This is a genomic window from Eudoraea sp. (assembly GCF_049669105.1).
GTDB lineage: Bacteria > Bacteroidota > Bacteroidia > Flavobacteriales > Flavobacteriaceae > Eudoraea.
Genome location: NZ_JBATKE010000068.1, coordinates 1 through 57,671, shown reverse-complemented (window position 1 = coordinate 57,671; position 57,671 = coordinate 1). Strand labels below are relative to the sequence as shown.

General features: G+C 37.6%; 50 protein-coding genes and 1 tRNA gene (1 of these 51 running past the window's edge). 23 read left to right on the top strand and 28 right to left on the bottom strand.

Going from position 1 to position 57,671, the window contains the following annotated elements:
* From murC to WBM60_RS05725, 8 genes are all read left to right on the top strand, one after another.
* Positions 1–1,175 carry the 3' portion of a UDP-N-acetylmuramate--L-alanine ligase gene (murC, locus tag WBM60_RS05760; RefSeq protein WP_424282851.1) on the top strand. Its footprint begins 178 nt before the window's first position, so the window shows 1,175 of its 1,353 coding nt (coding positions 179–1,353); its start codon lies beyond the left edge, outside the window; the stop codon is at positions 1,173–1,175.
* Positions 1,165–1,884, top strand: coding sequence for a cell division protein FtsQ/DivIB (locus WBM60_RS05755; protein WP_424259301.1), 720 nt, complete (start codon positions 1,165–1,167; stop codon positions 1,882–1,884). The genes murC and WBM60_RS05755 overlap by 11 nt, the downstream gene beginning before the upstream one ends.
* A gap of 6 nt (positions 1,885–1,890) precedes the next feature.
* A complete protein-coding gene (gene ftsA, locus WBM60_RS05750; RefSeq protein WP_424276986.1) occupies positions 1,891–3,213 on the top strand; it encodes a cell division protein FtsA in 1,323 nt (440 codons plus the stop codon).
* Positions 3,214–3,253: 40 nt separating this feature from the next.
* Positions 3,254–5,155, top strand: coding sequence for a cell division protein FtsZ (gene ftsZ / locus WBM60_RS05745; RefSeq protein WP_424276987.1), 1,902 nt, complete (start codon positions 3,254–3,256; stop codon positions 5,153–5,155).
* A 103-nt stretch (positions 5,156–5,258) separates the two neighbouring features.
* Positions 5,259–5,708: a GatB/YqeY domain-containing protein gene (locus WBM60_RS05740; RefSeq protein WP_424261586.1), complete on the top strand. Its 450-nt coding sequence runs from the start codon at positions 5,259–5,261 to the stop codon at positions 5,706–5,708.
* Between the two features lie 7 nt (positions 5,709–5,715).
* Entirely contained in the window at positions 5,716–6,039 is a 324-nt protein-coding gene (locus WBM60_RS05735; protein WP_424261588.1) for a TraR/DksA family transcriptional regulator, read from the top strand.
* Between the two features lie 7 nt (positions 6,040–6,046).
* Positions 6,047–6,120, top strand: a tRNA-Arg gene (locus WBM60_RS05730).
* Positions 6,121–6,420: 300 nt separating this feature from the next.
* Positions 6,421–7,218, top strand: coding sequence for a transporter substrate-binding domain-containing protein (locus WBM60_RS05725; protein ID WP_424259992.1), 798 nt, complete (start codon positions 6,421–6,423; stop codon positions 7,216–7,218).
* 199 nt (positions 7,219–7,417) lie between these two features.
* On the opposite strand, the gene WBM60_RS05720 is transcribed toward WBM60_RS05725, so the two are convergent.
* The 6 genes from WBM60_RS05720 to cphA form a co-directional block, all read right to left on the bottom strand.
* On the bottom strand, positions 7,418–9,235 hold the full coding sequence (locus WBM60_RS05720) for a hypothetical protein (RefSeq protein ID WP_424278537.1): 1,818 nt from the start codon (positions 9,233–9,235) through the stop codon (positions 7,418–7,420).
* Between the two features lie 338 nt (positions 9,236–9,573).
* Complete coding sequence (locus WBM60_RS05715) at positions 9,574–10,413, bottom strand: hypothetical protein (RefSeq protein ID WP_424282850.1); 840 nt, start codon at positions 10,411–10,413, stop codon at positions 9,574–9,576.
* Positions 10,328–11,086: a flavodoxin family protein gene (locus WBM60_RS05710; protein WP_424276990.1), complete on the bottom strand. Its 759-nt coding sequence runs from the start codon at positions 11,084–11,086 to the stop codon at positions 10,328–10,330. The genes WBM60_RS05715 and WBM60_RS05710 overlap by 86 nt, the downstream gene beginning before the upstream one ends.
* A gap of 28 nt (positions 11,087–11,114) precedes the next feature.
* Positions 11,115–11,387 carry a hypothetical protein gene (locus WBM60_RS05705; RefSeq protein ID WP_424260000.1) on the bottom strand — a complete coding sequence of 91 codons (273 nt, stop codon included), beginning with the start codon at positions 11,385–11,387 and terminating at the stop codon, positions 11,115–11,117.
* Between the two features lie 379 nt (positions 11,388–11,766).
* Positions 11,767–13,110: a sugar porter family MFS transporter gene (locus WBM60_RS05700; protein ID WP_424260002.1), complete on the bottom strand. Its 1,344-nt coding sequence runs from the start codon at positions 13,108–13,110 to the stop codon at positions 11,767–11,769.
* A 97-nt stretch (positions 13,111–13,207) separates the two neighbouring features.
* Entirely contained in the window at positions 13,208–15,835 is a 2,628-nt protein-coding gene (gene cphA, locus WBM60_RS05695) for a cyanophycin synthetase (RefSeq protein ID WP_424260004.1), read from the bottom strand.
* A gap of 166 nt (positions 15,836–16,001) precedes the next feature.
* Between cphA and WBM60_RS05690 the strand changes: the two genes are divergently transcribed.
* Positions 16,002–16,865, top strand: coding sequence for a cyanophycinase (locus WBM60_RS05690; protein ID WP_424260006.1), 864 nt, complete (start codon positions 16,002–16,004; stop codon positions 16,863–16,865).
* On the opposite strand, the gene WBM60_RS05685 is transcribed toward WBM60_RS05690, so the two are convergent.
* Together WBM60_RS05685 and WBM60_RS05680 are read right to left on the bottom strand one after the other, a co-directional pair.
* Positions 16,862–17,794: an isoaspartyl peptidase/L-asparaginase family protein gene (locus WBM60_RS05685; protein ID WP_424282849.1), complete on the bottom strand. Its 933-nt coding sequence runs from the start codon at positions 17,792–17,794 to the stop codon at positions 16,862–16,864. The genes WBM60_RS05690 and WBM60_RS05685 overlap by 4 nt on opposite strands.
* A gap of 28 nt (positions 17,795–17,822) precedes the next feature.
* Positions 17,823–18,794 (bottom strand): YpdA family putative bacillithiol disulfide reductase, encoded by a 972-nt coding sequence (locus WBM60_RS05680; RefSeq protein ID WP_424282848.1) that lies wholly within the window; start codon positions 18,792–18,794, stop codon positions 17,823–17,825.
* A 254-nt stretch (positions 18,795–19,048) separates the two neighbouring features.
* Here WBM60_RS05680 and WBM60_RS05675 point away from each other — a divergent pair, with 254 nt between their 5' ends.
* Positions 19,049–19,474 carry an HPP family protein gene (locus WBM60_RS05675; RefSeq protein WP_424260012.1) on the top strand — a complete coding sequence of 142 codons (426 nt, stop codon included), beginning with the start codon at positions 19,049–19,051 and terminating at the stop codon, positions 19,472–19,474.
* Here the strand turns inward: WBM60_RS05675 and rpe are convergent.
* The 5 genes from rpe to rpsO all read right to left on the bottom strand — a co-directional run bounded on the left by rpe (position 19,471) and on the right by rpsO (position 26,929).
* Positions 19,471–20,133, bottom strand: coding sequence for a ribulose-phosphate 3-epimerase (rpe, locus tag WBM60_RS05670; protein ID WP_424260014.1), 663 nt, complete (start codon positions 20,131–20,133; stop codon positions 19,471–19,473). The two genes, WBM60_RS05675 and rpe, sit on opposite strands and share 4 nt — an antisense overlap.
* Before the next feature lie 82 nt (positions 20,134–20,215).
* Positions 20,216–22,873: a hypothetical protein gene (locus tag WBM60_RS05665; RefSeq protein ID WP_424260016.1), complete on the bottom strand. Its 2,658-nt coding sequence runs from the start codon at positions 22,871–22,873 to the stop codon at positions 20,216–20,218.
* A 359-nt stretch (positions 22,874–23,232) separates the two neighbouring features.
* Complete coding sequence (locus tag WBM60_RS05660; RefSeq protein WP_299164051.1) at positions 23,233–24,096, bottom strand: sigma-70 family RNA polymerase sigma factor; 864 nt, start codon at positions 24,094–24,096, stop codon at positions 23,233–23,235.
* 166 nt (positions 24,097–24,262) lie between these two features.
* Positions 24,263–26,476 carry a polyribonucleotide nucleotidyltransferase gene (locus tag WBM60_RS05655; RefSeq protein WP_424276995.1) on the bottom strand — a complete coding sequence of 738 codons (2,214 nt, stop codon included), beginning with the start codon at positions 26,474–26,476 and terminating at the stop codon, positions 24,263–24,265.
* Positions 26,477–26,659: 183 nt separating this feature from the next.
* Positions 26,660–26,929, bottom strand: coding sequence for a 30S ribosomal protein S15 (gene rpsO, locus WBM60_RS05650; protein ID WP_424260021.1), 270 nt, complete (start codon positions 26,927–26,929; stop codon positions 26,660–26,662).
* A 166-nt stretch (positions 26,930–27,095) separates the two neighbouring features.
* On the opposite strand from rpsO, the gene WBM60_RS05645 reads away from it, so the two are divergent.
* Positions 27,096–27,965, top strand: coding sequence for a hypothetical protein (locus WBM60_RS05645; protein ID WP_424260023.1), 870 nt, complete (start codon positions 27,096–27,098; stop codon positions 27,963–27,965).
* A gap of 54 nt (positions 27,966–28,019) precedes the next feature.
* Here WBM60_RS05645 and accD read toward each other — a convergent pair whose 3' ends face one another.
* From accD to WBM60_RS05630, 3 genes are read right to left on the bottom strand one after another with little or no spacing between them, the layout of a single operon-like run.
* Complete coding sequence (accD, locus tag WBM60_RS05640) at positions 28,020–28,880, bottom strand: acetyl-CoA carboxylase, carboxyltransferase subunit beta (RefSeq protein WP_424260025.1); 861 nt, start codon at positions 28,878–28,880, stop codon at positions 28,020–28,022.
* A 28-nt stretch (positions 28,881–28,908) separates the two neighbouring features.
* Complete coding sequence (gene fbaA, locus WBM60_RS05635; protein ID WP_424260027.1) at positions 28,909–29,976, bottom strand: class II fructose-bisphosphate aldolase; 1,068 nt, start codon at positions 29,974–29,976, stop codon at positions 28,909–28,911.
* Between the two features lie 60 nt (positions 29,977–30,036).
* Positions 30,037–32,622, bottom strand: a complete 2,586-nt coding sequence (locus WBM60_RS05630) for a BamA/TamA family outer membrane protein (RefSeq protein WP_424260029.1) — start codon at positions 32,620–32,622, stop codon at positions 30,037–30,039.
* Between the two features lie 24 nt (positions 32,623–32,646).
* Between WBM60_RS05630 and WBM60_RS05625 the strand changes: the two genes are divergently transcribed.
* Positions 32,647–33,390, top strand: coding sequence for a TrmH family RNA methyltransferase (locus WBM60_RS05625; protein WP_424282847.1), 744 nt, complete (start codon positions 32,647–32,649; stop codon positions 33,388–33,390).
* 51 nt (positions 33,391–33,441) lie between these two features.
* Here the strand turns inward: WBM60_RS05625 and WBM60_RS05620 are convergent, their stop codons facing one another.
* Both WBM60_RS05620 and ubiE read right to left on the bottom strand, forming a co-directional pair.
* Positions 33,442–34,140 carry a porin family protein gene (locus WBM60_RS05620; protein ID WP_424260033.1) on the bottom strand — a complete coding sequence of 233 codons (699 nt, stop codon included), beginning with the start codon at positions 34,138–34,140 and terminating at the stop codon, positions 33,442–33,444.
* Positions 34,141–34,144: 4 nt separating this feature from the next.
* Entirely contained in the window at positions 34,145–34,873 is a 729-nt protein-coding gene (gene ubiE / locus WBM60_RS05615; RefSeq protein WP_424276737.1) for a bifunctional demethylmenaquinone methyltransferase/2-methoxy-6-polyprenyl-1,4-benzoquinol methylase UbiE, read from the bottom strand.
* 245 nt (positions 34,874–35,118) lie between these two features.
* Here ubiE and trkA point away from each other — a divergent pair, with 245 nt between their 5' ends.
* Together trkA and WBM60_RS05605 are read left to right on the top strand one after the other, a co-directional pair.
* A complete protein-coding gene (gene trkA / locus WBM60_RS05610; RefSeq protein ID WP_424264094.1) occupies positions 35,119–36,468 on the top strand; it encodes a Trk system potassium transporter TrkA in 1,350 nt (449 codons plus the stop codon).
* Positions 36,469–36,503: 35 nt separating this feature from the next.
* A complete protein-coding gene (locus tag WBM60_RS05605) occupies positions 36,504–37,961 on the top strand; it encodes a TrkH family potassium uptake protein (RefSeq protein ID WP_424276736.1) in 1,458 nt (485 codons plus the stop codon).
* 34 nt (positions 37,962–37,995) lie between these two features.
* Here the strand turns inward: WBM60_RS05605 and WBM60_RS05600 are convergent, their stop codons facing one another.
* The gene (locus tag WBM60_RS05600) at positions 37,996–39,180 is read right to left on the bottom strand and encodes a pyridoxal phosphate-dependent aminotransferase (RefSeq protein ID WP_424264098.1); all 1,185 of its coding nucleotides are present in this window, start codon (positions 39,178–39,180) and stop codon (positions 37,996–37,998) included.
* A 13-nt stretch (positions 39,181–39,193) separates the two neighbouring features.
* Positions 39,194–40,297, bottom strand: a complete 1,104-nt coding sequence (locus tag WBM60_RS05595; RefSeq protein ID WP_424276735.1) for a fatty acid desaturase family protein — start codon at positions 40,295–40,297, stop codon at positions 39,194–39,196.
* Between the two features lie 121 nt (positions 40,298–40,418).
* On the opposite strand from WBM60_RS05595, the gene rsmG reads away from it, so the two are divergent.
* Positions 40,419–41,060 (top strand): 16S rRNA (guanine(527)-N(7))-methyltransferase RsmG, encoded by a 642-nt coding sequence (gene rsmG / locus WBM60_RS05590; RefSeq protein ID WP_424260788.1) that lies wholly within the window; start codon positions 40,419–40,421, stop codon positions 41,058–41,060.
* A 418-nt stretch (positions 41,061–41,478) separates the two neighbouring features.
* Here rsmG and WBM60_RS05585 read toward each other — a convergent pair whose 3' ends face one another.
* The 5 genes from WBM60_RS05585 to WBM60_RS05565 form a co-directional block, all read right to left on the bottom strand.
* Positions 41,479–42,453 carry a substrate-binding periplasmic protein gene (locus WBM60_RS05585; protein WP_424260790.1) on the bottom strand — a complete coding sequence of 325 codons (975 nt, stop codon included), beginning with the start codon at positions 42,451–42,453 and terminating at the stop codon, positions 41,479–41,481.
* Positions 42,454–42,636: 183 nt separating this feature from the next.
* Positions 42,637–44,265 (bottom strand): L-glutamate gamma-semialdehyde dehydrogenase, encoded by a 1,629-nt coding sequence (gene pruA, locus WBM60_RS05580; RefSeq protein WP_424260792.1) that lies wholly within the window; start codon positions 44,263–44,265, stop codon positions 42,637–42,639.
* 84 nt (positions 44,266–44,349) lie between these two features.
* Positions 44,350–44,736, bottom strand: a complete 387-nt coding sequence (gene apaG, locus WBM60_RS05575; RefSeq protein WP_299164030.1) for a Co2+/Mg2+ efflux protein ApaG — start codon at positions 44,734–44,736, stop codon at positions 44,350–44,352.
* A gap of 499 nt (positions 44,737–45,235) precedes the next feature.
* A complete protein-coding gene (locus tag WBM60_RS05570) occupies positions 45,236–45,844 on the bottom strand; it encodes a hypothetical protein (protein ID WP_424260794.1) in 609 nt (202 codons plus the stop codon).
* A 289-nt stretch (positions 45,845–46,133) separates the two neighbouring features.
* Positions 46,134–47,378: a DUF5103 domain-containing protein gene (locus WBM60_RS05565; RefSeq protein ID WP_424260796.1), complete on the bottom strand. Its 1,245-nt coding sequence runs from the start codon at positions 47,376–47,378 to the stop codon at positions 46,134–46,136.
* A gap of 152 nt (positions 47,379–47,530) precedes the next feature.
* Here WBM60_RS05565 and WBM60_RS05560 point away from each other — a divergent pair, with 152 nt between their 5' ends.
* The 8 genes from WBM60_RS05560 to WBM60_RS05525 are packed head-to-tail and all read left to right on the top strand — an operon-like array spanning position 47,531 to position 55,067.
* On the top strand, positions 47,531–48,880 hold the full coding sequence (locus tag WBM60_RS05560) for a Na(+)-translocating NADH-quinone reductase subunit A (RefSeq protein ID WP_424276734.1): 1,350 nt from the start codon (positions 47,531–47,533) through the stop codon (positions 48,878–48,880).
* A 2-nt stretch (positions 48,881–48,882) separates the two neighbouring features.
* Complete coding sequence (locus WBM60_RS05555) at positions 48,883–50,157, top strand: NADH:ubiquinone reductase (Na(+)-transporting) subunit B (RefSeq protein ID WP_424260800.1); 1,275 nt, start codon at positions 48,883–48,885, stop codon at positions 50,155–50,157.
* Between the two features lie 2 nt (positions 50,158–50,159).
* Positions 50,160–50,909 (top strand): Na(+)-translocating NADH-quinone reductase subunit C, encoded by a 750-nt coding sequence (locus tag WBM60_RS05550; RefSeq protein ID WP_424260802.1) that lies wholly within the window; start codon positions 50,160–50,162, stop codon positions 50,907–50,909.
* A gap of 2 nt (positions 50,910–50,911) precedes the next feature.
* Positions 50,912–51,559 carry an NADH:ubiquinone reductase (Na(+)-transporting) subunit D gene (locus WBM60_RS05545; RefSeq protein WP_299164020.1) on the top strand — a complete coding sequence of 216 codons (648 nt, stop codon included), beginning with the start codon at positions 50,912–50,914 and terminating at the stop codon, positions 51,557–51,559.
* Between the two features lie 21 nt (positions 51,560–51,580).
* The gene (nqrE, locus tag WBM60_RS05540; protein ID WP_424260805.1) at positions 51,581–52,327 is read left to right on the top strand and encodes an NADH:ubiquinone reductase (Na(+)-transporting) subunit E; all 747 of its coding nucleotides are present in this window, start codon (positions 51,581–51,583) and stop codon (positions 52,325–52,327) included.
* A complete protein-coding gene (gene nqrF, locus WBM60_RS05535; protein WP_424276733.1) occupies positions 52,324–53,631 on the top strand; it encodes an NADH:ubiquinone reductase (Na(+)-transporting) subunit F in 1,308 nt (435 codons plus the stop codon). Before nqrE ends, nqrF begins: the two co-directional genes overlap by 4 nt.
* A 58-nt stretch (positions 53,632–53,689) precedes the next feature.
* Positions 53,690–54,058, top strand: coding sequence for a Na(+)-translocating NADH-quinone reductase subunit F (locus WBM60_RS05530; protein ID WP_424261871.1), 369 nt, complete (start codon positions 53,690–53,692; stop codon positions 54,056–54,058).
* Positions 54,015–55,067: an FAD:protein FMN transferase gene (locus WBM60_RS05525; RefSeq protein WP_424282846.1), complete on the top strand. Its 1,053-nt coding sequence runs from the start codon at positions 54,015–54,017 to the stop codon at positions 55,065–55,067. Before WBM60_RS05530 ends, WBM60_RS05525 begins: the two co-directional genes overlap by 44 nt.
* On the opposite strand, the gene WBM60_RS05520 is transcribed toward WBM60_RS05525, so the two are convergent.
* The 3 genes from WBM60_RS05520 to gpmI all read right to left on the bottom strand — a co-directional run.
* A complete protein-coding gene (locus tag WBM60_RS05520) occupies positions 55,068–55,832 on the bottom strand; it encodes a class I SAM-dependent methyltransferase (RefSeq protein WP_424261869.1) in 765 nt (254 codons plus the stop codon).
* A gap of 14 nt (positions 55,833–55,846) precedes the next feature.
* Entirely contained in the window at positions 55,847–56,665 is an 819-nt protein-coding gene (map, locus tag WBM60_RS05515) for a type I methionyl aminopeptidase (protein WP_424261867.1), read from the bottom strand.
* A 23-nt stretch (positions 56,666–56,688) separates the two neighbouring features.
* The coding region (gene gpmI / locus WBM60_RS05510) for a 2,3-bisphosphoglycerate-independent phosphoglycerate mutase (protein ID WP_424282844.1) at positions 56,689–57,671 on the bottom strand (983 nt) is incomplete at its 5' end.

The window sequence follows — 57,671 nt, the reverse complement described above, 5'->3', positions numbered from 1 at the left end:
TCTCTGAAATTCCAGCAGACTATAAAAATGTTGAGAATACCCTGGTTGTCTACACCCCCGCAATTCCTGATGACCATAAAGAATTCCGTTTTTTTGCCTCAGGAGGGTTTGAAATAAAAAAACGTTCGGAGGTATTAGGAATTATCACCAAGGATACTTTTTGTTTGGCAGTGGCAGGAACCCATGGTAAAACAACAACAAGTAGCATTCTAGCGCATTTGTTAAAAGAAACAGGGACACCGGTCACCGCCTTTCTTGGTGGTATTTCGGAAGATTTTAATAGTAATTTTTGGTTCGGGGGCAGTGAATATTCTGTTGTGGAAGCCGATGAATATGATCGTTCATTTTTACAGTTATCGCCTGATGTTGCCTGTATTACTTCAATAGATGCAGATCATTTGGATATTTATGGTGATAGTACAGAACTAAGAAAATCTTTTAGGGAATTTGTTGATAAACTAAAGCCCGGCGGGAAACTGTTTATAAGAAATGGTTTGCCTTTAGAAGGAATAACCTATGGAATAGAAGATGACTCGGATTATTGTATAAGAAATTTAAGAATAATACATGGCGCCTACGTTTTTGATTTGGAAACTCCAGACACTACCCTTAAAGGGGTTAAGTTTAACAAACCAGGAAAGCATAACTTGCTTAATGGTCTGGTGGCTTTTGCGATGGCAATACAGGTTGGATCCCCACCTAATCGACTTGCTAAAGCATTGGAAACCTTTAAGGGTGTGCAACGGAGATTTTCATATCGAATAAAGAATGTCGACTTTGTCTTTATAGATGATTATGCGCACCATCCGACGGAAATAAATGCCGTATATGATGCCATCTCCGAGATGCATGAGAGTAAAAAAATACTCGCCGTTTTTCAACCCCATTTATTTTCGAGAACAAGAGATTTCGTGGATGATTTCGCACGCAGTCTTTCGCAATTTGATAGTGTTTTATTATTGGATATCTATCCGGCAAGAGAAAAACCCATTGCTGGGGTGACTTCGGAATGGCTAATGGGAAAAATAAAGATTCAGAATAAGAAATTAATCCAAAAAGCGGATCTGATTGAGGAAATAAAAAGACAAGAACCGGAAGTATTGGTTACCATGGGTGCCGGTGATATTGGATTGGAAATATCAAAAATAGAAAAAGAACTGGAACATGAAAATTAATTGGAATTACATCAAATTTGTGGGTTTAATAATTTGTATTACGGGGCTTTATGCATTTTCAGGTCATAGAAGTGATTCAAGAACTGTAGAAGGCATTACGCTAAAATTCACAGGGGAGAACAATCTCTACCTTACCCAGTCTATGGTTAATAAATTGTTAATACAAAATTATGGTATCATTAAAAACATGCCTAAAGAAAAATTAGATTTGGATACTATAGAAAAGGTCATAGAGGCCAATGAAATGGTAAAAAGTGCCCAAGTTTATCTTACTATAAGTGGTGAGCTTACATCGAACATTGTACAAAGGCAGCCAATAGGACGTGTGGAGGGAATGACAAAATTCTACCTGGATGAGGAAGGTAAAAACATGCCGTTGTCCAGTAATCACTCTGCACGAGTGCCAATCATTACGGGCAATATTACCGGTAAAAGTTTAGAAGATGTTTATGTGATATTAAATTACATAAACAGGGACAACTTTTTAAGGAAAAATGTAATCGGAATTCACATTGAGGATGAAGAAAATTATCAATTGAAATTCCGACTGGAAAACTTTGTGGTGAATTTAGGTAATGTGGACGATTTAGAACAGAAGTTCAATAATTTCAAAGCTTTTTATACCAAAGCTGCCAAGGACAAAACATTAGAAAATTATAATATAGTAAGCTTAGAATTTAATAATCAAGTAGTGTGCACCAAAATTTAAAATAATATGGAACAAAGTAATTATTCAGTTGGATTAGATATAGGTACTACAAAAATTGTTGCCATTATCGGAAAGGAAAACGAGTATGGCAAAATTGAGGTTTTGGGCATTGGCAGGTCAAAAAGCCTGGGTGTGCATCGGGGTGTGGTAAATAACATAACACAAACCATAAAATCTATTCAACAGGCTGTTGAACAAGCGGAAGCCGATTCAGGTTTAAAGATAGGGTCCGTTGTTGTTGGGATTGCCGGACAACATATTAGGAGCCTCCAGCATAGCGATTATATTACAAGAGCTAATTCTGAAGAAGTAATCAATGAGGACGATCTGGATAAACTTTGTAATCAGGTATATAAATTGGTTATGCTACCCGGAGAAGAAATCATCCATGTTTTGCCTCAGGAATATAAGGTAGACGGACAGGCTGAAATAAAACAACCTATTGGAATGTACGGCGGAAGGCTTGAAGCTAATTTCCACGTGGTTGTCGGCCAGGTTTCATCTATTAAAAACATTGGCAGATGCATCAAAAGTGCCGGCCTTGACCTGGGTAATATTACCCTTGAACCCCTCGCATCTTCAGATGCGGTTCTTAGTCAGGAAGAAAAGGAAGCAGGAGTTGCCTTAATAGATATAGGTGGTGGTACAACTGACCTTGCTATTTTTAAAGATGGCATCATAAGGCATACAGCTGTAATTCCGTTTGGCGGGAATGTTATTACGGAAGATATTAAAGAAGGTTGTTCAATTATCGAGAAACAAGCGGAGCTTCTCAAAATGAAATTTGGTTCTGCATGGCCAGGCGAAAACAAGGACAATGAAATAGTTTCTATCCCCGGATTGCGTGGAAGAGAACCAAAGGAAATTACACTAAAAAATCTTTCTAAGATAATACATGCAAGAGTCGTTGAGATTGTTGAGCAGGTTTATGTTGAAATCAAAAATTACGGACATGAGGAGCAAAAGAAAAAACTAATTGCGGGGATTGTATTAACAGGTGGAGGAAGCCAGTTGAAGCATCTGAAGCAGTTGGTAGAATATATTACAGGTATGGATACCAGAATAGGATACCCTAATGAGCATTTGGCAGGAGATTCCGATCAGGAAATTGCCAGTCCTTTATATGCCACCGCAGTAGGATTGCTGATGAACGCAATTGAAAATAAAGGAAGAAATCCTAATTATCAAGAGGAAACCAGGAATGAAGAAGAATTGGTTTTAGAAGGTCATCCTGAAGGTAAAACAACCGAAAAGTCAAGAAGAGAGAGAAAATCTGTATTTGATCTCTGGTCAGAAAAACTTAAAGATTTTTTAGATAACGCAGAGTAAACCTAAATCGTAGCACATATTAACCAGTAACACAAAAAACATGAGCAAGAACACCGAATTTGAAAATATAGCCTTTGATTTACCGAAAAATCAAAGTAATGTAATTAAAGTAATTGGCGTTGGAGGGGGTGGAAGTAATGCGATTAATCACATGTTCCAGGCCGGAATTAACGGAGTGGATTTTGTGATTTGCAATACAGATTCACAGGCTTTGCAAAATAGCCCTGTTCCCAATAAAATACAATTAGGTGTTACTCTAACAGAAGGACTCGGAGCTGGTGCTAATCCTGAAGTAGGTGAACAAGCTGCCCTGGAGAGTATGGAAGAAATTAAGCATATGCTTGATAACACTACCAAAATGATTTTCATAACCGCGGGTATGGGCGGAGGAACAGGCACCGGAGCAGCCCCTGTTATAGCTAAGCAAGCAAAAGAAATGAATGTCCTTACTGTAGGGATTGTAACTATGCCTTTTCTGTTTGAAGGTAAGATGAGATGTCAACAGGCTCAAATAGGGATTGAAAAATTACGTTCTAATGTAGACTCCTTAATTGTAATTAATAACAATAAATTAAGAGAAGTTTACGGGAATTTAGGATTTAAAGCGGGTTTTTCAAAGGCAGATGAAGTACTTGCAACTGCGGCCAGAGGCATTGCCGAAGTAATTACCCACCATTATACTCAGAATATTGACCTGCGTGATGCTAAAACAGTTCTTTCAAATAGCGGAACTGCAATTATGGGTTCCTCAATGTCCTCAGGGTCAGCAAGAGCTCAGGAAGCTATTATGAAAGCGCTGGATTCTCCATTATTGAATGATAATAAAATTACAGGGGCCAAAAACGTGTTATTACTTATTGTTTCGGGATCCCAGGAGATTACTATTGATGAAATAGGAGAAATTAATGATCATATTCAAATAGAGGCAGGTCATGGGGCTAACATTATTATGGGTGTGGGCGAAGACGAAGGCCTGGGCGAAGCTATAGCTGTAACTGTAATTGCCACAGGTTTTAACATTGACCAGCAGGATGAAATTGTTAATACTGAAACCAAAAAAATTATACACACTCTTGAAGATGAGCAAAAGGCCGAACGAGATTTGAGTGAAGAAAATGTCGTTTACCAACTGGAAGAAGAAGAAGTTTTTGAACCGATAATAAAACATTCTTTAGAGGTTGAAGAAACAATAGATCTTATTCCAACAACCAATTATATAAGAAATTTTAATGTTTTCTATGAAGAGGTTATAGCAGAAGAAATTGCTGAAGAAGATTTTATAATAATTGATTCTAAAAAGTCCCTGAAGGATATTGAGGTAATTGACCCAGAAGAATTAGCTGGCAAAATAGATGAAAAGGAACAGATTGCACTTCGTTTTGATATGCCTTTGACGGATGAGGTTGAAGAAGAGAATGAAAATGTTATCACATTTAGCCTGGATGAAGACATAAACGATCTTGATGTTAGTGAGCATATAGAGGTAATACCTGTTTTGGAATACAACAAAGAAGGAGAAACCCGCTATAGCCTTGATGATTATATGGAACTGGAAAATAAGTTAACAGGCGCAAAATCCAAAGCGGAAGAATTTGATCCTAAACTTATTGAGGATGAGTTGGTTTTCGAGAGAAAGACTGTGGCTGGGAAAGAAGAAGTTGAAACAAACGACGGGGACCCCATGAATACTCCAATTGAAGAAATACTAAGGGAAAGGGCGGATGAGCGCAGGAGAAAACTAAAAGATTTCAATTACAAGTTTCAGAATAGTGTTAATAATATTGATGAAATAGAAAAGGAACCGGCTTATAAGCGTCAGGGCATCGATTTAAATGAAAGACCCAAAGAGGGTAAAGTGTCCAGAACTACTTTAAGTGAAGACAGTAATGATGAAATTCAGTTACGTTCTAACAACTCCTTTTTACATGATAATGTAGACTAGTAAGAATGCGGGATGATATGCCCAAGCTTAAAATAGACCCGAAAATACATTACATTTTCGGGTTTATTTTTTTTATCTTGTGCGCTCCTAAAATTCACAAAATATGAGCTTACAGAATCAAGTTATGGAAGAAATAAAAGCGGCAATGAAAGCGAAAGACACCATAGCTCTGGAGTCTTTGAGGGCAATAAAATCTGCTTTACTACTGGCACAAACTGAAAAGGGAGCGGGAGACGAAATGTCTGATGCTGATGAAATAAAATTGATACAAAAGCTGGTAAAACAACGAAAAGACAGTGCAGCGATTTTTAAGGAACAGGGAAGAGAAGATCTTGCAGAACCTGAATTGGCACAGGTAGCCGTAATTGAAAAATTTTTACCAGCCCAGCTAAGTGCGGATGAGGTAGAAAAGATTGTTATCCAGATTATTGAAACAACTGGTGCCAGTGGCATGAAAGATATGGGAAAAGTAATGGGGATGGTATCCAAACAATTGGCAGGGCAAGCCGACGGAAAAACAATTTCCGGTATTGTTCGTGCTAAACTTACTTAATTATAAAATGAATGTTCAAGAAATTCGTGAGCTCTTTGAATCTGATATTGCAAGTACTGAAAAGAAGATAAAGCAATATGAAGAACTATCGCAACCCATTGCTCCCGATAATGCTATCGGGCGAGTATCGCGGATGGATGCTATAAACAATAAAGGGGTTATGAATGCAGCCCTTATTAAAGCCAAAGAACGTCTTGAAGGTCTAAAGCGTAACCTGGACAAATTGGGGACCAATGATTTTGGTGTCTGTCCAAAATGTAAAAAGAAAATACCAATTGAACGTATTTTATTAGCTCCAAACAGCTCTTTTTGCGTAAATTGCGCTCGCTAAAGCAAACGGCCCCGTGGCGCAACTGAATAGCGCATCAGATTTCGGCTCTGAGGGTTGGGGGTTTGAATCCCTCCGGGGTCACGAATAAGTAAAAATCCCAAACGACAAATCAAGCTTGTTTGAATTTGTATGTTTGGGATTTTTACTTTCAAGGCGGAGCCTTGTAGGGAAGAACGTTAGTTAATCCCGGTTACTTTCAAGGCGGAGCCTTTTAGGGAAGAACGTTAGTTAATCCTGTATTCATCCTGAACAAAATAAATCCAGAACGGTGGCATGAAATTTTCATTTTACATTTCAATTACGAGCATGTTTGCTTGTAAAAGAATAAGTGCTATCTTCAATGACTTAATATTTTCAGTAACCAACTAAAAACAATAAAGTATGAAAATAAAATACACAACAGTTATTTTGCTGTTTTTTATCGCTTTGGCCCTTCCGGTCCATGGACAAAAGACACTTGCTAAAATTCTTAAAAACGGAGAGATCAGAATTGGTCTGACAGGGAATCAGCCACCCTTTAATATGAAATCAAAGACTGGCGAATTAATGGGCTTTGAAGTAGACCTTGCTAATATATTGGCTAATGGTATTGGTGTAAAATTGACGACCGTAGTAATGCCATTTTCAGAGCTTTTACCGGCATTGGAGGCGGGCAAAATAGATGCAGTTATGTCAGGAATGACAGTTACTGCCGAACGTAGTGTAAAAGCCTTATTTGCTGGTCCTTATACGATATCTGGCAAATCAATTCTTGCAAAAACGTCCGTCTTGTCCAAATTAAAGGGTACCGAAGAAGCCAATAATGAAGCCTACAAAATAAGCTGTTTAAGGGGATCTACCAGTGAGGCTTTTGTTAAAAAATATATGCCCAAAGCACAGGCTATTCCAGTTAGCAATTATGATGAAGGAATTGCCATGATACTTAATGATCAGGCAGATGCCATGGTAGCAGATTACCCGATTTGTGTAATTGCCATCATGCGTAACCAGGGGAAAGATTTAGTAACGCTTGATAGCCCTATGAATATAGAACCGATAGGGATGGCACTTCCGGCAGATGATCTCCATTTTCATAACCTCGTGGAAAATTACCTAGAAGCCTTTGATTTAGCAGGAGCGCTTAAAATAATGAACGACAAATGGTTAGAGGATGGCAGTTGGTTGTTTAGTATGGAATAGGTAATGCAAACTGAAGCAATAGCATCTTTAGCCACAGTATAGTTTTGTCATAGATTGGTTAAAATTGGTATAATTAGGCAGATTCCCAGTAAGATTTTAAAGGGTTTATCACTTAATATCCTCTATTCCATTATAGCTGGGCATAGGAAAACCATGAACCTTGATATTTTAGATTATGTTGCGAAATATAAATGACCAGCTATTGGATTGCCAGGTTATTTTCCAGACTTTCGATTTCTTTAACTAAGCTTTTCAAAGTCTTTCTTCCCTCGTCCAGTAGTTCCAATATTTGTTGTTTGGACCCTGAAAATTCTTTTTTTAGGTTGTTGAACAATGTCTGATAATAATCTATTCCATCATTTAAATTACTGGCGAAGTTCAACAAATATTTCCTTTGTTTATCGGATGGCGAAAACCGGGTTTCGCCAATTCTTGTTGCCAGGTAGTCCAAATAAATATGGAGTTCTTTTATGAACATATGTGGACGATCTTCTCTTGTGATCACATTGGTTCTTCCATAAATATGGTCTATCATTTCACTCAGTTCCATGGTTTTGGAAAAATAAGCCATATTAGGGCCCGGGCATACCGAAACCCCTTCACCTTCAGTTTTTGTGTCAAGTCCGTATGCGAGCAGGGCAGAAGTTCCCAGTCCTACACAGGTACAGGATTTTTCAATTATTTTGTTGTATTGATACTCATAGTCTTCGACAGCAAGTTCTTGCTTCTCCAACTCCTTTATTTTTAAATGCTGGTATTGTCTAGACGCCGTACAGATTCCTGTATCCAAAAAGTCTTTGTTCATGGCCACAAATTTTTTCGGACAAGGGCTTCCTGGTCTTCCCTTTTCAATCAATTTGGCTTTTTCCAAATCTTTGGTATTACCCTTTAAGCTGTGAAAGGGAATACCCAGAGGGGAAATATTACTTAGATATAAATCATCTTCTTTTGCCACGACTAATTTTTCAATGGTCGACTTGTCCACAGTTGTTGCTTCAGGTACCAAAAGAAATGGTGTTCCCCATCCAATAGCATCCACCTTATAATGATTTAAAATAAAGTTGTGCTCCTCTATAGTGCCTACGCCACCCTGTGCTGAAATTTTTAACGGTAAGATTGAATTTGGAACAACGCGATTTTTTTGATCCAAAGCACTTGTCAAAATCTCGTAAACCGATTGGGTCAAGTCTTCTTTTTCTTCTTTAAATTGATTTAGGATAGGTCCCATAAGAAAACCATCCGTAGCGAAAGCATGTCCGCCACAATTAAGGCCGGATTCAATTCGATATTCTGATACCCACAACCCTTTTTTTGCCAGGAATTTACCCTGGATTAAAGCTGAACGGTAATCACTTACCTTAAGGACGATTTTCTTTTTGATGATTCCATTTTCATCGGGATAAAAATCTTCGAACTGTTCCATATAGCTATACAATCTCGGATTCATTCCGGCAGAAAGGACCAGGGAAGAATTAAGAACGCTGTTTGCATATCCTCTCAACGCCGCATGCGCATCATTATATTCCGAAGATAATTTTATCTTTTTACGATAATTTTCTTTATCAACTTTGGTCATTATGTTCACATCAATACTACCCATAATGAGATTATCCTTTGCCCAAGCTTTGATTTCCTCAAAATTAAAAGAGTCTTTGGTCAGATTCTTAAATTCTTTTTTTAAACTTGACGTTTCGGGTAACATTGAAAAATATTTCTTGAGATCAGTAGCCGATTCCGCGGTAACATTTTTTAGCTCTTCAAATTTTTTTACACTTTCATCATAAATAAGATCAAGATAAGAAGTGATTCTTTTTGCTCTAAAATCGTCCATTTTTTCAGTAATCTCTGTATAAGGACGCTCGAACTTATCACAATACATCTTCCTTAATTTTTCGATAAGGATATCATCCACTAAGGAAACAACGGAGTCTATGCCAAATTGGGATACTTTTAAAGGAGTGTCTATGGTAAAGCCTATTCCCATTACGGGAATATGAAATGAATGGACATTTGTCATGTTAAGATTTAATTTGTGACAAACGTGAATCAAAATTGAACATAATTTGCCATTACAAAATTCAAAATTTAGTAGGTCTTAAAATATGATATTTGTCAGTTGGGCATTTTAAAGGTAGAATAGGTTTCCGAACGACCAATGATCATTATTAAACTAAAAAATCATATCCAAATTGGCTTATTTTATGAGCTTGGCAACAAAATAGTTAGAGTTTACGGCAGTAATCTTCAATGGATATTAAAAGGTTTAGTGGGCAATGGATGCTATATGCTTTTTAATTTAATACACCTGTCGAATAGGCCAGATAATGTTTTGTGAGGAAGTCATAACTACAATAATTAATTTTTATATTGGTTGAATGCCTCAGACAAAAAGCCAATAGCCTTTTTTTTGTCAATTTCTGTAGTTGGCAGGATTGCTCCTATATACCCATTTACACCCCATGATCCTGGGGATAACGGTTTAAAATCTGAAGTATCTATTACCTCATGTCCTTTGAATCCACTGATGTAGAAATAATGATCCCTGCATATATTATCTGGAACCGCAAGCCCTAATCCAATTGCCTCACCTGATATATCATTGTATATAGCATAAGCCCCGGTGTCAAAGTGGTGGGGCCATATCCGAATTTCAGAGTTTAAGTTTTGGTCCTCGATAAAAGTTTCCAGAACTGATTGGGCCATAATTCTTAGATCCAACAATTCGTTAAGCCTATTGGCGTCTAAAAGTTTAAAGACAAAATTATCCTTTATTTGATAGGGAAAATCATAATGAAAGGAATAAGCGTAAGGCACCTTAATAGCCGCTATATCGGCCATCTTTTTAATCCATTTTAGAATTTCGGCATGCGTGGTGCCATCCAATCGCAGTGAAGTGGACACATCATTTGAAATCCAATCTAATGTAAATTTTTCGAAGTTTACGGCTAACATATCCCCATAATCATTTAATGGTCTGGAGTACATACTGCTATTTTCAATTGAAAAACCTAGATTGCTATGACTGTCAACATCCTTTTTCTCTAAAAGACTTATTCCTGCAGCCGCAAGGTATTGTGCCAGCAGGTACATCATTTTTTCCATTATTGGATTATCTTTTATGTTCCGGGCTGTCAAACCCTGCCTTGCATCCAGCAGCCCACTCATCGGGTTGATTGCCATGTGCAGGAATGCCACCGTTGTCTTTCAGCATTCGGGCAAGATGCAAACAATTCCAAACAAGGAAAGTAGTATTTCTATTGGTAAAGTCGTTCTCGGGCCCTCCTGAACCTTCGTCTCTGTAAGAAGGTCCTGGTCCGGCTTCACCCATCCAACCCGCATCCGCTTGTGGAGGTACTGTATAACCTATGTGTGAAAGAGAAAATAGAATATTCATGGCGCAATGTTTTACCCCATCCTCGTTTCCCGTAATCAAGGTAGCACCAACTTTACCATAATCCCTGTATTGTCCTTTTTCATTAAACAAATGGGTATATCCATACATCCGCTCCAATACCCGGTTACATACCGAAGATTTTTCTCCCAACCAGACGGAAGTACAAAGGATAAGAATATCACAGGCATCCACTTCTTTTTGCAGCATAGGCCAGTCGTCTTTATCCCATTCCGGGGTTTTAGACATATCTAGCCCCAGTCCGGCAGGGATATCATAATCTACAGGCCGAATCACTTTGGTAGCCACACCATTTGCTTCAAAAATGCGCTGGGCGACACCTATGAGCCCTTCTGTATGCGACAAAACCGGTGTTCTGTTAAGGGTACAGTTAAGGAATAAAACCTTGAGGTCATTGTATTTGGCAGGAGGATTGGAACAGTTTTGTTCCGTCATTTTTGAAAGTTGTTTTGACATTATAGATTGTTTAGAATTTAGAATATTGTTATTCTTTATATTTTACTTTACAAGTAGGGCATTCTGTGCCGTGTACAGCACTTTTTAGTCTTATTCCATCTAAATGGGTCACTACAAAGTCTTGTATAAAAGCATACTTACTTTCTTTATTATTTACATCTATTTGTGCATCCTTAAATTTTTCACGAATAACGTTGCCGTACTCCTGATCTCCCCAACAATTGGGACATACCCCATTGGGGATCTCATCAAATTCATCTGTTTTTTTCTTTTTGAATAGACTGCTAAAAAAATTTCTCATGGCTGTATTGTTTTTGAAATGGAAATATATTCTGTAACATACTCTAAGAGTCCATTATTTCCATGATTACTTACAGTATTGCAACAATTTGTTTTGCTGAATAAGTCCGTATGGCAATATGATTGTATCACAATAAACATGTATGTACTAGGTCATAGAGCCTTCTCAACAATCATTTTAAATTTATGTCAAAAAACTCAAACACCTTTTTTTAGGAGACTTAAATTCTTCCATAATTTCCTTCATGTCTGATTCAATATAGCCTATTATATGATTCTCCTAGGCCATTGCGTTCTTTGTTAATCCCGGACTGAAAGTGCATGGGAACTAAAACTGCTTTCATTTTCTATACCATACAATTAAACTTATTTGAAATTGCTTAGTGTATACTCTTAGGTTTAACCTTCCTGGTTCTTGTAAGCGATTTGCTTAATTCTTCCAGTGACACTCCTTTGGTCTCAGGCATAATAAAGGCCACAAAAAGAAGCTGTAAAAACATCATAAATGCGAAAAACGTAAATACAATTCCGGGTCCTATAGTAGCAAAGAGAATAGGAATTAATGAAGGCACAACAGCTGCTAGAATCCAATGCACAGAACTTCCAAAGCTTTGGCCGTATCCCCTTAAATGATTAGGGAATATTTCTGAAATAAACACCCAAATGACAGTACCTTGTCCAATTGCATGAGCTGCTATAAAGAGGAATAAAAAGATTGCGACAGAAATTCCTTCCCAGTTTAAATAAAATGCACAGGCAACCAGGGATAGCGCTATAATATATCCAAAAGAGCCAATATACATTAATTGTTTTCTCCCCATTCGGTCAATCAGGTATATTCCCAGAAGGGTAAATAGCATATTGGTTATCCCTATACCAATACTACTCAAAAGTGCTGTGCTGGCTCCAAGGCCAGCTTCTTCCAATATCCGCGGAGCATAATAAAGAAACGCATTGATCCCCGAGAGTTGATTAAAAAAGGCGATGCAAAAAGCCAGGATCAATGGAAATCTATATTTCATTAAAAAAATGTTTTCCCCTGGAATCGTACCTTCACTTTCCTTTTTTATCTCCTGCATCATGTGTTCTGCATCCAAGCCCGGATTTATAACTGCTAATACTTCTTTGGCCTCATCAACGCGATGTTTAGACAACAACCACCTGGGGCTTTTGGGAATTGTTAATGCGAAAATGGTATAAATAGCTGCAGGAATGGCTTCAACGCCTACCATCCAACGCCAGGCATTTTCCCCAATTCCATTTAAAAGGTAATTTGAAAAAAACGCAATCAGGATACCAAAGACAATATTAAACTGATATAAACCTACAAGTTTGCCTCGATCCTTAGCAGGAGCAATTTCTGAAATGTAGGCGGGTGCTGCGATAGTTGAAGCCCCTACACCCAATCCACCAATAAATCTAAAAATGGCAAACGTTATGGGGTCATTTGACAAAGCAGAGCCCAGTGCCGAGATGGTATAAAATATACCTATCCATATAAGGGTTTTCTTTCTGCCGAGTTTATTCGTGGGGATACCGCCTAATAATGCACCAACAACAGTGCCCCAAAGGGCCATTCCTATTACTACTACTCCATGAAACACATCGGATGAATCCCATAATGCCTGTAGTGTTTTGTCAGCACCGGAAATAACGACGGTATCAAAGCCGAATAGAAATCCGGCTAAAGCTGCGGTAATAGACCAAACCCATATTTTTTTCATTTGATTAATACTTGAGAAAACCACAGGTTTCGCCCTGTGTTTTTAGTTATGATAGGCCATATAATGAATAGGTATTTAAAAACAGATCACGAATACCTTAAGTTAATTCGCCCTTCGCCTCCTGATCTCTTAAATGCTTTACAAGCTCCAATGCATCCGGAACCACATCACTACAAAGAACTATAAGGGATCCTTTTTCTGCATGAGTCACCGCATGGGTAATCGCATCTTTTTCTGAAGGAATAATAGTTGTTTTTTTATTAGGATCCTGCTTTTTAATTCCGGCATCCAACATATTAATCAGATCAGTCTCCGATTTACCTCTCAAATTTTTATCCTGTCTGATAATAATCTCATCAAACATTTCTGCGGCTATACTTCCCATCTCATTATTATCTTCTTCCCTGCGGTCCCCTATACCAGCTATGATCCCTACTTTTACTGTAGCTTCCAGGTTATTTGTGAACTTTTGCAAAGCACGCATACCTGCAGGATTGTGAGCATAGTCCAATAAGATGTCAAAGTTGTTAAACTTAAACAGATTTAAACGCCCGGGAGTACTCGAAGCCGAAGGTATAAAGGTCTCTAAGGCCGCTTTCGTATCTTCAATACTAATACCCTGAACATTGGCAGCTATAATAGCCGGTAGTATATTTTGAATCATAAAAAGAGCCTTCCCACCATAGGTCAATGGAATATTTTCTGCTTTCATTAACCGCATTTTCCACTCACCCCGGCAAAGGGTTACGTAGCCATTCTCATAAATGGCAGTTATTCCACCTATTCTTTGTAAGGCCTGTATCCTGGGATTATTTTCATCCATGGAGAACAGCGCAAGATTACAATTTATGTTTCTGCGCATTTCATAAACCAAATCGTCATCCGCATTTAGGATGGCATAACCATCGGGTAACACTGTTTCCGGGATCACCGCCTTAACCCTGGCAAGTTGTTCTATAGTATGGATGCCTTTTAAACCCAAATGATCTGCCGAAACGTTGGTAACAATGGCAACATCACATTTTTTAAAACCCAGGCCAGCTCTTAATAAACCACCTCGTGCACATTCCAGTACAGCAAAATTGACGGTAGGATCCTTTAACACAAACTCTGCACTTGCCGGACCCGTACAATCACCTTTCATCAACATCCTATTTTGAATATAAACCCCATCACTTGTGGTATAGCCTACCCTTTGTCCATTCATTTTAGCTATATGGGCAATGAGCCTGCTGGTCGTCGTTTTACCATTAGTTCCGGTAATAGCCACAATGGGTATCCTTCCGGTATCACCTTTTTGAGGAAATAATTTATCTACTACAGGAGCAGCAACGTTTCTTGGTAACCCGCTGGTGGGAGCGAGGTGCATCCTGAAACCAGGCCCTGCATTTACTTCCAATACAGCACCTCCTGTGTCTGAAAGAGGCTGGCTAATATCACTGGTCATTACGTCGATCCCACAGATATCTAAGTCTATAATCTTTGAAATCCTTTCAGCCATTGATACGTTGGCAGGATGAACGATATCCGTAACATCTTCGGCTGTACCTCCAGTACTTAAATTAGCGGTATCCTTTAAAATTAATCGTTCTCCCTCCTTTAATACTGAGCCTACAGTATAGCCGGCATCGGCGATAATCGTTTTTGTCAGATCGTTTATGGTTATTGCGGTAAGTACTTTCTCATGACCATATCCCCTTCGTGGATCTTTATTCACATCCTCAACCAATTCCTCTATGGTAGATTTTCCATCACCTACAACATGAGCCGGGGTACGTTTTGCTGCGGCAACGAAATTGTTGTTAATAACCAAAAGACGGTAATCCTCGCCTGTAATATATTTCTCCACTATGACCCTTCTTGAAACTTCTTTGGCAATATTAAAGGCCTCAAGCGCATCCTCATAATTATTGATATCTACTGTAATTCCTCTGCCGTGATTTCCATCGATTGGTTTAATTACAAGTGGGTATCCCACATAACGACAAGCATCTTCCAAGCCACTTTCCCTACTGATGATATCCCCTCTGGGGACTTCAACCTCGGCCTGTTCCAAAAGATATTTAGTGTCTTCCTTATCACATGCCAATTCAACTCCAATACTGCTGGTCTCACTGGTTACAGTAGCCTGTATCCTTTTCTGATTGGCTCCATAACCAAGTTGTACCAGGGAATACTTGTTTAACCGTATCCATGGTATTCCACGGCTTTGTGCTTCCAGAACAATGGACCCCGTACTAGGACCAAGTCGTTCAGATTCCCGAAGTTCGCGCATACGTTGTATGTCTTCTTCAAGATCATAAGGATCACCAGCAATTAATGCTTCACAAATACGAACAGCAGCTTTAGCAGCATATCTTCCTACCGACTCTTCAATGTAAGAGAAAACAACATTGTATACTCCTTTCTCCCCATATCCGCGTGTTCTTCCGAATCCGGTATCCATATCCGCCAGCGTTTGGATTTCAAGGGCAATATGCTCAATTACATGGCCCATCCATGTTCCTTCATCTACGCGCATAAAAAAACCTCCTTCACATCCTTCTGAACATCTGTGAGCGAACATACTTGGAAACATCTCTCGAATACGGTCGGCGAAACCTTCTATTTTGTTGGTTGGCAATTCTTCCATTTCTTCCAAATCCAAGACCATAACAATAAGTCTGTGGCGGCGAATAGACCAGTAATTTGGTCCCCTCATGGCATTTATTTCTCTTATTTTCATGACCTTAGATTTTATGGTTCTCAACCGCGGATTTATGATTCGGCAACTGCCTTAGAACACTATTTTTAGCTGTTAATGTGAGTTTGATAAGTTCTTTGTAATTTCATAAATATATGACATTTTTTGTAACAATAGCTGTATTTTTGCAAGCTAGACAGCATAAATTATGGTGGTAAAAGGAACTTTAATTCCCATTGGAGGAAATGAGGATAAAGGGACAGAAAAAGGCGAGTCGTTTCACCTGGAATTTATTCAGGAAAGTATCCTCTCCAGAGTGGTAAGTGAGAGTGGTGGTAATGAGGCTCAAATTGTTGTTATTCCAACTGCCTCAAGTATTCCAAAAGAGGTAAGTAATAGTTACCTCAAGGCCTTTGACAAATTAGGATGTCGTAAGGTACATATTATGGATATTCGAGATAGGAAAGAGTCTGAAAATCCAAAAAACCTGGAATGGATTGTAAATGCACAATGCGTGATGTTCTCCGGAGGAAACCAATCCAAAATCACTGCAAAAATAGGCAACACTAGGTTACATGAAGTACTTATAGAACGTTATAGAAAAGACGCGTTAGTGATAGCCGGAACCAGCGCAGGCGCAATGTGCATGTCCAGCGAAATGATTGCAGGTGGTAGCAGTACGGAATCATTTATAAAAGGAGCTGTAAAAATGGATACCGGAATGGGATTCATTTCTAATTTAATCATAGACTCCCATTTTATTCGCAGAGGCCGCTTTGGACGACTTGCGGAAGCCGTGGCCAAATATCCGGATATGATGGGTATTGGTCTAGCGGAAGATACGGGACTGGTTATTAAAAACAGCAGGACTTTTGAGATCATAGGTTCTGGGATGGTTATTATGTTTGATCCAAGAAAACTAAAACACAATAACGAAAAGATCCTTGAGAAAGGTACACCTATGTCTCTGATAAATCTTAAAACACATGTACTGGCAAATGGGGACCGCTTCAATATGAAAAAAGGTAAAGTAAAGGTTTTACCCCTTGATGCTCCTTTTCCAACTTCTTAATTCCCATAAATACTTATTTGATCTGCGCTGTCTGAGGATTTGCAGCCCCTATACATGCCTTCTGTGTTAAAAGGCATGGCAATATTGCCAAGGGCATCTACTGCAATTAAACCACCATCTCCTCCTAATTTCAGCAAACGTTTTTGAATAAGCACTTCAGCGGCATCCTGAAGTGATAGGTTTTTGTATTCCATCAGGCAGGACAAATCATATGCAACAACCCCTCTGATAAAATATTCACCACTACCCGTACAGGAAACAGCACATGTTTTATTATTGGCATAATTTCCTGCTCCAATCATCGGACTATCACCAACTCTGCCAAATTGCTTATTGGTCATGCCTCCTGTGGAAGTTGCAGCAGCCAGATTCCCGAAACGATCACAAGCTACAGCGCCAACAGTACCAAATTTTGCATCCTTTTTCACTGAATGGTCCAGCTTAAAATCTTTGGTACCTTTAATCTCCTGCCATTGCTGGTAGCGAAGTTCATCATAAAAATATTTCTCGTCTTCAAGATGGTATTTCAGTTTCTCTGCAAATTGCATAGCACCTATAGAAGCAAGGAAAACATGATCGCTTTTTTCCATAACATCCCGTGCCAGGCTAATAGGATTTTTTATTCCACTTACCAAAGAAACGGCTCCTGCATTAAGGGTTTTTCCATCCATAATGGAAGCATCCATTTCATGTTTCCCTTCAGAAGTGAATACACTTCCCTTTCCGGCATTAAACAAATGTGAATCTTCAAGTTCTTTAACAGATGCCTCAACTGCTTCTATCGCAGATCTACCGGATTCTAAAAGCAGATACCCCTTGTGTAAGGCACTTTTTAAAACCGCTTTATATAAGCTTTCTTTTTCAGGAGTCATCATTCCCTTGACGAGGGTTCCGGCACCTCCATGGACAGCTAGGGCAATTTTTTTCATGCGCTTGAATAACTCTTAATTACCTAATTCAGATTCTTTTTTTTTGCAAAATATTTTTAATAATAATCTTTGCGTGTACCCGGGAATTTTCAATAAACCATTTATGAGTTTCCATGCCTCCGCAAATAACCCCTGCAAGGTAAATTCCTGTTATATTGGTTTCCATGGTTTCCGGATTATAATTTGGCAACCTTTTCTCATCCTTCGATAATTCTATTCCTACACTCTTCAGAAATTCAAAATTTGGAGTATAACCGGTCAAGGCAAGGACAAAATCATTCTCTAAAATAATTACCCCCTCCGGAGTTTCCAATTCAATTTCTTTTTCCCGTATCTCTTTCACTGAGGCGTTATAGTAGGCTTTAATACTTCCCTCCTCAATTCTGTTCATAATATCAGGGCGAACCCAGTATTTAACTCGCTTGCCTACTTGAGGCCCCCTGATAATAAGAGAGACTTCAGCACCTTTTCGCCAGCACTCAAGGGCAGCGTCTATAGCTGAATTACTTGCTCCTATCACGGCCAGTTTTTGACCTGAATAGTAATGAGGGTCCTTGTAATAATGAGACACCTTAGGGAGTTCTTCCCCGGGAACCTCCAGGAGGTTAGGAAGATCATAAAATCCTGTGGCAATTGTAATATTACTGGCTGTATATTTATTTTTATTTGTTATGACTTTAAAATCTTTTGTCCCTTTTTCTATAGTCTCAACTTTTTCGAAGAGGTGAATATTCAACTTATTGGAGGTAACAATTCTTCTGTAATATTCCAAAGATTCATTGCGTTTTGGCTTTGCCTCGTTACTTATAAAAGGAATGTCATCTATTTCCAGACGTTCTGAAGAGGAGAAAAACTGCATGTTTACAGGATAGTTAAATAAGGAATTAACTATAGGACCCTTCTCTACAATCAGGTAGCTCAAACCGTTTTTTTGAGCCTCCAGTCCGCATGCTATTCCTATTGGTCCACCACCAACAATCAAAAGATCAAATCTATCCATATGTTTCCTTAAAGCAGAGGTAAAAATTAGTGAGAATTCAGGTAGGGGCAAAGCTATGTAATTTATTCTTAAACTTATCAAAGAAAGCATGCAAAGCCAATATGGCTAATAAATTATAGGGTATTATTTTAAAGAATCAGAATCTCAGAATTAACCAAAGCAAATAAATTTAAACCATCACTAACATGACTTTTATCATTCTTTTTGTTTTTGATAAAACTGATCTTTATTAAATAATATTTAAATTGAAAGTCATGAATATCCAGATTCAACTCCCCGTTTCCAATATAATGACCACAAACCTTATAACACTTGATGTAAAAGAAAGTTTAGATAAGGCAGAACATTTATTTAAAAAATATAAAATACGGCATATACCGGTCATTGAAAATGAAAAGATTATTGGGATGATAAGTCTGAACGATATACTCCGAATAAGTTTTGCCGATGGCGCATACAGGGAAGAGGAAAATATTTCTTCATCTATTTATGAAATGTTTACAATAAGGCAATTAATGATAGGAAATCTGGAGACTGTTTCTCCCGATGCAACAATTAAAGAAGTTGCAGAATTACTTGTGAAAAGGGAATTTCATTCCTTACCGGTCGTGGAAAAAGGTAAGCTAAAAGGCATGGTAACTACCACAGATTTGATTAAATACCTGCTAAAACAATGCTAAGCATTGGCAATATTGGCGATATGTGAAATCGTGGCCATTGGATCCTGTGAGTTGAAAACAAAACTTCCCGCAACCAAAACATCTGCACCAGCCTCTACTAGGGCTTTCGCATTGTCTGCATTTACTCCGCCATCAATTTCTATAAGCGTATTGGCTTTTTTTTCATTAATTAGCGCTTTTAATGCCCTGACTTTTCCATAGGTATTTTCAATAAACTTCTGACCTCCATATCCCGGATTAACGCTCATAACACAAACAAGGTCTATCTCTGCTATGCTATCTTCCAGAAGTTTTATATTGGTGTGCGGATTAAGAGCTACTCCTGCTTTCATACCTTCCGCTTTAATGGCTTGTATGGTTCTATTTAAATGTGGACAGGCCTCATAATGCACTGTCAGTATATTGGCTCCCAGGGAGGCAAACGATTTGATATATCTATCGGGATCAATAATCATAAGATGAACATCGAGCGGCTTGGTTGCATTCCCGGCAATGCTTTTTATTACAGGCATTCCAAAGGAGATATTTGGAACAAAAACTCCGTCCATAACATCAATATGGTGCCAGTCTGCCTGACTTGAATTTACCATTTCAACGTCTCTTTGTAAATTCCCGAAATCGGCCGCAAGTAATGAAGGCGCTATGCGTATGTTGTTCATTGTTTAATGGCTGAAAATATTTAGATACAAAAATAAGTATTCATTATGGTTTTATACTGAGCCATTATATATAACTTCTATTTTATTCCAGATTCGTTTTATTATAAAGTTCATGCGATTCATCACCTCCGCTTAGTAGATAGGCAAAAAGATCCGTAATTTCCTTTTCGTTTAACCTGTTAAGTAAGCCGGAAGGCATTGGTGAAATTGGAGACAACTCCTGTTTTATAACAGAGGATTTGGCCAATTGAACAGTATATGATGTATTTAAAGGATTAGGCATAATTTTAATAGAATCTTTGGTTTCCGAAAGAATTCTGCCGGCTATTTTTTTGTCATTGTCCAGATGAAAAAGGGTAAAGGCATATTGATCGGAAATGTCATCATTAGGGCTGTATATAGAATACAACAAATCATACCTTCCAAATTTTGTCCTTATCTGGGTTAAGTCTGGTCCGGTAGCACCTCCTTCACCTCGCATACGATGACACAGGACGCATAAGGCTGCCTGATATGCCCTTTCACCATCAGCCAAGCTTCCATTATAATCGCTCATTTTATCACCCCAAAGAAACTGGTTGATCGTACTACCGGAATAATTTGCCCCAGGACCAATGGGTTGCGGGAGATTTTCCACAACAGTGTTTGGAGAATAGACGCCGGAAAGTTCTTCAAAATATGCTTTTTCTTCTTTAGGGACATTTGACATGGCCTGAAGCCTTACATTTTCCATGTAAGCTTTAAAACTCATTCCGCCTTTAGCACTCAAAACATCATAAAACCAAAGGAAATACATCTCTCGTAGTTCTTTGTTCCAACCTTCGGTGGCATGGCTTAACAGCATCCCGTAATAGATGGCTTCACTAGGGGGCATTTTTGCAATTACTTCCCTAATTAATGGTCCGTATTGTTCGCTTCTTAATGTAGTTTCCTCTGAAAGCATCTGATTGGAGATATTAGTCTTTTCAGCAGTGTGTTTTTCTAATAAATCACCAAGAATCTTTACCGTGCCATCTGCATTTAAATAGAGCATAATTTGCGCAAGTTCTCTGTTTATGGCATTGTTTGAACCAGGAAAATAGGGTTTTAACTTTTTGATAACGGCTTGTCGAGATTGACTGTCCGGTTGCCCCATGCGGATAAAAACAAGGGCATAATTTCTCAAAAGATCTATTTGCCGCTGTTCATCTAGCCCTTCCCAATTGATTTGATTTAATTTTTTCAGAATCTTTCCTTGATCTTTTTTATCACCCTGTCTTGCTAAGGCAATCCCGGCCTCAATCGTTTTTACCGGTGATTCTTCAGAATAGAACATTGCCTGCCATCCATCCGTAGGAAGGTTTTCCAGGGCAATTCGAGATGCATATCTTATAAATCTGTCTTCGTGGTCAAGGTTGTCCCATGCTTTGGATATGGCTTCTTCAGGATTAATAGCCGAATAATTTTCTAATTGGTGCCTAAGCTGCCTTAATTCTTTGCCACTGTCATTCGGTTTAATTTCTGATGCAGTAAGTTCTCCGTCATAACTCAATCGATATAAGTGAGAATCCAGGCCTCTCCCCCCGGTTGCGAAATAGAGATTGCCATCAGAACCTTCAATCATATCAGTTAATGGCAAGGGTGTGCCAGATAGAAATTCTTCTCTAGTTGCAGAGTAACTACTTCCCTTAGGTATAAGGTTTGCGTAATAGATGGTTCCAAAACTCCAATCCATAATAAAAAGTCCGTTGTGGAACTTTGAAGGGAATTTTAATTTGGCTCCAGACAATATAGCCGTTGGGGAACCTTGTTCCAGGTTATGAACAGCCGGCAGATTATCCGGATAATATTCCGGCCATTTGCCAGATCCTGTCCGCCATCCATACTCACTTCCGGGAGTAACATGACATATTCTGGTTGGCCTGTACCACGGCATTCCTATGTCCCATTCCATATCGGCATCATAAGTAAATAATTCACCGTCCTGGTTAAATGCCAGGTCAAAAGGATTTCTATAGCCAGCAGAAATTAGTTCCCAGTTTTCCCCGTTGGAATCAAATTCCGCTACCCAACCACCGGGCGCTTTTATTTCATTGGCATGCCCTCGGGCATCCAGATAGGGTGTAAACAGATTATCTTCGCCCCAGTTTATCGGTAGGCGACTATTTTTTTTCAGGCTTTCAGGGATAAGTACATGGTTTCCAGCTATAAAATAGATAGATTTTCCATCTGGGCTTAACACAAAACTGTGTGGCCCGTGCTCACCGGCCCCTTCTAATTTCAAGAGCATTCTTATATCATTAAGGTGGCCATCTCCGTTTGAATCTGTAATTCTATAAACACCGCTCCCTCTTTGGTTTTCATCTGCAATAGTATCATCCCAATTTTTATTGACAGCCACATACAAACTATTAAACGCCCATAACAAGCCATGTGCTTCACCAATATCAAGATTTAGGCTGTCTACATTTGCTGTTTGGACCACCTCGCCTTTTTCCGGCATTTTAAAATAATAGATCTTACCCCGCTGATCACATGCATAAATCATTTTGTCAGCGCCCTCGGCCAGAGCTACCCAAGAACCTTGTTTGTTAGCGCTGATGTGGTATAATTCTTCAAGTACAAAATTTTCCGGGATATTAAATTTTATTTCAGAAGTGTCATTTGATTCTTCAGACGATTTACTCTGTTGGCAAGAAATCATAAAAACATAAAAGGCAACACAAATAAATTTAATTGATATTATAGATAGACCCTTCATAATAGTTATTTTAAATGAGTACTTCAGTTACGGATAGGTTTCCATAAATATACATAAATGAGTTGGCACAAATAGCTGAATATGGAATCAAAAGTGAAGGCAGCCAAAAGAAACATTAGACTAAAGAGAAGTTTGAACAGCCGAAACAAGCATAGGCCAGACAAAAGAATATTTTTTTAAATAATGGGGGATTATTGATAGAAATTGGGTAAAATGAAAAACTCCGGTAATCAGCCGGAGTTTATTCATCAATCAAAAAACGAACAGTCATGATAAACTGTTGTTACTATCACAAATTACAATTTTTATACCAAATTTCCAATTTATGGAATATTTAACATGTAATTTATGTCTCGCTATTATCCGAGATAAGTTTTTAAAATTTTGCTTCTTGAAGTATGTTTTAATCTTCTTATTGCTTTTTCTTTAATCTGTCGTACTCTCTCCCTGGTAAGGTCAAAAGTTTCACCAATTTCCTCAAGGGTCATTGAATGTTGTCCGGCCAAACCAAAATACAATCTGATAACATCTGCCTCTCTGGGTGTAAGGGTTTCTAAAGCCCTTTCAATTTCCGTACGCAGAGATTCATGTAATAATTCTTTATCCGGATTAGGCGATTCTCCACTTCGAAGGACATCGTAAAGATTTGAATCCTCCCCGTCAATTAAAGGTGCGTCCATGGATACGTGACGACCCGAATTTTTCAAGGACTGTTTTACATCTTCAACAGTCATATCTAATTCCTTGGCGATTTCCTCTGCTGATGGGATTCGCTCATGAGCTTGCTCAAGAAATGCAAATGTTTTATTTATCTTATTTATTGAACCAATTTTATTTAGCGGTAATCTAACAATACGCGATTGTTCTGCCAAAGCCTGTAATATGGACTGACGAATCCACCATACAGCATAGGAGATAAATTTAAACCCCCTTGTTTCGTCAAAACGCTGAGCCGCCTTAATAAGGCCAAGATTTCCTTCATTAATTAAATCCGGCAGTGTAAGTCCCTGGTTCTGATACTGCTTCGCAACGGATACCACAAAACGAAGATTGGCTTTTGTAAGTTTTTCCAAAGCCAGCTGATCACCAGCTTTTATGCGCTGTGCTAATTCTACTTCCTCCTCTGCAGTAATTAGATCTACCTTACCTATTTCCTGTAAGTATTTATCTAAGGATGCAGTTTCCCTATTCGTAACCTGTTTCGTAATCTTTAGCTGTCTCATCTAGGTTTTCCTTTATATATTAAGTTCAAAGTGCATGGGCTGCATATACTTATACGTAAAAAACCTGCAAATGTTACAATAAGGTTATAAAAATTTAACTTTTTGGTTAAATTATATTAAAAAACCCCTGTTTTAAAGGGGTTTTAATATATATAAGGGTTAAGAATTAGTCTCTTCTGGGTTTACGATCCCGATTTCTATCGTTTCTGCCTCTATCGCGATCCCGATTTTCTCTTGGGGGTCTTTCCTTATAACCTTCCGGTTTTGGGAATAAAGCTTTACGGGATACTTTTTCCTTTCTCGTTCTTGGGTCTGTACCAAAATATTTAACATCAAAAACATCACCCATGTTTACAACATCGGTAACATTTTCAGTACGCTCCCATGCGAGTTCAGAAACATGAAGTAAAACTTCATTTCCCGGAGCTTCAACGTATTCGACTACAGCCCCAAAATCTAAAATCTTTATCACTTTAACCTCGTAAACACTGCCTACTAACGGTTTAAAAGTAATTGAGTCTATTTTAGCCAGTACGGCATCAATTCCTGCCTGATCTGTTCCTAAGATCTCCACTAGCCCTTCTTCTGTAACAGGATCTTCATTTATTACTATGGTAGTTCCTGTTGTTTTCTGAAGTTCCTGGATCACTTTTCCACCTGGCCCAATTAATGCACCTATATAATCTCCCGGAATCGTAGTTGTTACCATTTTTGGTGCATGAGCTTTTACACCTTCATTAGGTTGGGCGATTGTTTCGGTCAATTTCTCAAGAATATGAAGCCTTCCTTCTCTTGCCTGCATTAATGCCTTAACCAGAATTTCGTAGGATAAGCCTTTAACTTTAATGTCCATCTGGCACGCGGTAATCCCATCGGCTGTGCCGGTAACTTTAAAGTCCATGTCTCCTAAATGGTCTTCATCACCCAGAATATCTGATAATACAGCATATTTTCCGGTTTCGGTATCTGTAATCAATCCCATTGCAATTCCTGACACCGGTTTTTTAAGCTGCACCCCGGCATCCATTAGCGCCATTGTACCGGAACAAACAGTTGCCATTGAGGAAGAACCATTACTTTCCAATACTTCCGAAACAACCCGGACTGTATAAGGACAATCTTCAGGGATCATCCCTTTTAACGCTCTTTGTGCTAAATTTCCATGGCCAATCTCTCGACGTGAAGTTCCCCTAATGGGTCTGGCCTCACCTGTAGAAAAGGGCGGGAAGTTGTAATGAAGATAAAATGTCTCTTCGCCTTCAAATGATGGCATATCTATTTGATTGGCTTCTCTTGATGTTCCCAGAGTAACTGTCGCCAGTGCCTGTGTTTCTCCTCTTGTAAAAATTGCCGAACCATGTGTTGAGGGCAAATAATCCACTTCGCACCAGATAGGTCGTATTTCATCTGTCTTTCTTCCGTCGAGTCTTAATCCTTCATTTAAGGTAAGGTCTCTTACAGCAGCTTTTTCGGCTTTGTAGTAATACTTGCTGATTAAATCCCCAATTTCTTCTAGTTCTTCTTCGGAATGTAGCGCTTTTATTTCGTCTTTTATTTCTGCAAATGAGGCACTTCGCTCATGTTTGGAAGAACCAGCCTTGGCTACTTTATATACTTTATCATAGGCAAGATCATGAATCTTTTTCATTAACGCTTCGTCCTCATCTTCCGTTTCGTATTCGCGCACTTCTTTTTGTCCAAAGGCCTTGGCTAATCTAATCTGTGCAGCGCACTGAACTTTTGCAGCTTCATGACCAAATTTGATTGCTTCAACCATTTCTTCTTCAGAAATTTCACCCATTTCACCTTCAACCATCATCACGGAATCCTCGGATGCCCCAATGACCATGTCAATATCAGATTCAAGTAATTGTGCTCTAGTAGGGTTAATGACAAATTCGCCATTCACTCTCCCAACACGAACTTCTGAAATTGCACATTCAAATGGAAAGTCTGAAAGTTGAATTGCGGCAGATGCTGCAAGACCTGCCATGGCATCGGGCATGACATTGTCATCATGAGACATTAGCTGAATCATCACCTGAGTTTCGGAATGGTAATCTTTTGGGAACAATGGTCTCAATACGCGATCTACCAATCGCATAGTCAATACTTCCCCGTCACTTGGTCTGGCCTCTCTTTTAAAAAAGCCTCCCGGATAACGTCCTGAAGCCGCAAATTTTTCCCTGTAATCTATTGTTAAAGGAAGAAAATCTACATCACTTTGTCTATAATTGGAAACTACGGTACATAGTAACATGCAGTTTCCCGATTGTACAACAACAGCACCATGGGCCTGTTTTGCAAGTTTTCCGGTTTCGATAGAAATCTCTCTACCATCACCAAGGTCAATGACCTCTTTAAATGTTTTTGGAATCATAAATTTTAATTAGAACCTGAATCTTTATCAGGCTGTTAAACAATGGTCAACCGTCTTACATAGACGGTCTGAGTTGTGTTGTTGTGTTGTCGACCAATGAAAAACTATGTGTAAGCTTTTTGTGTTCGCCTCAAATTTTGAGGCTTTTATTAAAAAAAGGGGAAGCAATGCCTCCCCCTTATATTATTTTCTAATATTCAATTCTTTAATAAGTTCACGATATTTTTCTATGTCCTTTTTCTTCAAATAATCCAGCAAACTTCTTCTTTTACCAACAAGTCTTACCAGGGATCTCTCCGTATTATAATCCTTTTGGTTGTTTTTTAAATGTCCTGTTAAATGATTAATCCGATGCGTGAACAACGCAACCTGACCTTCAGTGGAACCTGTGTTACCTTCTGAACCACCGTGTTTTTTAAAGATTTCTGCCTTAACTTCTTTTGTTAAATACATTCCAATATTATTTTAAATGATTTTTATGTATCTGATTGATTTTCAATCGAGCGCAAAGATAGTAATAAATTTATATAAAGCAGATGTCATTTATCTTTTTTGACCTTCAATTAAACCATTATGAATACCTGGGGTCATAGGAGAGTAATATTAAAAAAATGATAATATGAAAAATTGTTTTAAAAAATTGAATTTTGCAGGATTATTGATTTTGACAATTGTGTTGATTGTTTCCTGTAACAATGAAGAATCTCCGGAAATTATTGAAACCGGCAAAACAGAAACTTTTGAGGTGGCACAACTTCAGGCCAGTGACGAATCTGAATTAATTTCTGAGGAAATTATAAACATTGGAGAGGATGTTTATACTACCGATGAAATCCTGGCTACCTCCAAGGGTTCTTACATTTCAGATTATTTACCAGAATGTGTTACAATTACTACTGTGGTGACTAGTACCAGTAAAGAAAAAACTATTGATTTTGGTGAGGGATGTGAATTACCCAATGGGAATTTTTTAAGTGGTATCATTAAACTGAGCTATCTGAAGGACATGGAGATGGCTATGAAAACGCTTAGTTTTTCACTTGAGAACTTTACATTTAATGGGGTGTCTGTTGAGGGAAATGCTACTGTTCAGCGAATGCGTTCCAATGAAAATGGAAATCCACAGTCAGATGCGGTTGCCAATTTTACCGGAGAATGGCCAGACGGTGGTACTGCCAGTTTCACTGGAAACAGGACCAGAGAATGGATTGAAGGTTTTGGAAGTGGATTCTGGGGCGATAATGTCTTTCTTATTTCAGGTAAGGGTACTTACACAGGGAAATTTGATAATGTATTCGTTAAAGAAACCATTAGCCCGCTAAGAAGAGAACTATCTTGCAGATTCCTGGTAAGCGGAATACTTGAAATTTCACGCAATGATACAACGGTGAGCCTTGATTTTGGAGATGGTAGTTGTGATTCCAAAGGGATTCTTACTTACCCTAATGGAGAAACTGAGGAAATACTTTTAAGAAGGTTTAAGAACTAAAGAGCCTACAAATGATTAATTATTAGCCCTGACTTACTAAATTCAGGGCTTTTTTTATTCTCTTACAGCATTATTCTGAATAAGATCTATATAAAGGTTAATTTTCTTTTTAAGATCCCTTCTATGAGAAATAAAGTCTAAAAAGCCATTTTCCAAAACAAATTCTGCTGTTTGAAAACCCTTTGGGAGATCTTTTCCTGTAGCTTCTTTAACAACTCTGGGCCCTGCAAAACCAATCAGTGCACCAGGTTCAGAAATATTAATATCTCCTAGCATGGCATAGGAAGCAGTCGTTCCACCGGTAGTAGGATCTGTGCATAAAGAAATATATGGAATTTTGGCTTCAGCTAGCTGCGCTAATTTTGCAGATGTTTTGGCAAGCTGCATTAATGACAAAGCCGCCTCCATCATTCTGGCCCCGCCAGATTTAGATATCATTACAAAAGGAATTCCCTTTTTAATGGAATGATCAATTCCACGTGCAATTTTTTCACCTACCACACTTCCCATAGATCCGCCAATAAAACTAAAATCCATACAACAAACAACCAAATCCTTACCCAAAGATTTGCCTACAGCTGTTCTTACGGCATCTTTTAAACCTGTCTTTTTTTGGGCCGCCTTCAGTCTATCTGAATATTTCTTTGTGTCCTCAAATTTCAGGGGATCTTTGGAAGTTAACTTGGCATCTAATTCCTGAAATTTGTTGTTATCAAATAGAATCTCGAAATATTCTTTGCTCCCAATTCTAACATGATAATCATCTTCAGGACTAACATAAAAATTTTTAGCTAATTCGTCAGATTCAACAATCTTCCCCGTTGGGGATTTATACCATAAGCCTTTGGGTGTATCTTTTTTCTGCTCAGTTGCAGTTTGAATACCCTTTTCTGTTCTTTTGAACCAAGCAGTCATTGGAATATAATTTAATTCTATAAGTTACTTACAAGGTATTAATATTGTTTAGATCTTCAAAAGCTTTTTTCAATCTCTCAATAAAAGTCTTTTCCCCTTCCCGAAGCCAAACCCTTGGGTCGTAGTATTTTTTGTTAGGTTGGTCGGCTCCATCCGGATTCCCTATCTGCGCTTGTAAATAAGCCGATTTACCCTGGATGTAATCCCGAATACCTTCCATGAAAGCATACTGTAAATCCGTATCAATATTCATCTTTATCACACCATATCCGATCGCTTCCCTTATTTCCTCAACGCTTGAGCCAGAGCCACCATGAAATACAAAATCTATATGATTATGTTCAACACCGTATTTTTTAGTTATATACTCCTGGGAATTCCTGAGAATTTTAGGGGTTAACTTTACATTGCCTGGTTTGTAAACGCCATGAACGTTTCCAAATGCCGCAGCTATCGTGAACCTGTGGCTTATTTTAGACAATTCTTCATATGCGTAAGCCACCTCTTCAGGTTGGGTATATAATTTTGAATCATCAACATCTGAGTTATCTACACCATCTTCTTCACCTCCGGTAATTCCCAATTCTATTTCCAGAGTCATACCCATTTTGCTCATTCTTTCAAGATATCCTTTACAAATGGCAATATTTTCCTCAATAGGTTCTTCAGACAAATCTATCATATGAGAACTATAGAGTGATTTTCCTGTCTCCGCAAAATGTTTTTCACTTGCGTCAAGAAGTCCATCTATCCATGGCAATAATTTTTTTGCGCAATGATCTGTATGAAGAATAACGGTAGCTCCATAAGCCTCAGCTAACTGATGTATATGTTTTGCACCTGCAACAGCTCCCTGTATGGCGGCAAGTTGCCCTTCATTAGACAATCCTTTTCCCGCGTTAAATTGCGCTCCACCATTGGAAAATTGAATAATAACCGGAGAATTTAACGCTGCTGCAGTTTCCAGGACACCATTAATCGTATCGGAGCCGATAACATTAACGGCGGGAAGAGCAAAACCTTTTTCCTTGGCATAATTAAAAATATGTTGAACTTGGTCACCTGTAGCAACTCCTGGTTTTATTGAATGCGACATAATTTTATGGTCTGTTAGTTTTTTATGAGATGTGGCAAATGTAGTAAAATAATTAAAGGACTAAAAAGGATAGTTTATGCCAATTTGCAATACCGCATTGGCAAAATTATAATCCCGAAACCATCTTTGGCCGGGTAATTCTGCCGGATTATGGGTTTTAAAGCCCATATCCAGGCGGAACACGAAGTAGGTAAAGTCGTATCTAACACCCATTCCTGTACCAAGGGCCAATTCTGATAAGGACTCAAAGCCTTGAAACACGGCGGCAGGATCTTGTACATTATCCCAAACATTCCAAATATTACCGGCATCGGCAAAAATAGCACCTTTAAAATTTCCAACGATAGGAAACCGATATTCCAAATTAAGTGCTATTTTCATATTAGCTTCATTAAAATCATTGATATTATCTGTGGATCCTGGTCCCAGGGAATAGGGGTACCAAGCTCTGTTATCATTAGATCCACCCCCAAAATAACTACGGACAAAGGGTACACTGTTAGAGTTTCCGTAGGGTATGGCTATGCCAAAAAAGCTTCTGAAGGCAAGCACGTTGGATCTGGATAGATCCCAATGTTTTATATAATCAAATTCCGTTTTAATATACTGTGAAAATGGAACACCAAAGACGGTGCGATCACCATTTTCATTTTTATCAAATTCTATTAGGTTGGAAATTCCTGATAATAGACCTCCAGCGCTTTCAACTTTGAAACGGAAAGAATAAAAATCGTTATCATTTATATTAGTCCTGTTATTTTTATTAAAAGTATAGTTAGTTGCAAAAATCAGATTGTTTTCGGTTAACCTAATTCTTCGCTCTTCAATGCTGGCCACATCTTCAAAATCCTCGGGAGTTGAAGGCACATCAACATTCAAAATGGCATTGGTAAAACCTGTAGTACCTTCAGGAATAATTAGTACGGGGCCATCTGGTGGTTCGGGCATAATATAAAAGTCTTGTAAAGTGGGATCATCCGCATAATCCACAGCAATATCATTCAATCGCTCAAAGGTGCTCTGATATACGTTATAAAAGCGATCGGGATTAAGATTATTGACAAATTGAATATTTAATAATTCTACGTTATTTTTATTAAATCTATCCGTTGCCCAGTTATATCCTAATATGGTATTAAAAGTCTGTTTGTCCAGGCCAATATTTTTTTGAAAACTTGTGCCTACTGAAATTCTGGACTGTGGAAGTTTATAGGACGGAATTATCTTCTTCCAGTTAAAAAATGGAAACCAGATTCGCGGGAAAGTTATGTTTACATCGGCGCCAGTTTCTGAAAAGAAATTTTCTGTTGAAGTTTCATCACTTAACAAACCAAAAGTACCCCCAACCGACAAACTCAGAGTTTCCGCACCACGGAAAATATTACGTGAGATAAGGGCAGTACTAAAGCCGATGCCCAATGATTTAATATTAGAATGGGTAATATCAAAATCAAAAGCCCATGAGAATTTTGGTCTTGTCGCTAAAAAAATGTCTGCTGTAAGTTTTGATTGAGTACTATCTTCCGTAAAAAGTATATTGGGATATTTAAATGTATTTAAATTGGTAATTCGTCTGTATGTACGAATTTTATCAATGTCTCTGTAAAGACTATCCTTTTCCAGGAATATTGCATCTGCCAGAGCTTTAGGCTTATAACGGAGTTTATCTTTATAATAAATAGTGTAATTGTCGTATTCAACGGATTTTAAATCAGACTTATCCTCATTTAAAGCATAATCCGGATAAATATTGATTTTGTCTAAGCGAAAGACTTTATATTCTGAAGTAGTTATAATACTATCCCCCCGTTTTCTAAGGTCGCCAATGTTAAGTTCTACGCTCATTTTCTGATCGTCGTTCACCCTCATAGTATCTCTTAGAATATTATAGGCTATGGAACTTTCCTGGAAATTATATACCCCTGTATTTCTAAAAAGTTCTGAAAGTCTTTTTCGCTCATTATTAAAATCTGCAAGATCAAACTGCTTACTATTTTTTATTAAGGATTTATCCTCATTGCGAATATAGATAGAATCAATGGCCAGTGAGGTGATGTTTCTGGTAATCGAATCTACTATAAAAGGTTTTCCAAGGGCTATCTTATAATTTATTTCAGCTCTCTGCTTTTTTTTGGTACTATCTATTTCATAAGATGTAGTGTTATTAAAATATCCCTTGCTTCCATAATAGACGCTCAAACGTTGCAATGATTTCTTAGCTTTTAAGGTGTCTATAATGGAGGGAGGTTCACCAATCTTTTTGAGCCAATCACTATACCCTTTTACCAAAAAAGATTCACCTAATCTGTTAACTTGCTTCTGAGATAATATATTCACAAGTCTTTTCTCTCTGTTTTCTTTTCTATAAAGCCAGGCCTGGAACGATGAATCGGGATCTTTTTTAGCTAAATTATACAGGTTAAGCCTTAAAGGATAGCCTAATAAAGTACTATTAGGTTCTTGCAAGACAAGACTCTGTATATCTTCACTTTTGATTTTTTCACTGTTTACGAAGATGTTAGTTTTAGTTAATAAAAGTTCATCCTCCTCTACCCTTTTTAGAGCATTACAAGAAGTGAATGCAGCTATAAGCAAGAATAAACCTATTTTTGCAATATTCTTTTCGTAACTCCGAAGGGTCTTCATAGAAGCCAAAAATACATTATTTGAATGGTTGTTAAAAGTCAATTAAAATTTATAAAAAGCTTATATCAAAAAAAGTACCGAATTCAAAACGGACTTTTTGTGGCAGAGGGAAAAAAGGTCGTTTCAGAGCTTTTGAGTTCAAAATTTAAGACCCATAGTATCTACAGTGCCGATCCCGAATTTAGGACAAAAAACAAAGTAGAAGTTCATTATATTTCAGAAAAGGATTTATCAAGAATAAGTTCTCATAAAAGTCCAAATAAAATATTGGGAATTTTTGAAATTCCTGAACCAACAGACATTAACTTTTCTGATTGGGTGGTTGTTTTAGATGCCGTACAGGACCCGGGAAATCTGGGAACCATCATAAGGTTATGCGACTGGTTTGGAGTAGCGCATTTGGTTTGTTCTCCCGATACCGTAGATTGTTATAATCATAAAGTTTTACAAGCAACTATGGGTTCTATTGCCAGGGTTAATATTGTTTATACCGATATTACCGCACTACTTGAAGAAAACAAAAGTGTTGCTTATGGTACATACATTAATGGGAATTCTGTATACTCGGCAAATCTTCCTGAAAAGGGGTTATTAATATTGGGGAATGAAGGCAAGGGCATATCTTATAAAGCAGGCCTTCTGATAGATCATGAAAACAGAATAAGTATCCCTCAATATGGCAAAAAAACTACTGAAAGTTTAAATGTTGCAACTGCCACAGCCATTTTCTTAAGTGAAATTAGAAGAGACAAAAGTTCAACTATTTAATAGATAAGATTTGGAAGTAGAAAAATCCCCAAGCCTTTAATATACTTTTGTTTATTCAAAAGTAAAATTCACGAAAACCCCTCTGGTTTTCATTGTATCTATATTTCCGGTCCATGGACTGTTTGGATCATTGTCAGGGACTAATTCATTACTGAGAGCAAAGACTCCCCTTATAGAAGGGGAAAATTTAAAATATTCGGTGTAGAAATCAATGCCAAATCCAATTTCCCAGTTATAAAGTGTTTTTGTCATTCGAAAAGTACCACTGCTGTTATCGTCAAGACTATCCTCATTACTACCCAAATTTAGAGAAGCAGACGCACCCCCAATAATATAAGGTTTCCAGTTACCAAATCTTCGGGCACTTACTTTTAAAAGTAATGGAAAATTGATATAGGTAGATTTTACATCTCTTATTGCTTCATTTGGATCGGCAAATCCTTTATATCCTAAAGTTCTTTTAGTGTAAAAAAGTCCGGGTTCAAAGCGAAGGTCCAAAAATTCGTTAAGCCTCAATTCACCAATCAGACCTACATTGAAACCAATAGATTTTTCTACCAAGACATCATCCAAGTCGTTCTTGTATTCAAATTTGAAGTCATATTGATTAAATCCTAGGAAATATCCCCAATTTAATAATGCTTTATCTTCATTTTCAAGATTTATGATGGGTTTTTCTTTAAATTGAGCATGCATTGGACTACTGACCAGCAGCAAGAAACCTATCAGAAAAAATAAGATATATTTCATTCTTCTATTTTGTAGCTATATATATAGATGCCACCCCAAATGTCTGTGGCCTGTTCTCCATAGCTATAAACCCAATTTTCCCTAAAATATTGTTGAAGGCCTGGCCGTATGGAAAAACGGCAGCAGATTCCGAAAGATAGGCATAGGCAGAGCGGTCTTTGGAGAAAAGTTTGCCAATTAAGGGAAGGATGTTTTTAGTATAAAACCAATACCCTTGCTTAAAGGGAGATTTGGTGGGTACGGAAGTCTCGAGGACTACGAACGTACCGGAAGGTTTTAAAACACGATATATTTCTGATAAGCCTTTTTCAAGATTTTCAAAATTCCGAACCCCAAAAGCCACGGTAACTGCATCGAAGCTGCCATCTTCAAAAGGAAGGTTTTCACTATCTCCAACAATCATTTTAATAGTGGTATTTAAATCTTTATCTGCCACTTTCTTTTTTCCCACCTCCAGCATTCCCCTGGAAATATCTAAACCTATTATTTGTTCTGCTCCAGTTTTAACCAAATTAATAGCTAAATCTCCTGTTCCAGTAGCAATGTCGAGGATATTTTTTGGGTTTTTCTTCTTTAAAATCTTTACTACCCTGTTTCTCCATTTGATATCAATTCCAAAAGAAATTACCCGATTTAAGCCGTCATAGCTGCCGGAAATTGTGTCAAACATTTGTGTGACCTGTTCTTTTTTTCCAAGCGTAGATGTCTTATAAGGTTTTACTTTTTTGGGCATAAGGTAAATTTTCGGGCAAAGATAATATAAAGCCTGCTTCGAGAATGGGTATTAATAGAGATAATCTAAATTGATTTAATGTCCATTTTTGCATGCCAAGTTAGACATTAATCAAAATAAAATTGCGTAATTTTGACATTGCAAACTTTGCAAATACAACGCACATGAGCTTCGATGGCTTATATTATATAAAAATAGCTCCTTTACGCAACATTCGGACTCTTGATAATTAATAAAGACTAAAGATGAGAATTATTATTGCGGGGGCAGGTGAAGTAGGTTTTCATTTGGCAAAACTTTTATCTTATGAATCCCAGAACATTACTTTGATTGATTCCAACAAGGAAAGTTTAACCTACGCAGACAATCATTTGGACATAAAAGTTCTAAAAGGTGATGCAACTTCAATTTCTATATTAAGGGAGGCTAAAGTTGATAGTTCTGACCTTGTAATTGGCGTAACTTCTTCTGAAACAACTAATATTACCCTTTGTTTATTAGCTAAACAAATGGGGTGTAAAAAAACGATTGCAAGAATTTCTAATATTGAATTCATAGATAACAAGGAACTGATTAGATTTTCAGAAATGGGCATTGATGAATTGATCTCGCCTGAAGAGCTGGCCGCCACAGAAATTCAGCTTTTACTGAATCAGTCCGCTTTTTTTGATACTTACGAATTTGAGGCAGGGGCGTTAATAATGGTTGGTGTTACCTTGCCTACGGGGGCCCCTTTCATTGGCAAATCTGTCAAAGATGCAGCAAATATATTTCCTGGATTGCATTTTATGCCTATTGCGATGCAACGGTTTGGAACTCAGTTTACACTTATTCCCAGAGGCGATACAGTTTTTAAAGACAAGGACCAGGTGTATTTTGTAACTGACAAAGAAGGAGTGGATGAACTTTACAAGCTTACCGGTAAAACGAAGGAAGACATAAAAAATGTTATGATTTTAGGAGGTAGTAAAGTTGGTTTTAATACGGCCCGAGATCTCTGTGCCAAAAAATTTAATGTAAAATTAATAGAAAAAAACAAAGAAAAGGCTTTTGACATATCTGATAGGCTGCCAAATGTGCTGGTAATAAATGGCGATGGCAGAAATGTTGAGTTATTGGATGAGGAAAGTCTGGAATCTATGGATGCATTTATTGCGGTTACTGGTAATTCTGAAACTAATATTATGTCTTGTCTGATGGCGAGATCCAAGAATATCAAAAAAACTATCGCTCTCGTTGAAAATATGGACTACTTTCAACTCTCACAGTCCATTGGTATTGATACTTTAATTAACAAGAAATTACTCGCTGCAAATAATATCTTTAGGTATATAAGAAGGGGTGAGGTTGTGGCTCTAACCCGGTTAAATAACTTAAATGCCGAAATCCTGGAATTTGAAGTAAAAGCTACCTCAAAGGTAAATGGGGAAATTATACGCGAACTGGAATTCCCAAGAGCAGCTATTATTGGTGGGATTGTCAGAAATGGTAAAGGAAATATTGCCCTTGGAGATTTTAGGATTGAGGAAGGCGATAGGGTAGTGGTATGCTGTCTGCCAGATTCCATTTCAAAAATTGAAAGGCTCTTTATATAATGGCAGGGTTAAATTATAGAATAATAATTCACCTTATGGGATTGCTGTTATTATTTAATGGCGGTTTCATGCTAATTGCTGCCTTGGTTAGCGGTGTTTATAATGATGGTGCTACTCTAGATATTACCCTGGCCGCAATAATTACTTTATTATTGGGAATTCTGGCCATGTTTTATACGAGGGGCCATGAGAAAGAAGTAAAAAAGAAAGAAGGTTATATTATAGTTACCCTTGGTTGGATTGTGATGTCTGCCTCTGGAGTAATGCCCTATATTTTTTCCGGAGCCATTCCCAGTATTACAAATGCATTTTTTGAAACTATTTCAGGATATACTACCACAGGGGCTTCAATTCTTGATGATATTGAATCTATTCCCAGGGGGATTCTCTTTTGGCGTAGTCTCACCCATTGGATAGGCGGTATGGGTATTATTGTTCTGGCCATTGCCATTCTTCCTTTATTGGGGATTGGGGGAATGCAATTATTTTCAGCCGAGGCACCGGGCCCTAGTGCCGATAAGTTGCATCCAAGGATTACCGACACGGCTAAAAGGCTTTGGTTAATTTATTTTGGATATACAGCCGCAGAAACTCTTTTGTTAAGAGTAGCTGGGATGTCATTTTTTGATGCATTAAACCACTCTATGGCTACATTATCGACAGGCGGATTTTCTACTAAAAATGCGAGTCTCGCGTATTGGAGCAATCAACCACTTATTCAATATATTGTCATTGTCTTTATGTTTCTTGCGGGCAGTAATTTTGTGTTGAGCTATTTTGCGTTTAAAGGGAAAATTCAAAGAGTGCTGAGGGATGAAGAGTTTAAATTCTACGGTATTTTTATACTTATTTTCACATTGGTAACTGCCGTGGTGGTATATTTTATGGCTAATGTTGAGGTATCGGACTATTATCCAATGGCATTTGGAGAAGCCGAGAGTTCCTTCAGGCATGCTTTATTTCAGGTAGTTGCAGTGATTACAACTACCGGATTTGTCACAGCAGATTTTACCGCCTGGACACCATTTTTAACTGTTTTCTTTTTTGGACTGATGTTTATGGGTGGGTCAGCAGGATCTACGGCAGGTGGTATTAAAGTAATGAGGCATTTGCTAATTATTAAGAATGGGCTTTTAGAATTTAAAAGGACCTTGCATCCAAATGCAATTATTCCTGTAAGGTTTAATAATAAGACTGTAAGCGAACATATTGTTTATAACGTTATTGCATTCTTTGTCCTTTACATGTTACTATTTATAATTGGAGCCCTTGTGCTTAGTTTATTAGGTCTGGATTTTATTTCTGCAATTGGTGGTGCAGCATCCTCACTTGGAAATGTTGGACCAGCATTTGGCAGTCTGAATCCCGTGAGCAATTATAATAGTTTACCGGCCCTGGGAAAATGGTGGTGTGGTTTTCTTATGCTTGCCGGAAGGCTGGAATTATTTACTGTGTTAATACTTTTTAATCCCTATTTCTGGAAAAAGATATGATATTTCAGAAATACGATTAATGCTAAATTTGGTTTTAGACTACTGCTTTTATTCTTTTTACAGCTTCCCTTAACTCGTCTTCCGAAGCAGCATAGGAGATTCGTATACAGTTTGGATTGCCAAATGCCTCACCAGTAACGGTGGCCACGTTGGCGTTTTCCAACAGATATAAAGCAAAATCAGACGCGTTATTGATTGTAAAGCCGTTCAAGGTCTTTCCAAAGAAACTTGAAATATCAGGAAAAACATAAAAAGCACCTTCTGGGATATTTAAATTAAATCCGTTTATTTCTCCCAAAAGCTGCAATAAGAGATCTCGTCTTTTATGAAATTCATCAATCATGAATTTAATTTTACTAACGGGAGCATTTAAGGCCTCAATGGTAGCGCGTTGTGCAATAGCATTTGCACCGCTGGTGATTTGACCCTGAAATTTCGTACAGGCCTTAGCGATCCATTCAGGCGCTCCTATATAACCAATTCTCCATCCCGTCATAGCAAAGGCCTTAGACACACCATTTACCGTAATGGTTCTGTCGTACATCCCATCAATTGTAGCAATACTTTCATGTTTACCCCTGAAATTAATATGTTCGTAAATTTCATCGGATACGACCAGAATCTCCGGATATTTTTTTAATATGCGAGCAATGCCTTCCAACTCCTCCTTATTATAAACAGATCCACTCGGATTACAAGGTGAACTAAACCAAATCATTTTTGTTCTGGTAGTGATGGACGCCTCCAATTGTTCAGGGGTCATTTTAAAATCTGTTTCTATGCTGGTTGGAACTTCAACAGGAACACCTTCTGCAAGCTTCACAATATCACTATAGCTTACCCAATAAGGAGCAGGTAATATTACTTCGTCTCCTTTATTGATTATCACCATTGCTACGTTAGCAAGGGATTGTTTTGCCCCTGTAGATACAACTATTTGGCTTAACCCGTAATCCAGATTATTATCCCTTTTAAATTTATTAGAGATGGCCTGTTTAAGATCTGCATACCCATCTACCGGGGAGTAACTGCTATAGTTCTCATCAATAGCTTTTTTTGCTGCATCCTTGATAAATTCAGGGATATTGAAATCCGGTTCTCCTAAACTTAACCCTATGATATCTTTCCCCTGGGTTCTTAATTCTCTGGCTTTTGCGGCCATAGCTAAAGTGGCCGAAGTAGACATGTTTTTAATTCTATCGGATAAAAGGTTGCTCATTCTTGCGATAAATTTACTGGTATTGTAATGTAGGCTTTTTGCCTAATTCTTTTAAGTGTCTGAAATGCGAAATTATAGCTTTTCTTGTAGTTTTATACTCGTTATAAGGTAAATTAAATTCCTTAGCCGTCTGTTTAACAATTTTGGAGATTTTTGTGTAATGAATATGGCTGATATTTGGAAAGATATGATGCTCTACCTGATGATTTAACCCTCCGGTAAACCAATTTACAATTTTGTTTTTAGTTCCAAAGTTAACAGTTGTGAGCAATTGATGAATGGCCCAGGTATTTTTCATGGTACCGTCTTTTTCAGGTAAAGGTGTTTCTGCCTCATCCACAACGTGCGCTAATTGAAAAACAACACTAAGAATTACACCTGCCACATAGTGCATAATAAAAAATCCAAGTAAAATTTTCCACCATGCAATGTCTAAAACCAGCATAGGTAACACAATCCATATAGTTATATAAATCATTTTAGTAGCTACTAAAACACTCCAGTTTAGGAAAGGATTCGGAAACTTGCCGTAAGACAACTTACGTTTCGTATAACGGTACATTTGCATAAAATCTGTCGTTATTGCCCAATTAAAGGTTAACAACCCATAAAGAAACAAGGAATAGAAATGCTGAAACTTATGGAACCTGTGCCATTTGGCATGTTCAGAAAAACGCAATATTCTTCCTGCTTCAAGATCTTCGTCGTGAGTATGAATATTGGTATAAGTATGATGTAAAACATTATGTTGAACCTGCCAGTTATAGACATTTCCAGCCAGAATATAAATACTACTACCCATTAGTTTATTCACCCACTTTTTAGTTGAGTAAGATCCATGGTTTCCATCGTGCATCACATTCATACCAACGCCTGCCATTCCAACACCCATGGTAATGGTTAATAATAAATTTGCCCAATTAGGTAAATTCAAAGTCAAAATTATAAAATAAGGAGCCAGAAAAAGACCAAACATAATGGCCGTTTTAAAATACAACCGCCAGTTTCCGGTTTTCTTTATTTCATTTTCCTTAAAATAATCATTAACTCTTTTATTCAAGGTTTTGAAGAACTGTGCCGAATCTTTTCGAGAAAATTTAATCGTGGTTGAATCCATATGCAGAAATCATTTGTGTAAATATAACGTAATATCTTGCTTTTTAATACCCTTCCTGCTCCATAAATTAAAATGGGGTTATAGGGGAATGTATTATTTTTGGCAAAATACAAAGGTACATATGCAAGCTGATATAATATTTAAATATTTTCCCAATTTATCTGAAATTCAAAAAGAGCAATTTTTACACCTCGAAGTTTTATATAAAGACTGGAATGAAAAAATAAATGTAGTATCCCGAAAGGATATAGAGGAACTCTATCTGCGTCATGTGCTTCATTCCCTGGGCATAGCTAAAATTCAATCTTTTAAAAAAGGAGCCTCTATTCTAGACGTAGGAACCGGAGGTGGTTTCCCGGGAATTCCTCTCGCCATACTTTATCCAGAGTCGCATTTTACTTTGGTAGACGCTATTGGCAAGAAAATAAAAGTTGTGGAAGAAGTGGTAGCCGGCCTTGAACTAAAAAATGTTACTACCTATCACAGAAGGGTTGAGGACCTGGATGATCAGTATGATTTTATTGTTAGCAGGGCAGTAGCAGCCATGCCTACTTTTGTTAGATGGGTTCAGGGTTGTATCAGGAAAAAATCTATACATGAGCTAAAAAACGGTATCCTATATTTAAAGGGAGGCGATCTAACTGAGGAGTTAAAAGATTATAGAAATGTACAGCTTTTTGAGTTGTCCGAATTCTTTAGAGAGGACTTTTTTAAGACCAAAAAGGTGGTCTATTTGCCAATGAAGTATAAAGGCAAAAGTTAAAGTGTCAACATCATATTAAAGGAATATCTGCAATTTTCCGCATAGGTTTTGACGTAGCTGACTATTTTTTTCCATCGTATTTTATTTGACTTTACTTCGGCATTCGCTTTCATAATCTTGATTTAGAGTTAAGTATAACTTAACATTTTAAATTTAATTTACAATTAATTAACGTTAAATTTACATTATAATTGTGGAATAACAAACATATGGTTTGTAAAACACTGAAAATCAGGTATAAAATTAAAAAATGGAAGTAAATTATAATTTCAGCATAAAAGCTGAAAAATAGATATTTAAAGTAAAAAATCGAATATATTTCAGATTTGACAACATTATAATGAAGGCATATATTTTTAAAGTGAACTTACTTGCTCAAGTAAAATTCAGTACTTACGGAGATAATAGACAGATTACCTTAGAACTTTAATTTTAAACCGGTCGATGCAGAATTATTCATATTTGCAGCCTTAATAATGTCAGTTTTGTATTTAGCCGGAACAACCTGCCAGCCATCATAAACTTCTCCGTTTATATAATACCTTTCAGTAGTTTCGGTCATAGCGGTTTTAGTCATTAATTTATAGGTAGAAGCGGGCGCTTCTCTGCCAGCACTATCTCCATGTAAGACCAGTTCAAGAACTCCATCACCGTCAACATCGGACTGAATCCAATTCAATTCCAGTATTTTATTATAAGTGCCATCAGACATCATTGTGTTAATATTGCTATTAAAGTCCTCAATTATTTTTTCTGCATTCGGCATATTCTTTAAAACGGCAAGATGAAGGGGTTGAATCATAAAGGCCTCGCTGCCAATTTCAAGAAATCTGCTGATATCATTTAATTGATAGTTTAGTAAATAGGATATGAGTAATTCATCTACCAGCATATAATCTGTCTTGAATGTTAATAATTTCTCCAGGTTTTCCTGATCGCTCTTACCGGGAATAAGTACAACATCTAGTGAAGTATATACGGAAGCCCCATAGGCATAGCCAGAAATGATTGCAATTTTTTTGTCTTTTAATTCTTTTAAGGATTTTGCACTTACATCACTTCCTTTTCGGCCCACTAAAATCAAACGGTTTTCAAGATATGGTTCAGAATAAAACAAATAATTTTCCCGGTCTTCCGTTTTCCATAAGGCGGCACTTCCATGGTAAATCCCTGTATTTATGCCGTCCAATACCTCGGTAAACCCTGTAATGGTCAGGTCTATTTGAACGCCTCCGCGATTCAGGGCCTCCTGCACTATTTCTAGAGCAAAGCCTTTCTCACCTTCTACATCTGTGAATGGAGGATATATATCAGAAGCCAACTTTATATTCTGATTCTGCGAATACGTGAATAAACTGGAAATAGTGAGGAAAAGTAGCAGTGATCTTTTCATGGTTGTGTTTGGTTAATGGTAAAAAGCACCATTAAGATAAACCAACCAACTCTGAAATTATGTTAAAAAATGAAACAAAAATTATTTCTAACAGATTTTTTAAATACAGTAAGTTTAGGCTCTTCAACTTTTCAGTATCAAAGCCTTATATTCAAAAAGCCAAGATTAATTGCCTTGTCTTTTTTATCCCAAAAACGGATAGCGATAATCTTCAGGAGTCACAAAAGTTTCTTTAATCAACCTCGGTGAAACCCATCGAAGCAAATTTTGAGCAGAACCTGCTTTGTCATTTGTCCCTGAAGCCCTGGCACCACCAAAGGGTTGCTGCCCCACAACAGCTCCTGTTGGTTTGTCATTTATATAGAAATTACCAGCACAGTTTTGGAGTGCTTTCGTGGCTTCATCTATTGCATATCTATCTTTTGCCAAAACAGCCCCTGTAAGAGCATATTCAGAGGTAGTATCAACCAATTTTAGAGTTTTGGACCAATCTTTATCCTCATAGACGTAAATTGTAACTACCGGTCCAAATAATTCGGTTTCCATAGTTGAATAATGAGGATCTGTGGTTAGTATTACCGTAGGTTCTATAAAATAACCCTTGGACTTATCATAATTGCCTCCAGCAAAAATACTAGCAGCCTTATCTTTTTTAGCCTGATCGATATAGGAAGCTAATTTGTCAAATGATCCTTCATGTATTACAGCAGTAATATAGTTGCTCATATTTTCAGGAGATCCGGGAGGATTGAATGATTCGACATCCTGCTTTACCAATTCCAAAATTTCCACCGAAGTAGACTTTGGCAAATATACACGTGAAGCTGCACTGCACTTCTGGCCCTGAAATTCAAAGGCACCGCGTGTAATTGCGGTAGCTACCTGTTGAGGTTTTGCTGTTGGGTGTGCAATTATAAAATCCTTACCGCCGGTTTCACCAACAATTCTTGGATAGGTTTTATAGCGGTCAATGTTATTCCCTATCTGTTTCCATAAGGATTTAAAAACATGGGTGCTTCCTGTAAAATGAATTCCCGAAAAGTCGGCACTAGCTAAAATGGTGTCTGTAATCAATACTGGATCACCGTAAACCACATTGATTACTCCATCTGGTAGTCCAGCTTCCTTAAAAATGTCCACAATAACTTTGGCCGAAAAAATTTGGCTGTCACTGGGTTTCCATACTACGACATTACCCATCATAGCAGCACTTGCGGGAAGATTACCTGCTATTGCCGTAAAGTTAAAAGGAGTAATTGCATAAACAAACCCTTCTAGAGGTCTGTATTCCACCCTATTCCAGATCCCTTCAGATGATTCAGGTTGTTCTGCATATATCTGAGCCATATAGGATACATTAAACCGGAGGAAGTCGATAAATTCACAAGCGGCATCAATTTCCGCCTGATGAATCGTTTTTGACTGTGCCAACATGGTAGCTGCATTAATTTTAGCCCTGTAAGGACCGGCAATAAGATCTGCAGCTTTTAAGAAGATACTGGCTCTTTGTTCCCAAGGTAAAGAGGCCCATGCTACTCTGGATTTGAGTGCATTATCTATGGCCAAACTAACATGACTTTTTTCGGCAAGATGATACTTGCCCAAAATGTGTTTATGATCATGTGGAGGTGACATTGTTCGGGTATTCGATGTTGTTATTTCATCACTTCCAATATATAAAGGAACTTCAATACTTCCATTGAAATATTCTTTATATTGCTTTAAAACCTCGTCTCTTTCCGGAGTACCCGGAGCATAACTTTTTATTGGTTCATTAATAGCCAGCGGGACTTCAAAAAAACCTTTACCCATAATCACTTTTTGTTAGTTAAAATTTCATTCAAAGGTACTAAAACCCCAAACGTTTATAAAATTTAAACAAGGTAAAAGGAATCATTAATTCAGAGCGAAGGGTGCACTGAATTTAAAAGAAGGAATATAAACTCTGAACTTTTCATTAGTGGTGAAATTTACCATATTATAATGGCCTTTCATTGCTCCAATAGGAGAAGCAAGCAGGCATCCGGAGCTATAAGTGTGAGATTCTCCCGGTTTAATAACCGGTTTTTTTCCAATAACTCCTTCCCCGTCTAAAACTTCAAAGTCATTTAAGGCATCATATATTTGCCAGTGTCTGGAAGTTAATTGAACAGAATCCTTACTTTGATTTTCTATACTAATAGTATAACCAAAAGCAAAATGCATTTTATAGTTTTTAAAGAACGTGCCTTCAAAACTAGTATTTACTGAAATTTTTATGCCTTTGGTTACTTGTGTAATCATCTTTTTCATGCTAAAAAATAACGGTATTTCTCAATATGAGTAGCATATCCGTTATATCTGCTAAAATAAAAAAAATCGCATTAGGCCAGGTATATTTAACAATAGTTTTAAATATAAGCTTAATGTAAAAAATGCCTTAAAATCATTTTTCAAGTAGGAAGAAAAACCAAATTTTAATCAACCTTCCTAAGATAAAAAATATAGTTCAAAGAAAACTTAGGTGCCCAAGATAGATAATAGGAACTGATTATGAAAACTTAAGATTAGATTATCGGTGTATGTATATTTTTTTCTGATGAATTTCTGCCTTGTATACCCTAAAATATAGGTAATTGATGGGTTTTACTTATTAATAATGATCCGGATTACAATTCAAACCAGAAGGAAGATCAAATTGCAAATTATAAAAGGAACTTAAAAGGATGAAGGACTCCAACTTTAGTTTAAAAGAATTCGTTGTAAAGTTTGCGATGATAATTACAGGTGTTAATATTAAATATCATTTAAGTTTCGCTGCTAATCTATGAGTTTTGAGTTCCTTTATGTTTTGAAATTTTAATTTCTGACGGTTCTTCTTAGCAAAATCTGTATGAAATTTATGATTTTCCAAAAACCAAATTTGTAGGTCTAACCACTCAATTTTATTAGAAACGATGTCGAAATGCAAATATTCGTTGAATAGTTTAGCGCTAATTTCATCATAGTCTTTTCTTCCTAAATAGTCTAAATCGGCATCCGCCAAAATTTCTTCATAGAAAGTCTTTGGTTCTTGAGGTACTTTTGTTGCCCTTATCATCCCATTTACTATTTCCACTTCCTTGCTGGTAAGAATAGGGGTTAAAAATGGTTTTATGGCAACAATGCTGCGTTCTTCATGATCTAATGAAGATTCTATATAACCATAATCATGGCAGATAGCGGCAATGCGCATAAGTTTAGCCATTTCTTCGGGAATATCGTAATATTCAATATAGTCGTTACAGACATTGGCAACATCTATAATATGATCCATAGAATGGTAAGTAAGATAATTGGGAAGCTTTTCTTTTAACTGCTCAATGATCTTAAAACATATTTTTGGATATGAATTTTTGTTACGAAGAATCATTTATCCCTAACTTCAGAATTATAAGTGTATAGATTTAAACCCAATGTTATGAAAATTATTGTAATTACTCGTTTTTTATATTAGTAAATTTTAATAAAGCACCTGACTAAATAATTAAAAAACAACATTTTACAGAAATATTTCTTAACATATAAGCAGGATCCGGAAATTACATTGCAAGCACATTTTTTACCTTCACAAAAAACAATTTTAAGTGCTACGAGTTGTTCGTTTTTAATAAGGATTTTAAGCTTATCAACCTCACGTTTGCCAGGTTTAATAAAAGTGTCTAATTGGTAATGTTTTCAGAGTTTGTTGAGCCTATTCCAATTATACTGTCATACAAATCGCCGAAATTTCTGTAATAAACAAGTATTAAATAATTGTTTTCCGTAAAATTAAAATTACCACAAACTTTGTTCAAGTCAATCTTGCCATCTTCACTTTTAAGGACATATTTATAGTTGTAAAACCCCTGTTTAATTTTTATTACTGCTTCCATATTTCCGGTTTCGGAATTGTAAGTCATTTTGTTCTCTTCCTCAAGTGCATAGTTGTTGAATTTACCATAGACATAAATCTCATTTAATCCAATATCCATGGTATATGGAAGGCTGAAATGAATCATTGTGTATTCTGATTCTCTGGAGGGATCCTCGCCTTGTAAGGTGCGAATTACAAAATCGCCATTAATGTCAGGAAAATAGGTGTATGCCTTGTCAAATCTATAGTTGTCTGTAAAAAGATAATGATGGTAAAGTTCTTTATATTCGATACGGGAAATAGCAGAAGAAGGAGCACGTAAATCACTGGTATCAAAATTGAGGAATTCATTCCCTCCAAAAAAACTGGTTTCACTATCATATTTATATGCCAGCGCATTGCCCAGTGTAAATTGCGGTGGTACATCTTTAATAACATTAGACCATTGATAATTCTGAAGTATGGTAATTTTTACTTCTTTTACGGGATTGACCAGTTGCAGATTGAACGGGGTAATTGTGAATTGTACAGATTGTTTTTGATTTAGAAGATCAAAATTTCTGGAATTCCTGGTCGTGGCTGCAACTTTAGCCAAATCCGTGTAAACCACGAATCGTCTTGAAAATTGAAGCTCGTAACTGGAATTATAAATTTCGAGCACATAATTGCCGCTAACTTTTAAACTGACGACTTTATTGGGAATGGTCAATCGATAATTGGAATAGGCCTGCAGAGTATTAAAACTGTTACTGTAATTAATAATCCTTTGGTTGTCTGTACCTCTGAGGTATTGAGACTTTAGTAGTTCAGAGGGTGTCCAATCATAATTGCAATAAACAATTTTATAATAATAGTCTTGTTCACTTGCGGTCAAATCATCAAACTCGAGATAAATTGGATCTCCTAGTTTAATAACAGGGAACTGATCATCAGTTGGTCCCTTAAAAATAATGGTCTTTATATTTTCAGGCGGGTGCACCTCTTCCTGAATCTGGGAAAATAACTGGGTTGTAAGGAAAAAGAAGAATAGCTGTTTAAGAAATAAACGCATTTTTAGCCTGTTTTTGAGATAAAGGTAAACAAAATGCATGCCCAAAAAAGTCATATCGGTATAATGCCCAAAATTATAGTTAATAATTATGAAAACAGTGTCATAAGTACTATTTTTGGTCGAAATTTTGATAAACTAAATGTTTACAATTTATGTCTAAAGACATTAGGATCAAGAAAGGTTTGAACATTAATCTTGTCGGTGCTGCCGAACAAAACACATCTAAAGCAGCTTTAAGTAATGTTTACGCCATCAATCTCCTAGATTTTCATGGAATAATGCCCAAAATGTTAGTTAAACAAGGGGCAGAGATAAAGGCAGGTGAGCCGTTGTTTTATAGCAAAGATAACCAGGACATGCTTTTCGCTTCTCCAGTGAGTGGAGAATTAATCGATATAACCAGAGGAGCACGCAGAAAAATTCTGACCATAAAAATTCTTGCCGATAAGACCCAGGACTATATGGAGCATCCCAAAATGAAACCGGATGCTGATTCGGAAGAAATCAAGTCTATACTTCTTAAATCCGGGTGCTGGCCTTTTATCAGACAACGTCCTTATGATCATGTTGCAGATCCGACAGCTACTCCCAAGGCAATTTTTATATCGGCCTATGTTACTGCTCCGTTGGCGGCAGATGTGGATTATACCCTAAAAGGGAAAGAAGAAGAACTTCAAGCTGCATTAACTGCTTTGTCAAAACTTACCCCGGGTAAGGTCCATGTTTCCGTTGGAAAAGGATCCAATTCTCCCTTTGCTCAACTCGAAGATATAGAATTACATAAAGTGTCAGGACCACATCCAGCCGGATTGGTGGGCACCCAAATAAATAAATTAGATCCAATTAATAAAGGTGAAGTAGTCTGGACCATTACACCTCAAGATCTTGTCATAATTGGCGAGTTGCTTTTAACAGGTAGATTTAATGCCCAGCGTACCGTTGCCCTTGCAGGTTCAGCGGTAAAATCTCCTAAATATTTTACCACAAAAATCGGAGCAGAAATAGCAACATTTTTATATGCCAGTGGCGTGAAAGATGAAAGATTTCGCGTGATTAATGGCGATGTTCTCACCGGAAAAAAAACAAGCCCGGATGGATATCTAGGTTTCTATAACAATACGGTAAGTGTAATTCCAGAGGGGGATGATTACGAATTTTTTGGATGGAACAAACCGGTATTTGATAAAATATCTGCTACAAGAGCGCTAACATTTTCATGGTTACAACCCAATAAGAAATATGATCTTGATACAAATATAAATGGAGAACACAGGGCATTTGTAGTCACGGGTATGTATGAAGAAGTATTCCCGTTAGACATTTATCCACTTCAACTATTAAAGGCATGCATGGTTAAAGATTTGGATGAAATGGAACAACTTGGTTTGTATGAGGTTATTCCTGAGGACTTTTCATTGACTGAATTTATTTGTATTTCCAAACAACCACATCAACAGATAATTCGAGAAGGATTGGATTTATTACAAAAAGAAATAGGATAAAAATGAGCAATAAACGATTGACCATTAAGAAAAGATTGCATATTTTGAAACACAGGTATAGGGGTAAAAAAATGGCTCCGGCCTTTAATGCCTTTCATACATTTTTGTTTTCTCCTGATGAAACCACACATAATGGTTCTCACATAAGAGCTGCTGACGATTTAAAGCGTACGATGAATACGGTAATCATGGCGCTGATTCCTGTGCTGTTATTTTCATTTTTTAATACGGGCTATCAACATTATTCCGCCATTAATGGTTTTCCGGATAATTTTGCGGTTATGGATCATTTTCTTACCTGGGATAACTTCTGGTTAGGATTTGTGCAGGTTATGCCGCTTGTTATTGTCTCATATGGTGTAGGGTTGCTAATTGAATTCATTTTTGCAATTATAAAAGGTCATGAGGTAGAGGAAGGTTATCTTGTAACAGGTATGCTGGTTCCACTAATTGTGCCTGTCGATACGCCCCTTTGGATGTTAGCCGTTGCAGTGGTGTTTGGTGTAATTATAGGGAAAGAGGTTTTTGGAGGTACAGGAATGAATATTCTGAATCCGGCTCTAACTATAAGGGCTTTTTTGTTTTTTGCTTACCCCACCTGGATGAGCGGAGATAAAGTATGGGTTCACGGTGCGGTTGATCGCGCGGGTACTGCCGATGCTATTTCAGGTGAAACTGTCCTTGGATATCTGGCTCAGAACAATGCCAGTGAATTTTCTTATTCAGTTTCTGATATGTTTTTTGGCTTTATTCCCGGTTCAGTGGGGGAGACTTCTGCTTTTCTAATATTGCTTGGTGGTCTTTTTCTGATATTCAGTAAAATAGCAAGCTGGAGAATTATGGTAAGTGCAGTAGCTGGTTCTCTGGTTATGGGCCTCATCTTTAATGGGGTGGTAGATGCAGGTTGGATTGGTGAAGGAAGTACTTTTTATGGATTAATGAGTTTTGATTTTTGGAAACACCTACTGGTAGGCGGTCTTGCCTTTGGTATTGTATATATGGCCACAGATCCGGTAACTGGATCGCAAACCAATAGAGGTAAATGGATTTACGGTTTCCTGATAGGATTTATCTCGGTAATGATACGCGTATTTAACCCGGCATACCCTGAAGGCGTATTCCTTGCAATTCTATTAATGAATGTTTTTGCGCCAACTATTGATCACTATGTAGTTAGGGGTAATATCAGTCGAAGGATGAAGCGCTTGAAGCAAGCAACTATTTTTCCAAAAAGTACGGACGGAAAAGCAAAAGAACTTAAGGTAGAAACATTATAATTATGGCATTTAATAAGGAAAATAATAGTTATACCATAATCTTTGCTGCTATAATGGTTATTGTTGTTGGATCAATCCTGGCATATCTTGCCTCGGCACTAAGTGGCAAAATTAAGGAGAACGAGAGATTCGAAAAGCAGCAGAATATTCTCTATGCCATGGGGGTGAATGAAAATAAGGATGAGGGCAGTGTAAATTTCGTACCCGCGGATAAAGTAGAAGCCGAGTTTTCAAAGTATATCACAGAACAACTTTTAATAAGTGGAGATCAAATAACGAAGAATGATGAGGCTTATCTTATTGACCTTAAAAAGCAAATTGCAGCCATAAAGAAAGGTGAATCTGCCGAACTTCCGCTTTTTATAGGTGAAAAAGAAGGAAAGAAATATTATATCATTCCCATGTATGGCAAAGGGCTTTGGGATGCCATTTGGGGTTTTATAGCGCTGAATGAAAATATGGTGGTCCAGGGGGTTTACTTTGATCATAAAGGAGAAACACCGGGACTCGGGGCGAATATAAAACAGCGTTATTTTATGGACGATTTTGCAGGGGAATCCGTATTAAATAATAGCCAGTTCAAAGGAATTACAGTAGCTAAAGGCAATAATGATCCTGTAAACAGCAGAAAAGATGACAATGCGGTAGATGCCCTGGCAGGAGCTACCATTACCGGAAATGGTGTTTCGGCCATGATTAGGGAAAGCGTTAATTTATATAAGGACTATTTAGAAACCATTAGAGTTAAATAAAAATGGCACTACTTTCAAAGAAAGACACTAACCTCATATTAGACCCGCTAGCGGATAACAACCCAATTACCATTCAGGTGCTTGGTATATGTTCTGCACTTGCTATTACGGCAGAACTACAGGCTTCTGTAGTTATGGCCATTTCTGTTCTTTTTGTTTTAGGAGTAGGGAATGTTGTTATTTCTCTATTGCGAAATATCATTCCTACAAAAATCAGGATTATTGTTCAGTTAATAGTTGTTGCCACATTGGTTATCATTGTAGATCAGGTTCTGAAAGCATTTGCATATGAATTGAGTAAGACACTATCCGTTTTTGTCGGTTTAATTATTACAAACTGTATCATCATGGGGAGGTTTGAAGCCTTTGCCTTAGGCAACGGACCCTGGAAGGCTTTTTTAGATGGTATTGGAAATGCCTTAGGCTATGGAATAATTCTGATAATTGTAGGCTTTTTTAGAGAGTTATTAGGATCAGGAACTTTATTTGGATTTAAGGTTTTTGGAGATCCGGTATCTAAAACAGGATTGTACGCCACCGGATACGAGAACAACGGATTTATGATTATTCCCCCGGCAGCGCTTATAGTTGTTGGGATAATTATCTGGGTACAACGTTCCAGGAATAGGGCACTTATAGAGGAAAACTAATTTACTTTTTAAGAGAAGATTATGTTAGAACATATTGAATTATTTTTTAAATCCATCTTCATAGACAACATGGTCTTCGCCGTGTTTTTAGGGATGTGTTCATATTTGGCTGTGTCCAAAAAAGTAGCCACTGCTGTTGGATTGGGAGCTGCAGTAATTTTTGTGCTGGCAGTAACGGTACCCCTTAATTGGTTGTTAGACCAATACCTCTTAAGAGATGGTGCCTTAGTATGGCTCGGCCCTGAATATGCGGATTACAATTTAAGTTTTTTGTCATTCATTCTGTTTATTGCAACCATAGCCACTATGGTGCAGTTGGTAGAAATTGTGGTTGAAAAATTTTCACCTGCCTTATACAATTCCCTGGGTATATTTTTACCATTGATTGCAGTAAACTGTGCTATTCTTGGGGGATCTCTTTTTATGCAATCAAGGGAGATTGAGACCTTAGGTTTAGCTTTCAATTATGGGGTTAGTTCGGGAATAGGTTGGTTTTTGGCTATTTTGGCAATTGCGGCTATTCGTGAAAAGATAAGATACTCAAATGTTCCGGCACCTTTAAGAGGCCTTGGAATTACCTTTATTATTACAGGATTAATGGGGATAGGTTTTCAAAGTTTTGGTGGTATGCTTACCGGTGGAGATGAAGCTCCAGCTGCGGTAGAGGAAACTACGGCGGAAAAGTTTGAAGAGAATAAAGTAATAGTTGATGAAGAACTGGATGAGAAAGAGATTTCTTATAACGACCTAATAAAAGAAGAGGAATGATATTAGCTACAAGCACCTTAGGGACTATAACAATTACGGTTATTGCTTTTATGATATTGTTGTTACTACTGGTGACACTTTTACTTTTTACAAAAGAAAAGCTTTCTCCATCAGGTCCTGTAACAATAACTATTAATGGAGAAAAAAAAGTACAAGTTGCCTCCGGGAGTTCTTTACTTTCTACTTTAGGAAATCAAAAGATATTTCTTCCTTCAGCTTGCGGTGGAGGTGGTACCTGTATTCAATGCGAATGTCATGTCTTGTCTGGTGGTGGCGAGGCGCTTCCTACAGAAACACCTCATTTTTCAAAAAGAGAATTGACTGAAGGTGCAAGATTGGCATGCCAGGTTAAGGTTAAACAGGATATGGATATTACTATTCCTGAAGAAGTATTTGGTATTAAAAAATGGGCAGGGACCGTTGTGCGTAATTATAATGTAGCGTCATTCATTAAAGAATTTGTGGTAGAAATACCTGAGGATATGGGTTATAAAGCCGGAGGGTATATTCAAATTGAGATTCCAGCCTGCGAGATAAAGTATTCCGATATAGATATTACGGCCCACCCTGAAGAGCATGAGACACCTGATAAGTTTCAAAATGAGTGGGATAAATTCAATCTTTGGCCGTTGACAATGCGAAATACCGAGGTGGTTGAGAGAGCGTATTCAATGGCGTCTTATCCTGCAGAAGGTAGGGAAATAATGTTAAATGTTCGAATAGCCACCCCGCCATGGGACAGGTCTAAGAACGGTTGGATGGATGTAAATCCTGGGGTTGCTTCTTCTTATATTTTTGCTCAAAAACCGGGCGATAAAGTTACTATCTCCGGACCATATGGTGAATTTTTTATCAATGAGTCAGATTCGGAAATGCTGTATGTTGGAGGGGGTGCCGGGATGGCTCCAATGAGATCTCATTTATATCACCTTTTCAAAACCTTGAAAACTAATCGTAAGGTTACCTACTGGTATGGAGGTCGTTCAAAAAGGGAATTATTTTATATAGAACATTTTAAAGAATTAGAAAAAGAGTTCCCGAATTTTAAATTTTATATGGCACTCTCGGAACCTCAAGAAGAGGATAACTGGAAAGTTAAGGAGAGCCTGGATGCCCCCGGGGATGGATTTGTTGGGTTTATTCATAATTGCGTTATAGACAATTACTTAAATGATCACGAGTCCCCTGAGGATATTGAACTCTATTTTTGTGGACCGCCACTTATGAACAAGGCCGTTCAAAAGATGGGAGAAGATTTTGGTATTCCGGATGAACATATACGTTTTGATGACTTTGGAGGCTAATTATTTTAATAGCATATAATTTAAAACCGATATTGATCAATATCGGTTTTTTTGATAAATGAATAATAAGTTGCAGGCGCTAACCGAACAAGAATTGCATAACCTGGCAATGAATATTGTAGGGAGACAGCTGGAATCTGAAGGATATGAATTCATGGGTGTCAACAGTAAACCTCTAAAGAACCCTCAATTTGTCTGCCTTAAGGATAAACAGCTGTATTTTATTGTTGTGCGGAATGTTGTTTATCCCAATGATCCTGCAATATATGACAAGGGCCTTATGATGAAAATTAAAAAACAAGCATCCAAATTTGAGGCTAAAACTTATTATGCCGGGGTAGGTTTGTTCAATGCTGAAGATCAAAATCTACCTGTTTATCTTAATGAAGCTTATCTTGTACAATATGATGGTCTTCTCGAAATTTAGAATCAAGGTGCTTTATCTTTTTCTGCTTGGGACAGTTATAGCTTCCTGTGGACTTGATTCTGGCACCTATGTTAAAAGCACACACTTTGGAGGTGCACTGGGTACTTCATATAGTATTACGATCCTGTACCCGGAAACAATCAATCTGGAAAGGGAAATAGATTCTGTATTCAGAGTTATAAATCATTCCATGTCTACCTATTTGCCCGATTCAGATATTTCTAAGATTAATCAGGGAGATTCAATCATAGTTGTGGATAAGATGTTTCGGGATGTGTTTGAACTTTCAAAAGAAGTTTATTCTAATACTAATGGTTATTTTGATCCCACCGTTGGCGCTCTTGTAAACGCATGGGGCTTTGGCCCGGGGAAACAACTGGCATTGGATAGTACCAAAGTGGATAGTATTCTGCAATTCGTTGGCTTTGATAAAGTTCGTTTAACCGAAGAGGGAAGAGTGATTAAGAATGATTCCAGAATTTTCTTCGACTTCAATGCAATTGCCAAGGGATATGCGATAGACCGCCTGGCTGAGCTTTTAGATCAAAAAGATATTGAAAATTATTTAATTGAAGTTGGAGGTGAGATCATTGCCAAAGGAGAGAATAAATTGAAACAAAAGTCCTGGATTGTTGGTATTGATGATCCTCAGATTGAGGAGGGAAGAAGGTTAAAACTCACACTTCAGCTTAGAGATAATGCCATGGCGTCATCAGGAAATTATAGAAAATTCCGGGTGGATTCAATCACAGGCAAAAAATATGTTCATACAATTGATCCGAAAACTGGTTATACCAGGGATGCTAATATTCTTGCTGTCAGTGTTATTGCAAAAAATTGTGCAAAAGCCGATGCGTATGCCACAGCATTTATGGCGATGGAGTTATCAGAATCCATAAAACTTTTGGACTCTCACAAAGAATTGGATGCATATATTATTTATATTGATGAAATTGGAGAGGTAACGGAATTTATGACACCGGAATTCAAAAAGCTTGTAGTATACTGATCATTTGCTTACAACGGGTATTATTTCCCCTTTTGCCAATCTGTATTTTTCTATATCCGAAACTGGCATACCCGATGTGTAATCTACCTCATTAACTTTAAATCCTGCTTCTTTTAGCCTGTCAAAATAATCACGTCCATAAATACGAACATGATCGTATTGTCCAAAAATTTTAGCCCGCTCTTTCTTATCGGTAATAGAATCATCTTCATAAGTGACTTCTCTTTTAAGATCCTGAGGTATTTGAAAAATACCCCAACCTGAAGGTTTAAGAACACGATAGAGTTCGCTTATTGCTTTTCTGTCGTTCGGGATATGTTCCAATACATGATTGCATAAAATAATATCAAAGGAATTATCCTTAAAAGGTAGCGCACATATGTCTGCTTTCACATCGGCAAGTGGAGAGTTCAGATCTGTAGTAGTATACTCCAGTTGTTTTAGCTTCTTAAATTTTCTATAGAAGGCCTGCTCCGGTGCAAAATGTAAAACCTTGTGTGGTGCCGTAAAAAAATCCGTTTCATTTTTCAGGTATAACCACAAAAGTCGATGTCTTTCCAGTGATAGGGTAGAGGGCGAAAGAACATTTTCCCTGGGGTTTTCATAGCCATAGGGCAGGAAACTTTTAAATTGTTTACCATCAATTGGATCTGTATACTTATCCCCTTTAAGTAGCACAGATAGGACAGGACTTGCCAGATAGCTCAGTTGAATTAAAAAAGGCCTGGGTATTTTATTTAGGACATATTTGAATAGTTTTTTCAAAATCCTTTTGGAGATTAGAGTTGAAGCTTCTTTGTCCTAAATTCTTCTTCCTCATTATTTTTTATACCAAGCGATTCATAGATATATTGGAAGGTTGAAAGTAATTCCGGTTTACCCTGAATAAGAGCCACATTATGCTCAAAATGAGCACTTGGCCTGCCGTCGGCAGTTAGGATGGTCCATCCATCACGGAGCTGTTTTATGCGCTTTGTACCCATATTAATCATAGGTTCAATGGCAACTACCATCCCGTCTACGAATTTCTTTCCTCTTCCGCGCTTACCATAATTTGGCATCTCGGGTCCTTCATGGAGCTTTTTTCCAAGACCATGACCTACGAGTTCCCGTACTACTCCATATCCATGGCTTTCGCAGTAATTTTGAATTGCAAAACCAACGTCTCCAACACGGTTTCCAGCCCTGAATTCCCTGATTCCTATATAAAGAGATTCCTTAGTAATCCTTAGAAGCTTTTTGGTCTCTTCATCAACATTTCCAACTTCAAAAGTATATGCGTGATCTCCGTAGAATCCGTTTTTTAGGGCACCACAATCTACAGATATGATATCCCCATCTTTCAATGGTTCTTTGTTTGGTATGCCATGGACCACCTGTGCATTCGGGCTCAGGTTTAATGTATTTGGAAAATCATACATGCCCAGAAAACCTGGTTCAGCACCATGATCACGAATATATTCTTCTGCCAATTTATCCAGGTAAAGACCGTCAACACCCGGCTTAATTTCAGCGGCCAGCATGCCTAAAGTTTTGGAAACTACCAATGCACTCTCTCTAAGAAGCTCAATTTCTTCTAATGTCTTAATAACTACCATTATTCAAATTTAATACATTCCACCTATATCAAAGAGTGTTGCGTCATTAATGCCGGTTGTGGAATTCCCATTAGTTGAAGAATTGTCGGAGCAATATCACCAAGCACACCATCATTTATTTTTTTTATATCCTTATCAACCAGGATTAAGGGTACCGGATTTGTGGTATGTGCAGTATTAGGCGTGCCATCCGGGTTGATCATAGTATCACAATTACCGTGATCTGCGATAACCAATGTGGTATATCCGTTTTTCAATCCTGCGGTGATAACCGCTTGCGCACATGAATCAACTGTCTCACAGGCTTTTATGGCAGCCTTCATATCCCCGGTATGTCCTACCATATCCGGATTTGCAAAGTTGAGGCACACAAAGTCCACTTCTCCTTTGTTCAACTCGGGAATTATAGAATCTCTAATTTCATAAGCACTCATTTCCGGTTTCAGGTCATAAGTTGCCACCTTTGGTGAAGGACATAATATCCGTTCTTCACCCTCAAAAGGGATTTCTCTGCCGCCGTTAAAGAAAAAAGTTACATGAGGATATTTCTCTGTTTCAGCAATACGAATCTGTTTTTTGCCGTTAAGGGCAAGGACCTCACCTAAGGTCTCTTTAAGATTATCTTTGTCATAAACTACATGTACACCGCTAAATGAATCGTCATAGTTAGTAAGGGTTACATAGTAGAGATCCAGTTTATGCATATTTTGTTCATGAAAATCTTTTTGACTTAACACCTGAGTAAGTTCTCTGCCCCGGTCTGTCCTGAAATTGAAAAATATGACCACATCTCCGTCTTTTATTTTAGTCAGTGGTTCCCCGGCTGTATTAACCATAGAAATTGGTTTGATGAATTCATCGGTGATACCTTCGCTATAGCTTTTTTGCATCGCTTCAGAAATATTATTAAAAGGTTCGCCTTTCCCATTAACCAATAAATCGTATGCTATTTTAACGCGTTCCCATCGTTTATCCCTATCCATGGCATAATATCTGCCAACAACAG

Coding starts and splice junctions, on each gene's coding strand:
- rpsO (WP_424260021.1), bottom strand. CDS start 26,929: ATGTATTTAACAAAAGAAGTTAAGGCAGAAATCTTTAAAAAACACGGT.
- accD (WP_424260025.1), bottom strand. CDS start 28,880: ATGACTGCTTGGTTCAAAAGAACAGAAAAGGGTATTCAAACTGCAACT.
- WBM60_RS05720 (WP_424278537.1), bottom strand. CDS start 9,235: ATGACAAATGTCCATTCATTTCATATTCCCGTAATGGGAATAGGCTTT.
- WBM60_RS05755 (WP_424259301.1), top strand. CDS start 1,165: ATGAAAATTAATTGGAATTACATCAAATTTGTGGGTTTAATAATTTGT.
- WBM60_RS05555 (WP_424260800.1), top strand. CDS start 48,883: ATGAGCAATAAACGATTGACCATTAAGAAAAGATTGCATATTTTGAAA.
- WBM60_RS05680 (WP_424282848.1), bottom strand. CDS start 18,794: ATGGATAGATTTGATCTTTTGATTGTTGGTGGTGGACCAATAGGAATA.
- WBM60_RS05700 (WP_424260002.1), bottom strand. CDS start 13,110: ATGAAAAAAATATGGGTTTGGTCTATTACCGCAGCTTTAGCCGGATTT.
- WBM60_RS05545 (WP_299164020.1), top strand. CDS start 50,912: ATGGCACTACTTTCAAAGAAAGACACTAACCTCATATTAGACCCGCTA.
- cphA (WP_424260004.1), bottom strand. CDS start 15,835: ATGAAAATAAGAGAAATAAATGCCATGAGGGGACCAAATTACTGGTCT.
- WBM60_RS05675 (WP_424260012.1), top strand. CDS start 19,049: ATGAATATCCAGATTCAACTCCCCGTTTCCAATATAATGACCACAAAC.
- nqrE (WP_424260805.1), top strand. CDS start 51,581: ATGTTAGAACATATTGAATTATTTTTTAAATCCATCTTCATAGACAAC.
- WBM60_RS05735 (WP_424261588.1), top strand. CDS start 5,716: ATGAATGTTCAAGAAATTCGTGAGCTCTTTGAATCTGATATTGCAAGT.
- ftsZ (WP_424276987.1), top strand. CDS start 3,254: ATGAGCAAGAACACCGAATTTGAAAATATAGCCTTTGATTTACCGAAA.
- WBM60_RS05565 (WP_424260796.1), bottom strand. CDS start 47,378: ATGCGTTTATTTCTTAAACAGCTATTCTTCTTTTTCCTTACAACCCAG.
- WBM60_RS05530 (WP_424261871.1), top strand. CDS start 53,690: ATGAATAATAAGTTGCAGGCGCTAACCGAACAAGAATTGCATAACCTG.
- WBM60_RS05710 (WP_424276990.1), bottom strand. CDS start 11,086: ATGTCAAAACAACTTTCAAAAATGACGGAACAAAACTGTTCCAATCCT.
- map (WP_424261867.1), bottom strand. CDS start 56,665: ATGGTAGTTATTAAGACATTAGAAGAAATTGAGCTTCTTAGAGAGAGT.
- WBM60_RS05550 (WP_424260802.1), top strand. CDS start 50,160: ATGGCATTTAATAAGGAAAATAATAGTTATACCATAATCTTTGCTGCT.
- rsmG (WP_424260788.1), top strand. CDS start 40,419: ATGCAAGCTGATATAATATTTAAATATTTTCCCAATTTATCTGAAATT.
- WBM60_RS05560 (WP_424276734.1), top strand. CDS start 47,531: ATGTCTAAAGACATTAGGATCAAGAAAGGTTTGAACATTAATCTTGTC.
- trkA (WP_424264094.1), top strand. CDS start 35,119: ATGAGAATTATTATTGCGGGGGCAGGTGAAGTAGGTTTTCATTTGGCA.
- WBM60_RS05685 (WP_424282849.1), bottom strand. CDS start 17,794: ATGAAAAAAATTGCCCTAGCTGTCCATGGAGGTGCCGGAACCCTCGTC.
- WBM60_RS05605 (WP_424276736.1), top strand. CDS start 36,504: ATGGGATTGCTGTTATTATTTAATGGCGGTTTCATGCTAATTGCTGCC.
- WBM60_RS05570 (WP_424260794.1), bottom strand. CDS start 45,844: ATGATTCTTCGTAACAAAAATTCATATCCAAAAATATGTTTTAAGATC.
- WBM60_RS05725 (WP_424259992.1), top strand. CDS start 6,421: ATGAAAATAAAATACACAACAGTTATTTTGCTGTTTTTTATCGCTTTG.
- pruA (WP_424260792.1), bottom strand. CDS start 44,265: ATGGGTAAAGGTTTTTTTGAAGTCCCGCTGGCTATTAATGAACCAATA.
- WBM60_RS05525 (WP_424282846.1), top strand. CDS start 54,015: ATGAAGCTTATCTTGTACAATATGATGGTCTTCTCGAAATTTAGAATC.
- WBM60_RS05630 (WP_424260029.1), bottom strand. CDS start 32,622: ATGAAGACCCTTCGGAGTTACGAAAAGAATATTGCAAAAATAGGTTTA.
- WBM60_RS05620 (WP_424260033.1), bottom strand. CDS start 34,140: ATGAAATATATCTTATTTTTTCTGATAGGTTTCTTGCTGCTGGTCAGT.
- WBM60_RS05585 (WP_424260790.1), bottom strand. CDS start 42,453: ATGAAAAGATCACTGCTACTTTTCCTCACTATTTCCAGTTTATTCACG.
- WBM60_RS05645 (WP_424260023.1), top strand. CDS start 27,096: ATGAAAAATTGTTTTAAAAAATTGAATTTTGCAGGATTATTGATTTTG.
- WBM60_RS05660 (WP_299164051.1), bottom strand. CDS start 24,096: ATGAGACAGCTAAAGATTACGAAACAGGTTACGAATAGGGAAACTGCA.
- ubiE (WP_424276737.1), bottom strand. CDS start 34,873: ATGCCCAAAAAAGTAAAACCTTATAAGACATCTACGCTTGGAAAAAAA.
- WBM60_RS05595 (WP_424276735.1), bottom strand. CDS start 40,297: ATGGATTCAACCACGATTAAATTTTCTCGAAAAGATTCGGCACAGTTC.
- WBM60_RS05625 (WP_424282847.1), top strand. CDS start 32,647: ATGGTTGTTAAAAGTCAATTAAAATTTATAAAAAGCTTATATCAAAAA.
- apaG (WP_299164030.1), bottom strand. CDS start 44,736: ATGATTACACAAGTAACCAAAGGCATAAAAATTTCAGTAAATACTAGT.
- WBM60_RS05665 (WP_424260016.1), bottom strand. CDS start 22,873: ATGAAGGGTCTATCTATAATATCAATTAAATTTATTTGTGTTGCCTTT.
- rpe (WP_424260014.1), bottom strand. CDS start 20,133: ATGAACAACATACGCATAGCGCCTTCATTACTTGCGGCCGATTTCGGG.
- WBM60_RS05705 (WP_424260000.1), bottom strand. CDS start 11,387: ATGAGAAATTTTTTTAGCAGTCTATTCAAAAAGAAAAAAACAGATGAA.
- WBM60_RS05655 (WP_424276995.1), bottom strand. CDS start 26,476: ATGATTCCAAAAACATTTAAAGAGGTCATTGACCTTGGTGATGGTAGA.
- nqrF (WP_424276733.1), top strand. CDS start 52,324: ATGATATTAGCTACAAGCACCTTAGGGACTATAACAATTACGGTTATT.
- WBM60_RS05600 (WP_424264098.1), bottom strand. CDS start 39,180: ATGAGCAACCTTTTATCCGATAGAATTAAAAACATGTCTACTTCGGCC.
- ftsA (WP_424276986.1), top strand. CDS start 1,891: ATGGAACAAAGTAATTATTCAGTTGGATTAGATATAGGTACTACAAAA.
- WBM60_RS05740 (WP_424261586.1), top strand. CDS start 5,259: ATGAGCTTACAGAATCAAGTTATGGAAGAAATAAAAGCGGCAATGAAA.
- WBM60_RS05690 (WP_424260006.1), top strand. CDS start 16,002: ATGGTGGTAAAAGGAACTTTAATTCCCATTGGAGGAAATGAGGATAAA.
- fbaA (WP_424260027.1), bottom strand. CDS start 29,976: ATGTCGCATTCAATAAAACCAGGAGTTGCTACAGGTGACCAAGTTCAA.